The organism is Agrobacterium sp. O3.4 (assembly GCF_041414895.1).
GTDB classification, from domain to species: Bacteria; Pseudomonadota; Alphaproteobacteria; order Rhizobiales; family Rhizobiaceae; genus Agrobacterium; species Agrobacterium cucumeris.
In genome coordinates, this window is sequence record NZ_JALPZP010000001.1 from 679,458 (window position 1) to 734,994 (window position 55,537).

At 59.5% G+C, this 55,537-nt stretch carries 58 protein-coding genes and 1 riboswitch (2 of these 59 only partly in view); of the genes, 30 read left to right on the top strand and 28 right to left on the bottom strand.

Features of this window, described 5'->3' with window-relative positions; all coding sequences use genetic code 11:
• Positions 1-550 carry the 5' portion of a transketolase family protein gene (locus tag M0412_RS03275; RefSeq protein ID WP_269699828.1) on the bottom strand. 407 nt of this gene lie to the left of the window's left edge, so 550 of the gene's 957 nt are visible here — the first part of the coding sequence; it begins with the start codon at positions 548-550; its stop codon lies off the left edge, out of view.
• Positions 550-1,359, bottom strand: coding sequence for a transketolase (locus M0412_RS03280; RefSeq protein WP_052817934.1), 810 nt, complete (start codon positions 1,357-1,359; stop codon positions 550-552). The genes M0412_RS03275 and M0412_RS03280 overlap by 1 nt, the downstream gene beginning before the upstream one ends.
• Positions 1,360-1,589: 230 nt before the next feature.
• Here M0412_RS03280 and M0412_RS03285 point away from each other — a divergent pair, with 230 nt between their 5' ends.
• The 4 genes from M0412_RS03285 (at position 1,590) to M0412_RS03300 (ending at position 6,031) form a co-directional block, all read left to right on the top strand.
• Positions 1,590-2,570, top strand: a complete 981-nt coding sequence (locus tag M0412_RS03285; RefSeq protein WP_127758017.1) for an ABC transporter permease — start codon at positions 1,590-1,592, stop codon at positions 2,568-2,570.
• Positions 2,571-2,702: 132 nt separating this feature from the next.
• Positions 2,703-3,632: a sugar ABC transporter substrate-binding protein gene (locus M0412_RS03290; RefSeq protein ID WP_065115989.1), complete on the top strand. Its 930-nt coding sequence runs from the start codon at positions 2,703-2,705 to the stop codon at positions 3,630-3,632.
• Positions 3,633-3,749: 117 nt separating this feature from the next.
• The gene (locus M0412_RS03295; protein WP_269699827.1) at positions 3,750-5,228 is read left to right on the top strand and encodes a sugar ABC transporter ATP-binding protein; all 1,479 of its coding nucleotides are present in this window, start codon (positions 3,750-3,752) and stop codon (positions 5,226-5,228) included.
• A gap of 14 nt (positions 5,229-5,242) precedes the next feature.
• Positions 5,243-6,031, top strand: coding sequence for an SDR family oxidoreductase (locus M0412_RS03300; RefSeq protein WP_142840153.1), 789 nt, complete (start codon positions 5,243-5,245; stop codon positions 6,029-6,031).
• A gap of 241 nt (positions 6,032-6,272) precedes the next feature.
• Here M0412_RS03300 and ribB read toward each other — a convergent pair whose 3' ends face one another.
• Positions 6,273-6,914, bottom strand: coding sequence for a 3,4-dihydroxy-2-butanone-4-phosphate synthase (ribB, locus tag M0412_RS03305; protein ID WP_080816685.1), 642 nt, complete (start codon positions 6,912-6,914; stop codon positions 6,273-6,275).
• 121 nt (positions 6,915-7,035) lie between these two features.
• Positions 7,036-7,186: riboswitch (FMN riboswitch) on the bottom strand.
• A gap of 293 nt (positions 7,187-7,479) precedes the next feature.
• Here ribB and M0412_RS03310 point away from each other — a divergent pair.
• Positions 7,480-8,082: a hypothetical protein gene (locus M0412_RS03310; RefSeq protein ID WP_269699826.1), complete on the top strand. Its 603-nt coding sequence runs from the start codon at positions 7,480-7,482 to the stop codon at positions 8,080-8,082.
• Between the two features lie 267 nt (positions 8,083-8,349).
• On the opposite strand, the gene M0412_RS03315 is transcribed toward M0412_RS03310, so the two are convergent.
• From M0412_RS03315 to M0412_RS03325, 3 genes are read right to left on the bottom strand one after another with little or no spacing between them, the layout of a single operon-like run.
• On the bottom strand, positions 8,350-9,057 hold the full coding sequence (locus M0412_RS03315; protein ID WP_269699825.1) for a TIGR02281 family clan AA aspartic protease: 708 nt from the start codon (positions 9,055-9,057) through the stop codon (positions 8,350-8,352).
• Positions 9,054-9,245 (bottom strand): DUF1289 domain-containing protein, encoded by a 192-nt coding sequence (locus M0412_RS03320; protein WP_269699824.1) that lies wholly within the window; start codon positions 9,243-9,245, stop codon positions 9,054-9,056. Before M0412_RS03320 ends, M0412_RS03315 begins: the two co-directional genes overlap by 4 nt.
• A gap of 19 nt (positions 9,246-9,264) precedes the next feature.
• On the bottom strand, positions 9,265-10,050 hold the full coding sequence (locus tag M0412_RS03325) for an adenosylcobinamide-GDP ribazoletransferase (protein ID WP_309568466.1): 786 nt from the start codon (positions 10,048-10,050) through the stop codon (positions 9,265-9,267).
• 152 nt (positions 10,051-10,202) lie between these two features.
• Between M0412_RS03325 and cobT the strand changes: the two genes are divergently transcribed.
• Positions 10,203-11,237: a nicotinate-nucleotide--dimethylbenzimidazole phosphoribosyltransferase gene (gene cobT, locus M0412_RS03330; protein WP_142840148.1), complete on the top strand. Its 1,035-nt coding sequence runs from the start codon at positions 10,203-10,205 to the stop codon at positions 11,235-11,237.
• A gap of 8 nt (positions 11,238-11,245) precedes the next feature.
• On the top strand, positions 11,246-11,650 hold the full coding sequence (locus M0412_RS03335; protein ID WP_269699822.1) for a diacylglycerol kinase: 405 nt from the start codon (positions 11,246-11,248) through the stop codon (positions 11,648-11,650).
• 12 nt (positions 11,651-11,662) lie between these two features.
• On the opposite strand, the gene pdhS2 is transcribed toward M0412_RS03335, so the two are convergent.
• A complete protein-coding gene (gene pdhS2 / locus M0412_RS03340; protein WP_269699821.1) occupies positions 11,663-13,198 on the bottom strand; it encodes a two-component system sensor histidine kinase PdhS2 in 1,536 nt (511 codons plus the stop codon).
• A gap of 107 nt (positions 13,199-13,305) precedes the next feature.
• Here pdhS2 and M0412_RS03345 point away from each other — a divergent pair, with 107 nt between their 5' ends.
• From M0412_RS03345 to M0412_RS03355, 3 genes are all read left to right on the top strand, one after another.
• Entirely contained in the window at positions 13,306-13,899 is a 594-nt protein-coding gene (locus M0412_RS03345; protein WP_269699820.1) for a thermonuclease family protein, read from the top strand.
• Positions 13,892-14,545, top strand: a complete 654-nt coding sequence (locus M0412_RS03350; RefSeq protein WP_269699819.1) for a uracil-DNA glycosylase family protein — start codon at positions 13,892-13,894, stop codon at positions 14,543-14,545. Before M0412_RS03345 ends, M0412_RS03350 begins: the two co-directional genes overlap by 8 nt.
• A gap of 70 nt (positions 14,546-14,615) precedes the next feature.
• The gene (locus M0412_RS03355) at positions 14,616-15,104 is read left to right on the top strand and encodes an Lrp/AsnC family transcriptional regulator (protein WP_003507846.1); all 489 of its coding nucleotides are present in this window, start codon (positions 14,616-14,618) and stop codon (positions 15,102-15,104) included.
• 318 nt (positions 15,105-15,422) lie between these two features.
• Here M0412_RS03355 and M0412_RS03360 read toward each other — a convergent pair whose 3' ends face one another.
• The 5 genes from M0412_RS03360 to M0412_RS03380 form a co-directional block, all read right to left on the bottom strand.
• On the bottom strand, positions 15,423-16,247 hold the full coding sequence (locus M0412_RS03360; protein ID WP_269699818.1) for a class I SAM-dependent methyltransferase: 825 nt from the start codon (positions 16,245-16,247) through the stop codon (positions 15,423-15,425).
• Between the two features lie 83 nt (positions 16,248-16,330).
• A complete protein-coding gene (locus M0412_RS03365; protein WP_142840668.1) occupies positions 16,331-16,597 on the bottom strand; it encodes an usg protein in 267 nt (88 codons plus the stop codon).
• 168 nt (positions 16,598-16,765) lie between these two features.
• Positions 16,766-17,596 carry an ABC transporter permease gene (locus tag M0412_RS03370; RefSeq protein WP_269699817.1) on the bottom strand — a complete coding sequence of 277 codons (831 nt, stop codon included), beginning with the start codon at positions 17,594-17,596 and terminating at the stop codon, positions 16,766-16,768.
• Entirely contained in the window at positions 17,593-18,396 is an 804-nt protein-coding gene (locus M0412_RS03375) for an ABC transporter permease (RefSeq protein ID WP_142840142.1), read from the bottom strand. Before M0412_RS03375 ends, M0412_RS03370 begins: the two co-directional genes overlap by 4 nt.
• Before the next feature lie 112 nt (positions 18,397-18,508).
• Complete coding sequence (locus tag M0412_RS03380) at positions 18,509-19,282, bottom strand: ABC transporter substrate-binding protein (RefSeq protein ID WP_142840141.1); 774 nt, start codon at positions 19,280-19,282, stop codon at positions 18,509-18,511.
• Positions 19,283-19,623: 341 nt separating this feature from the next.
• On the opposite strand from M0412_RS03380, the gene M0412_RS03385 reads away from it, so the two are divergent.
• Positions 19,624-21,861 carry an OmpA family protein gene (locus tag M0412_RS03385; protein WP_269699816.1) on the top strand — a complete coding sequence of 746 codons (2,238 nt, stop codon included), beginning with the start codon at positions 19,624-19,626 and terminating at the stop codon, positions 21,859-21,861.
• Positions 21,862-22,039: 178 nt separating this feature from the next.
• On the opposite strand, the gene M0412_RS03390 is transcribed toward M0412_RS03385, so the two are convergent.
• Entirely contained in the window at positions 22,040-22,963 is a 924-nt protein-coding gene (locus M0412_RS03390; RefSeq protein WP_269699815.1) for a pseudouridine-5'-phosphate glycosidase, read from the bottom strand.
• A gap of 29 nt (positions 22,964-22,992) precedes the next feature.
• A complete protein-coding gene (locus tag M0412_RS03395) occupies positions 22,993-23,934 on the bottom strand; it encodes a carbohydrate kinase family protein (RefSeq protein WP_269699814.1) in 942 nt (313 codons plus the stop codon).
• 246 nt (positions 23,935-24,180) lie between these two features.
• Between M0412_RS03395 and recA the strand changes: the two genes are divergently transcribed.
• From recA to M0412_RS03410, 3 genes are all read left to right on the top strand, one after another.
• Positions 24,181-25,272: a recombinase RecA gene (gene recA, locus M0412_RS03400; protein WP_046798211.1), complete on the top strand. Its 1,092-nt coding sequence runs from the start codon at positions 24,181-24,183 to the stop codon at positions 25,270-25,272.
• Between the two features lie 234 nt (positions 25,273-25,506).
• The gene (alaS, locus tag M0412_RS03405) at positions 25,507-28,170 is read left to right on the top strand and encodes an alanine--tRNA ligase (protein WP_142840137.1); all 2,664 of its coding nucleotides are present in this window, start codon (positions 25,507-25,509) and stop codon (positions 28,168-28,170) included.
• Positions 28,171-28,286: 116 nt separating this feature from the next.
• Positions 28,287-28,670, top strand: a complete 384-nt coding sequence (locus M0412_RS03410) for a VOC family protein (RefSeq protein WP_269699813.1) — start codon at positions 28,287-28,289, stop codon at positions 28,668-28,670.
• Between the two features lie 75 nt (positions 28,671-28,745).
• Here the strand turns inward: M0412_RS03410 and M0412_RS03415 are convergent, their stop codons facing one another.
• Positions 28,746-29,372 (bottom strand): glutathione S-transferase family protein, encoded by a 627-nt coding sequence (locus M0412_RS03415; RefSeq protein ID WP_269699812.1) that lies wholly within the window; start codon positions 29,370-29,372, stop codon positions 28,746-28,748.
• 344 nt (positions 29,373-29,716) lie between these two features.
• Here M0412_RS03415 and M0412_RS03420 point away from each other — a divergent pair, with 344 nt between their 5' ends.
• Complete coding sequence (locus tag M0412_RS03420) at positions 29,717-29,962, top strand: hypothetical protein (RefSeq protein ID WP_269699811.1); 246 nt, start codon at positions 29,717-29,719, stop codon at positions 29,960-29,962.
• Positions 29,963-29,981: 19 nt separating this feature from the next.
• On the opposite strand, the gene M0412_RS03425 is transcribed toward M0412_RS03420, so the two are convergent.
• Positions 29,982-31,196 (bottom strand): NADP-dependent isocitrate dehydrogenase, encoded by a 1,215-nt coding sequence (locus M0412_RS03425; RefSeq protein WP_046798443.1) that lies wholly within the window; start codon positions 31,194-31,196, stop codon positions 29,982-29,984.
• A 215-nt stretch (positions 31,197-31,411) separates the two neighbouring features.
• Here M0412_RS03425 and M0412_RS03430 point away from each other — a divergent pair, with 215 nt between their 5' ends.
• The 8 genes from M0412_RS03430 (at position 31,412) to M0412_RS03465 (ending at position 38,346) form a co-directional block, all read left to right on the top strand.
• Positions 31,412-31,942 (top strand): hypothetical protein, encoded by a 531-nt coding sequence (locus M0412_RS03430; protein WP_161991228.1) that lies wholly within the window; start codon positions 31,412-31,414, stop codon positions 31,940-31,942.
• 280 nt (positions 31,943-32,222) lie between these two features.
• Entirely contained in the window at positions 32,223-33,068 is an 846-nt protein-coding gene (locus M0412_RS03435; protein WP_142840133.1) for an RNA methyltransferase, read from the top strand.
• Positions 33,052-33,873: a glutamate racemase gene (gene murI / locus M0412_RS03440; RefSeq protein ID WP_142840132.1), complete on the top strand. Its 822-nt coding sequence runs from the start codon at positions 33,052-33,054 to the stop codon at positions 33,871-33,873. The genes M0412_RS03435 and murI overlap by 17 nt, the downstream gene beginning before the upstream one ends.
• Positions 33,874-34,251: 378 nt before the next feature.
• Positions 34,252-34,491 carry a hypothetical protein gene (locus tag M0412_RS03445; RefSeq protein ID WP_142840131.1) on the top strand — a complete coding sequence of 80 codons (240 nt, stop codon included), beginning with the start codon at positions 34,252-34,254 and terminating at the stop codon, positions 34,489-34,491.
• Positions 34,492-34,602: 111 nt separating this feature from the next.
• Positions 34,603-35,091, top strand: a complete 489-nt coding sequence (locus M0412_RS03450; protein WP_142840130.1) for a GNAT family N-acetyltransferase — start codon at positions 34,603-34,605, stop codon at positions 35,089-35,091.
• A 47-nt stretch (positions 35,092-35,138) separates the two neighbouring features.
• Positions 35,139-35,777 (top strand): LysE family translocator, encoded by a 639-nt coding sequence (locus M0412_RS03455; RefSeq protein WP_142840129.1) that lies wholly within the window; start codon positions 35,139-35,141, stop codon positions 35,775-35,777.
• Between the two features lie 37 nt (positions 35,778-35,814).
• Positions 35,815-36,702: an EamA family transporter gene (locus M0412_RS03460; protein WP_142840128.1), complete on the top strand. Its 888-nt coding sequence runs from the start codon at positions 35,815-35,817 to the stop codon at positions 36,700-36,702.
• Positions 36,703-36,828: 126 nt separating this feature from the next.
• Positions 36,829-38,346, top strand: a complete 1,518-nt coding sequence (locus tag M0412_RS03465) for an ATP-binding protein (RefSeq protein ID WP_142840127.1) — start codon at positions 36,829-36,831, stop codon at positions 38,344-38,346.
• 3 nt (positions 38,347-38,349) lie between these two features.
• Here M0412_RS03465 and M0412_RS03470 read toward each other — a convergent pair whose 3' ends face one another.
• Together M0412_RS03470 and M0412_RS03475 are read right to left on the bottom strand one after the other, a co-directional pair.
• A complete protein-coding gene (locus M0412_RS03470) occupies positions 38,350-38,868 on the bottom strand; it encodes a hypothetical protein (protein WP_269699810.1) in 519 nt (172 codons plus the stop codon).
• Positions 38,869-38,992: 124 nt separating this feature from the next.
• Complete coding sequence (locus M0412_RS03475; protein ID WP_269699809.1) at positions 38,993-39,976, bottom strand: TerC family protein; 984 nt, start codon at positions 39,974-39,976, stop codon at positions 38,993-38,995.
• A gap of 451 nt (positions 39,977-40,427) precedes the next feature.
• Between M0412_RS03475 and rpsD the strand changes: the two genes are divergently transcribed.
• From rpsD to M0412_RS03500, 5 genes are all read left to right on the top strand, one after another.
• A complete protein-coding gene (rpsD, locus tag M0412_RS03480) occupies positions 40,428-41,045 on the top strand; it encodes a 30S ribosomal protein S4 (protein ID WP_046798221.1) in 618 nt (205 codons plus the stop codon).
• A gap of 69 nt (positions 41,046-41,114) precedes the next feature.
• On the top strand, positions 41,115-42,044 hold the full coding sequence (locus M0412_RS03485) for a glutaminase (protein WP_269699808.1): 930 nt from the start codon (positions 41,115-41,117) through the stop codon (positions 42,042-42,044).
• A gap of 64 nt (positions 42,045-42,108) precedes the next feature.
• A complete protein-coding gene (gene ttcA / locus M0412_RS03490; RefSeq protein ID WP_371338218.1) occupies positions 42,109-43,044 on the top strand; it encodes a tRNA 2-thiocytidine(32) synthetase TtcA in 936 nt (311 codons plus the stop codon).
• Between the two features lie 19 nt (positions 43,045-43,063).
• Entirely contained in the window at positions 43,064-43,891 is an 828-nt protein-coding gene (locus M0412_RS03495) for an inositol monophosphatase family protein (RefSeq protein ID WP_269699806.1), read from the top strand.
• Positions 43,892-43,920: 29 nt separating this feature from the next.
• Positions 43,921-44,745 (top strand): inositol monophosphatase family protein, encoded by an 825-nt coding sequence (locus tag M0412_RS03500; protein WP_269699805.1) that lies wholly within the window; start codon positions 43,921-43,923, stop codon positions 44,743-44,745.
• Positions 44,746-44,985: 240 nt separating this feature from the next.
• Here M0412_RS03500 and M0412_RS03505 read toward each other — a convergent pair whose 3' ends face one another.
• From M0412_RS03505 to M0412_RS03515, 3 genes are all read right to left on the bottom strand, one after another.
• Positions 44,986-46,194, bottom strand: coding sequence for a multidrug effflux MFS transporter (locus tag M0412_RS03505; RefSeq protein WP_269699839.1), 1,209 nt, complete (start codon positions 46,192-46,194; stop codon positions 44,986-44,988).
• Positions 46,195-46,330: 136 nt separating this feature from the next.
• Positions 46,331-46,666, bottom strand: a complete 336-nt coding sequence (gene grxD, locus M0412_RS03510; RefSeq protein WP_142840122.1) for a Grx4 family monothiol glutaredoxin — start codon at positions 46,664-46,666, stop codon at positions 46,331-46,333.
• Between the two features lie 146 nt (positions 46,667-46,812).
• Complete coding sequence (locus tag M0412_RS03515; RefSeq protein ID WP_142840121.1) at positions 46,813-47,061, bottom strand: hypothetical protein; 249 nt, start codon at positions 47,059-47,061, stop codon at positions 46,813-46,815.
• A gap of 212 nt (positions 47,062-47,273) precedes the next feature.
• On the opposite strand from M0412_RS03515, the gene M0412_RS03520 reads away from it, so the two are divergent.
• Positions 47,274-48,422 (top strand): hypothetical protein, encoded by a 1,149-nt coding sequence (locus M0412_RS03520; RefSeq protein WP_269699804.1) that lies wholly within the window; start codon positions 47,274-47,276, stop codon positions 48,420-48,422.
• 134 nt (positions 48,423-48,556) lie between these two features.
• Here M0412_RS03520 and M0412_RS03525 read toward each other — a convergent pair whose 3' ends face one another.
• From M0412_RS03525 to M0412_RS03535, 3 genes are all read right to left on the bottom strand, one after another.
• Positions 48,557-48,790 (bottom strand): BolA/IbaG family iron-sulfur metabolism protein, encoded by a 234-nt coding sequence (locus tag M0412_RS03525; protein ID WP_003507909.1) that lies wholly within the window; start codon positions 48,788-48,790, stop codon positions 48,557-48,559.
• Positions 48,791-48,806: 16 nt separating this feature from the next.
• On the bottom strand, positions 48,807-51,041 hold the full coding sequence (purL, locus tag M0412_RS03530) for a phosphoribosylformylglycinamidine synthase subunit PurL (protein WP_142840119.1): 2,235 nt from the start codon (positions 51,039-51,041) through the stop codon (positions 48,807-48,809).
• Positions 51,042-51,193: 152 nt separating this feature from the next.
• Positions 51,194-52,612, bottom strand: coding sequence for a PLP-dependent aminotransferase family protein (locus M0412_RS03535; protein WP_142840118.1), 1,419 nt, complete (start codon positions 52,610-52,612; stop codon positions 51,194-51,196).
• A 93-nt stretch (positions 52,613-52,705) separates the two neighbouring features.
• On the opposite strand from M0412_RS03535, the gene M0412_RS03540 reads away from it, so the two are divergent.
• A complete protein-coding gene (locus M0412_RS03540; RefSeq protein WP_052819706.1) occupies positions 52,706-53,011 on the top strand; it encodes a DUF1127 domain-containing protein in 306 nt (101 codons plus the stop codon).
• Between the two features lie 238 nt (positions 53,012-53,249).
• On the opposite strand, the gene M0412_RS03545 is transcribed toward M0412_RS03540, so the two are convergent.
• From M0412_RS03545 to purC, 4 genes are all read right to left on the bottom strand, one after another.
• The gene (locus tag M0412_RS03545; RefSeq protein WP_142840117.1) at positions 53,250-53,654 is read right to left on the bottom strand and encodes a hypothetical protein; all 405 of its coding nucleotides are present in this window, start codon (positions 53,652-53,654) and stop codon (positions 53,250-53,252) included.
• Positions 53,655-53,732: 78 nt separating this feature from the next.
• Complete coding sequence (purQ, locus tag M0412_RS03550) at positions 53,733-54,404, bottom strand: phosphoribosylformylglycinamidine synthase subunit PurQ (protein ID WP_052819707.1); 672 nt, start codon at positions 54,402-54,404, stop codon at positions 53,733-53,735.
• 120 nt (positions 54,405-54,524) lie between these two features.
• Positions 54,525-54,767 carry a phosphoribosylformylglycinamidine synthase subunit PurS gene (gene purS / locus M0412_RS03555; protein ID WP_003507918.1) on the bottom strand — a complete coding sequence of 81 codons (243 nt, stop codon included), beginning with the start codon at positions 54,765-54,767 and terminating at the stop codon, positions 54,525-54,527.
• A 55-nt stretch (positions 54,768-54,822) separates the two neighbouring features.
• Positions 54,823-55,537, bottom strand: the 3' portion of a protein-coding gene (gene purC / locus M0412_RS03560; protein ID WP_003516002.1) for a phosphoribosylaminoimidazolesuccinocarboxamide synthase. Its footprint extends 50 nt past the window's final position; 715 of the gene's 765 nt are visible here — the last part of the coding sequence; the start codon falls outside the window, past its right edge; it ends in the stop codon at positions 54,823-54,825.

The following is a 55,537-nucleotide window of genomic DNA, read 5'->3' on the forward strand; positions in this document are numbered from 1 at the left end:
AGACATGGCCTTCCGGCAGAAGATCCGGCACGCCGACGCGTGACAGCCGCAGGAAGCAGGGGCCGGCATAGTCCGCCGCCCATTTGACGGCAGCGGCCGTTTCGATGCGGTCGCAGGGCGCGATGACCGGCAGGTTCGGCAGAACGCGGGTCCAGGCGAAATCTTCGATGGAATGATGCGTCGGGCCGAGTTCGCCATAGGCCATGCCCGAGGAGATGCCGATCAGCTTCACATTGGCGTTGGAATAAGCAAGGTCAGCCTTGATCTGTTCCAGCGCGCGGCCGGTGAGGAAGCAGGATGCGCCGCAGACGAAGGGTAATTGGCCGCCATTGGCGAGACCGGCGCCGACGCCGACCATATTCTGCTCGGCAATGCCGACATTGACGAGGCGCTCGGGGAATTTCGACTTGAAGCCGCCGAGCTTCGAGGAGCCGACCGAATCGTTGCAGACGGCGACGACCCTGTCATTGCCGGCGGCCAGCGCTTCCAGCGTTTCGGCGAAGGCGTCGCGGCAGTCATACAGCTTGGCGGCGGTTACGGGCGCGTTCATTACAATGTCTCCGAAAGTTCTTTGACGGCGATTTCATATTGTTCCCTACTCGGAACCTTATGGTGCCAGTCAACGCGGTCCTGCATGAAGGAAATGCCGTGACCCTTGTTGGTGTGGGCGACGATGCAATGCGGGCGGTTGCCGCGATGCTCCAGCGCCGGCACGACTTCCGCCATGGCGTTGCCGTTGATTTCGCTGACTTCCCAGCCGAAAGCCTCGAGCTTCGGGCGAAGCGGCGCGACATCATTGGTTTCCGAAAGCGCCGCACCCTGCTGGAAGCGGTTGTGATCGACGATCAGCGTCAGATTGTTGAGGCCGAATTGCGCGGCGGACATGATGGCTTCCCAGTTGGAGCCTTCCTGCATCTCGCCGTCGCCGGTCATGACATAGGTGTGGTAGTCCGCACCGGAAAGCTTGGCCGCCTTGGCCATGCCGACGGCAACCGGCAGACCGTGGCCGAGCGGGCCGGTATTGGTTTCCACACCCGGCACCTTGTTACAGTTCGGATGGCCGTTGAGGCGCGAATTCGGCTGCAGGAAGGTCGAGATTTCCTCTTCCGGGATGAAACCGCGCTTGGCCAGCGTCACATACAGCGCGCAGGCCGTATGGCCCTTGGAAAGCACGAAGCGGTCGCGGGCAGGGTTCTTCGGATCATCCGGCCAGATGCGCAGGACGCGGAAATAAAGGGCCGTCATGATGTCGATAGCCGACATTTCGCCGCCGACATGGCCCGCACCCGCTTCAAAAACAGCCTGTACGTCGCGAAGGCGAATCTGGCGCGCAATGCGCTCTAGCTCCTGGGACTGCATGGAATCCTCTTCAAAACATGCGTGTGAATATTTATGCATCTATTTATATAATTGCAGAGATGGCGTTTCTGTCAAGATGGAATTGCGGATTGTTTATCGTCAGGCGGCATCGGCATTGCCGTCAAAGCCCTATTGACAAGCTTCTCTCAACTGGCTTATGCATGTTTCGCCGATGATGAATAATTATTCTAATCGGTTTAAAAAATGCAAGACAGTCATCGGGAGGAGCCATGTCCGCGCTTGAACGCAATGAGGGGGTCACGCACACCAGGAGCCCGCTTGCCTGGCTGAGTGGTGCGACCGGACCGCTTTTGGGCCTGCTGCTGCTGTGTGTCTTTTTGACTTTCGCCAGCGAGAACTTCCTGTCGCTCCGAAACGGGCTCAACATTCTCGACCAGATCACCGTGCTCGGCATCATGGCCGTCGGCATGACCTTCGTGATCCTGCTTGGCGGCATCGATTTGTCAGTCGGCTCGGTGCTGGCGCTGTCGATGATGATCATGGGCTGGACGGCCAATGTCGCGGGCATGCCGATGGGCATGGCCATCGTGCTGGCGCTTGTCGCCTCTGCCGCCTGCGGCCTCGTGGTCGGTATTCTGGTGACGGCCTTCCGGGTGCCTGCTTTCATTGCCACGCTGGCGATGATGTCGGTGGCGCGCGGTCTCGCCAATATGATTACCGATGGACAGCAGATCGTCGGTTTTCCTGACTGGTTCATGATGCTGGCGATTGAGCGCCATTTCGGCGTGTTGACCGCAACCGTGCTGCTGATGCTGGTCGTGGTGCTTGTTACCTGGATTTTCCTGCGTTTCCGCTCCGAAGGCCGCACGGTCTATGCCGTTGGCGGCAACCCGGAAGTGGCGCGTCTTGCCGGCATTAACGTGCCGCTGGTGACGATCTGCGTTTATGTCGCCTGTGCGGTTCTGGCCGGTCTGGCCGGCATCGTTCTTGCAGCACGTCTCGACTCGGTGCAGCCCTCCAGCGGCTTCGGTTACGAGCTGGATACGATTGCGGCGGTCGTCATCGGCGGAACCTCGCTTTCGGGCGGTGCGGGCGGCATTGGCGGCACCCTCATCGGCGTGCTGATCATCGGCGTGCTGCGCAATGGCCTCAATCTGCTCAACGTTTCTCCCTTTTTGCAGCAGGTCATCATCGGTGTGGTCATCGTGCTGGCCGTGGGTGCTGAAACCTTGCGTCGCCGCAGAAGCTGAATTTGCCTGCGGATGGCGAAGAGCCGTCCGCGCAATAAACGACCCTCCCGGCATGGGAGGCGTGAAAAACGGCCGGAGGGGAGGAGGTTTGATCTGCCCGAAGGTCAACAATCAACAAATGGAGGAATAATCATGAAATTTTCACGCATTCTGCTGACATCCGCCGCCCTTCTCGCCATGTCGCTTGGCCAGGCCAATGCCGCCGAAGTCAAGAAGATTGGCCTTGCCGTCGCCAATCTGCAGGCGAACTTCTTCAACCAGATCAAGCAGGCCGTTGAAGCCGAAGCCAAGACGCGGGGCATTGCCGTCGTCACCGTTGACGCCAAGGGCGATGGCCCGACGCAGGTGAACCAGATCCAGGATCTGCTGACCCAGAACATCGATGCGCTGATCTATATTCCGGCCGGTGCCGCCGCTGCGACCGTTCCGGTAAAGCTTGCCAAGGCCGCCGGCGTTCCCGTCATCAACATCGACCGCAATGCCGATGGCGCGCCGGGCGATACCTTCCTTGCCACCGATTCCGTCGCCTCCGCCAAGGCGGTTTGCGATTACATCATCAAGCAGGCCGGTGGTTCGGGCAAGATGGTCATCATCCATGGCCAGAAGGGCACGACACCGGAAGTGGACCGCACCAAGGGCTGCATGGAATCGGTAAACGCCAATTCCGGCGTGAAGATCGTCGCCGAACAGTGGTCCAACATGTGGAGCCAGGATGAAGGCTTCCAGATCATGCAGAACATGCTGCAGGCCAATCCGGATGTTTCCATCGTCTTTGCACAGGCCGACGGTCTGGCGCTCGGCGCGGCCCAGGCAATCAAGGTCGCCAACCCTTCGCAGAAGATCGTCGTTGGCGGCTTTGATGGTGATACGGCAGCCCTTGAGGCGCTGAAGAACGGCGTGTTCGACGTGACCGCGACGCAGCAGACCCAGAAGATGGGCCGCATGGCTGTCGAAATGGCCGTCAAGATCGTCGGCGGTGAGAAGGTTCCGGCCGTGCAGCTCTCCGATGCGACGCTGACGACAAAGGAAAATGTCGAAGGCTTCATCGCCAATCATCCCTGATCCTGCTGCCCCGCGCGACCCATGGGATGCGCGGGGCATTCACTGGTTTGTCTTTAGGTTATTTCGGACGCAAGGCTTGGGCATTTCCGCTGCTTATGTGTCCTGGGAGGTCCCGTCATGCGCGAGCCGGTTCTTTCGCTCCGTGGCATCAGCAAACGTTATGGTCCGCTTGAGGTTCTGAAAGCCGTCGATCTCGATGTCTATCCGGGCGAAGTGGTGGCGTTGCTGGGTGAAAACGGCGCGGGCAAGTCCACGCTGTCAGGCATCATCGCCGGTTCGCGTGAGCCGTCCGAGGGCAAGATGACATGGCTTGGGCAGCCTTACGCACCTGCATCGCCACGCGAGGCGATCGACAAGGGCATCGTGCTCATCCACCAGGAGCTGAAGCTTCTGCCGGAGCTTTCTATCGCTGAAAATGTCTTCCTCGGCCGCTGGCTGATGAAGAACGGCGTTATCGACCGCGCCGAGATGGTGCGCAGAGCCCAGCAGCAGCTGGCGCGCCTCAATCTCCACATTCCCGCCACCCGCAAGGTGGCCGGCCTTTCGACCGCCAACCAGCAGCTGATCGAAATCGCCAAGGCGCTGGCGCTGGATGCGAAACTTCTGATCCTCGATGAGCCGACGGCGGCACTTGGCGGTGCGGAAACGCAGGCGCTGTTCGAGCAGGTGCGCAAGCTGCGCGCCGAGGGCGTCGGCATCATCTATATTTCTCACCGCATGGAAGAGATCAAACAGATCACCGACCGCATCGTGGTGTTGCGCGATGGTGAGCGGGTGCATGAATTTGCCGATAGCGCGACGCCGGTGCGTACCATCGTCGAAAGCATGGTCGGCCGCTCGCTGGAGCGACTGTTCCCGGCGTTGCCGGAACCGCAGGACAAGGTGGTGCTGGAGGTCAAGGGGCTGACCGGCGCGACCAATGCCTTCCGCGACATCAGCTTCGGCGTTCGCGCCGGCGAAATCCTTGGTATCGCCGGTCTTATCGGCGCGGGACGCACCGAGCTGGTGCGGGCGATTTCCGGTGCCGACCCGACGAGTGCGGGTGAGGTGCTGCTGGATGGTAAGGTGCTGGCGCTGAAAAGCCCGGCGGACGCGATAGAGAAGGGCATCGTCATGGTGCCGGAAGACCGCAAATTGCAGGGGCTGGTGGTGGAGCACGAGATCGGCGAGAACCTGATCTATGCCAATCTCGACCGCGTCGGCACCGGCTGGATCACGCCGCGCATCAAGCGCGCCTTTACCAAAGAGGCTATTGCCAAATTCGGCGTGAAGGGCCGCAGCGAACAGCCGGCATCGGATCTTTCCGGCGGCAACCAGCAGAAGGTGGTCATCGCCAAGTGGCTGGCCCGCAATCCGCGTGTGGTGGTGCTGGACGAGCCGACGCGTGGCATCGATGTGGGTGCGCGTGCGGGCATCTACGATATTATCGTCGGTCTGGCGAAAGACGGTGTGGCCGTCATCGTCGTCAGCTCCGATCTGGAAGAAGTGCTGGGCGTTTCGAACCGCATCCTCGTGCTTGCGCAGGGAAAACAGGCCGGCATCCTCAACCGCGACGAGGCCAACGACGTCTCGGTCATGGAACTGGCAACCATCTGAAGAAGGAAATATCGATGTCCACCATCACGCTCAACGCGCCGAAACTGTTCGATCTTGCCGGTCAGGTGGCTCTCGTCACCGGCGCCGGTTCCGGCATCGGCCAGCGGATCGCCATGGGGCTTGCCCAGTCCGGCGCCAATGTCGCGCTGCTTGATCGCCGCACCGATGACGGTCTGGCGCAGACGGCCGATTTTATCGCCAAGGCCGGGCGCAAGTCGATCCAGATTGCGGCTGACGTCACCAGCAAGCAGGCATTGACTGAAGCGGTTGCGCGTACTGAGGCCGAGCTTGGCGCGCTTTCACTCGCCGTCAATGCCGCCGGCATCGCCAACGCCAATCCAGCCGAGGAGATGGAGGAAAGCCAGTTCCAGACGATGATGGACATCAACCTGAAGGGCGTTTTCCTCTCCTGCCAGGCGGAAGCCAGTGCCATGCTGAAGAACGGTCGTGGTGCAATCGTCAACATTGCCTCCATGTCCGGCGTCATCGTCAATCGCGGGCTGATGCAGTGCCATTACAACGCCTCGAAGGCCGGCGTCATCCACATGTCGAAATCCATGGCGATGGAGTGGGTGGGGCGCGGCATTCGCGTCAACACCATCTCGCCGGGTTACACGGCAACACCGATGAATACGCGGCCGGAGATGGTGCATCAGACCAAGCTGTTCGAAGAACAGACGCCGATGCAGCGCATGGCGGGCGTCGATGAGATGGTCGGTCCGGCGATCTTCCTGCTGTCAGATGCGGCGAGCTTCGTGACGGGCGTGGATCTGCTGGTGGATGGCGGTTTCTGCTGCTGGTAGGGTTTTGGCGTCGTGGAAGTACTGACTTACTGGTCTGATGAACATAAACGTCCGCGCCAACCGGCGGTTCACCACACTCCACGTCATCCTCGGGCTTGACCCGAGGATCCATGGGCGGCCGAGTTGTGGATCCTCGGGTCAAGCCCGAGAATGACGGAGCTGAGAGGTTTCAGCGCTTCAGTTACGCATTTCACGCCCGGCTTGCGCCGGGCGTTTTTGTATTCACACCACAAGCAGCAGCTCACGCAACCTGCTTCTGCACCACGTCCTCGACAACTTCGCCCTTGAGGTAAGCAACGAGATCCTTGATCGTCACGACGAGCAGGCCGTGGCGTTCGGCGAAGACTTCGAGCTGGGGCAGGCGGGCCATGGTGCCGTCGTCATTGGCAACTTCGCAGATGGTGCCGGACGGGAATTTCCCGGCAAGACGGCAGAGGTCTACGGCGGCTTCCGTGTGGCCGGTGCGGCCGAGAACACCTTGCGGATTGGCGCGCAGCGGGAAGATGTGGCCGGGACGGGCGAAGTCTTCCGGGCGCGAACCCTCCGACACCAGCGCACGCACTGTCTCTGCCCGGTCGGCGGCGGAAATGCCTGTCGTGGTGCCCGGAATATAGTCCACCGAGACGGTGAAGGCCGTCTTGAGGGATTCGGTGTTGCGCGACACCATCAGCGGAATGTCGAGCGCGTCGAGGCGCTCACCCGGCATGGCGACGCAGACCAGCCCGCGCGCATGGTTCATCATGAAAGCGATCTGCTGCGGAGTGATGCTGTCGGAAGCGGCGATGATATCGCCTTCGTTTTCGCGGTCTTCATCGTCAACCACAATCACCATCTCGCCACGGGAAATGGCATCGATCGCGTCTTCAATTTTAGCAATGGTCATTCTATTTCAAGCCTTTCAAGGGGTTATGCCGTTTTGCGGCATTTTCGCGCTTCAAGAAGCGCCAAATATCCCTTGGGCGAACAATGCAATGCGAAACCCGCTCACGCGCGGGCGTCTTATGCCTTGTCCTCTTCCATCCGGACTATACCGTCGGCTCCGGCCTCTCACCGGATCTGCTGACCTTCCGGCTTTGGAGACCGGAAGCGCTCGCGGGCTCCGGGAAAAATCCCGATACCGCCGGTGGGGAATTGCACCCCGCCCTGAGAACAACACCAACATAAATTATCAAATGGGAAGGAATCAAGGGGCAATGGTTCGCTGGGCGGGGGCCGGGCAGAAAGAAATGTCTCGGAAGGGTGTTTCTACGAGTATTTTAATTCGCCGATTAATATGTCGCACCCTTACCGTGTTTTCCCATCGTGACCGATCTGACATCGGGGACGCAAGTCATAGCCCTGCCTATGATTTGAAACGGCGTCTTAGTATTGTTAATATTGGCGGATTATGATTTTTATATTGTCGTTATTACAAGATTTGTTTTTATTATATTTATGGAGATCGTTGCATGTCAGCGACGCAGCAAATATCTGAAAGCCCGCAATTGCTCGCTGCAGTGGTCGCGGCTTCCACAGCCTTCACGCTCTGGATACTTGGTCAATTCGTAGCCGTGGGCGTAGGATTCTGGAAGAAATCGCGAGAAAAAGAGAAATTTATCCGGTCCCTATATGCTGAAATCGACTTTAATACAGCCGATATGGCGATCTTTCTCGCAGCGCCTATTTCTTATGTGACCTTCAGGGAGCGCATCAAGGAAAACAAAGATTTCGTGCCGCATATTACAGATGCACGTCACACCCATTTCTATCTGAAGAATATCGATTCCATATCCGCCACTGGGCGAGAGTACATTGGAGATGTCGTCTACTTCTATGGTGTTCTGGATAAAATCCGCGCCAAGATAGATGGAATATACCGCAAGAGCTTCACCAATATTTCACTCGAGGGGCGGGAAAGCGCTATTCGGAGCCTCTATGAACATGCGGAGGAGGCAAAGAAAACCGGCGAGAAACTCTTGGAGACGATGGAACGAAAATACAGGGGATATAAACTGAAGCGAAAAATTCGTTCGCCGGGCGTTTCTAAAAACCAAAAAGCGCCGAAACCATAGTTCGACGCTTCGCTTCTCGCAGTGGAAAGACGTTCAGATCAAAGTAGGATGGGATCAGGACCGATCATGTAGAGAACTCCTGCGTTGAACATGTAATCTTGTCTCATGGCCAATGTGGGATGTCAATCATTTGCCGAGGTGGCGAGATTTTCCGGAAAATCCACTGTCTCCAGCGGTTCTGCGTCGCCCAAAGTTCTCGTTGTTGCTTCACATATATTGTGGCGAAAGCCTTTGATTTCAAGATGAGATGGCTTGTCCGAGATGAGTTTATCGATCCCGCAACCGCAATTCGTCCGTCTGCATCTGCAGCGAACCGAGCGTCGACAGGAAGCTCATGCCGAGCAGGCTCTGGCCCAGTTGGCCGTCCTGGGCGACGAGGGCAGGGATGTTGCGGCGCACGATCGGGCCGATGCCGATTTCCGCCAGGGTGACGGGGGCTGCTGCCGTGCGGCCATTTGCGGTCATAACAGGCACGGTATAGCGCAGGCTGCCGGTATCGATGCCGATTTCGGCGGCGTCGGCATTCGCCAGCACCACGGAGCTAGCGCCGGTATCGACGAGCATGTGGATGGTCTTGCCATCAACGCTCACATTCGCCTCGAAATGGCCGCTCATCGATTTGTGTAGCACGATTTCCTGTTCGCCGCCGGCGGTTGTCACCACCACGGCGCGGCCGGGCATCAGGCCACCCAGCAGCCGATCGCCGAAGGATTGCAGGTCGTAGCGATAGAGATAGAGCGAGACGAGGCCGAGGATGATGACGAGCCAGACGGCGAGCTGGCGGATGACGGTGCCGAAGCCACCGCGTCTTCCGGCCAGGATGCCGACCGACAGGAGGCCGGCAATGGGCACGAGATAGAGGGCCTGTGCGAATTGATCATTATCGAGGCCGAATGTGCGGCCACCATCGTGATTGATGAGAAGCAGGCCGAGGCCCACGGCGAGGAGAAGGAGAACGATGGTCAACCTGTTCATGCGGTATGCGTCTCCTTGGCGGTCTCGCTCAAATTTTCCAGTCTTTGCGGCAGCGCCTGCATGATCGCGCGGCGCTTCTCGTCGCTATAGCCTGTCCAGCCGCCGATTTCATCCAGCGTGCGGCCGCAGCCGATACAGAGGCTGTTGGTCGCATCGAGGCGGCAGATATGGATGCAGGGTGTTTCCATGACGATCTATATCAGACCGTTACGTCGCAAGGGCAAGGGCGACGAGAGTAACGATCTCCGTGATCTGCTGGCAGGCGCCGATGGTATCGCCGGTATGGCCGCCGATCTTCCGGTCGCACAGCCTGCCGAACAGTACGGTGGCCAGAATGGCTGCCGCCAGCACAAGTGCAATCGACAGAAGAGGCAAAGTGTGCAGCGTGAAGAGAATGAAGACGAGCAACCCGATCGCCAGTGCGATATTGCGCTCGGTTTCGCCGGGTTGGCCGGCGCCGGCGGCAATGCCGGAGGTTTTGGCGGCGGGCAGGGCCTGCCAGTGCCACACCATCAGGGAACGGCTCAGGACAAGTGCGGCGATAAGGCCGGCGGCGGCAGTTTTAGCGGGAAGTGTCTCGATCAGCGATGCGAGTGCGGTGGCGCGCAGGGCAAAGGACAGCACCATGGCGATGGTGCCATAGCTGCCGATGCGGCTGTCCTTCATGATCTCAAGCGTGCGCGCCTTGTCCTTGCCTGCGCCAAAACCATCGGCCATATCGGCTAGCCCATCCTCATGCAGTGCTCCTGTCAGAAGCGCCGTGAGGGCGATGGCGAGCCAGCCGGTGAGCTGCGGCGAGGCATCGAAAGTAGCGAAAATCACCACCAGAAAAGCCGCGGGCAGGGCGATCAGCAGGCCGGCGGCGGGAAAGGCGCGGGCGGTGCGGCGCATCGACACGCCATCGGCATTTTCGAAAAACCGCGAAGGAACCGGCAGGCGGCTGAGAAAGGCAACGGAATGCATGACATCTGTTATAAAATCCCGGGCCTTCATGCTCTCTCCGTTGCTGCACTTGCATTTCCGGTTGTTCCGCGGCGCATCCGCGATTATGAGAGGCGCAACAAAGACCGATTTGCCGGAAAACACAAGTTCCGGACGCATGAGCCGATGCGACAGCCAACCCGGCTACGAAAGAGACCGACACCATGAGCATGAGCGGATTGCCCTTCGACGATTTTCGCGCGCTGTTGCGTGAGCTTCCCGGCCCGGAGACGCACGCGCTGGTGGCGGCCAAGGAGCGCAATGCGCAGCTGACCAAGCCTGCCGGTTCGCTCGGCCGCCTTGAAGAAATCGCCATGTGGCTGGCGGCTTGGTCCGGCCGTTCGCCCGCCGTCACCCGTCCGCTGGTGGCGATTTTCGCCGGCAATCATGGTGTCACCCGTCATGGTGTTACGCCCTATCCGACTTCCGTGACCCAGCAGATGGTGGAGAATTTTGCAGCCGGCGGTGCTGCCATCAACCAGATCTGCGTCGCCAATGATCTCGGCCTGAAGATATTCGACCTGGCGCTTGATTATCCGACCGGCGACATAACCTGCGAGCCGGCCCTTTCGGAGCGCGACTGTGCGGCGACCATGGCCTTCGGCATGGAAGCGATCGCCGGCGGGACCGATCTTCTCTGCGTCGGTGAAATGGGCATTGGCAACACCACGATTGCGGCGGCGATCAACCTCGCGCTCTATGGCGGCACGGCGGAAGAATGGACCGGCCCCGGCACCGGTTCGGAAGGCGAGGTCATGGCCCGCAAGATCGCGGCGGTGAAGGCCGCTGTCGAGTTCCATAAGGACCACCTGTCCGATCCGCTGGAAATCATGCGCCGCCTCGGCGGACGCGAGATTGCGGCAATTGCCGGCGCTATCCTCGCGGCGCGCGTGCAGCGTATTCCCGTGCTGATCGACGGTTATGTGGCAACCGCCGCTGCCGCCCTGCTGAAGGCCGCCAATTCTTCGGCGCTTGATCATTGCCTGATCGGCCATGTCTCGGGTGAGCCCGGCCATCTCGCCGCCGTCGAAAAGCTTGGCAAGACGCCGCTTCTGGCGCTTGGCATGCGGCTGGGCGAAGGCACCGGTGCGGCACTGGCCGCCGGCATCGTAAAGGCTGCCGCGGCCTGCCATTCCGGCATGGCGACTTTCGAAGCGGCGGGTGTGGACACCCGCATCAGCCCCCGCACCGATCATTGAGGCCGAAGATGGACGCGACGCCGCAAAAGAAGCAAACCGAACCGGCATTCCGCAAGGAAAAAGGCTGGCGGCACCTTTTCGCCGCTGCCCGCTATTCCGTGCAGGGGCTGGGCCGGCTGTGGCAGGAAGCGGCGTTCCGGCATGAGGTTCTGGCTTTCGGCGTCGGGCTTGGCCTGCTTCTCATCGTCGCTGCGCCTTTTGCGCATCTTCTCGCCTTCACTGTGCTGATGTTGCTGCTGTTTGCGGTCGAGGCGCTCAATACCGCGATTGAGGAGCTGGTGGACCGCATTTCGCCGGAAATTTCCTCGGTCGGGCGACATGCCAAGGACCTCGGCTCCTTCGCCGTGTTCTGCCTGTTGATGGCGAACGGATTCTTCGTGCTTTATTCGCTGGTAACGACGTTGTTCTTCTGAGGCCTTGAGCCCTTATGCGAAGGACCGGCGGCGCGGCTGGATCGCATGGGTTTCCTCCACGGCCGGCAGACTCTGCAACACGCGTTTTGCCGGCAGGATGGCGATGCCTTCGGTGCCTTCGCGCAGCTTCGATTTCAGGATGAACTGGCCGTCATGTTTGGCGAGAATGGCCTGAACGATGGGCAGGCCAAGCCCGGTTCCCTGTTCGGCGCTCTTGATGGCGATCGATCCCTGACCGAAGGCCGACAGCACCACGGGGATTTCGTCTTCGGGAATGCCGGGGCCGTTATCCTTGATCGATACATATTGCCCGCCGCCCGCCGTCCAGCCGGCTTTCACAAGGATTTCACCGCCCTGCGGCGTGAATTTCACGGCATTTGAGAGAAGGTTGAGAATGACCTGGCGGATCGATTTTTCGTCAGCCCAGACCTGCGGCAGGCTGCTTTCGAACTGCTGCGAAATCCTGATCGTCTTGGCGCGGGCGCGCAGCTGGATCATGCCGATGCAATCCTCGGCGATTTCCAGCATCGAGATGGATTCCTCATTGAGATCATAGCGACCGGCCTCGATGCGCGACAGGTCGAGGATTTCATTGATGAGATCGAGCAGGTGCTGGCCGGAGCGATGGATATCGCCGGAATATTCCTTGTAGAGCGGGTTGTTGAGCGGGCCGAGCACTTCTGACGCCATGACCTCGGAGAAGCCGAGAATGGCGTTGAGCGGGGTGCGCAGTTCATGCGACATGGAAGCGAGAAAACGTGATTTGGCCAGATTGGCCTCTTCGGCGCGGCGTCGCGCTTCATCCGAAACCGAGTTGGCGACTTCGAGCTCGGCGATCAGGTCGTCCTTTTCCGTCTGGGAGGACAGGAGCTTGACGCTGGTCTGGTAGAGCCGGCTGGTGATGCGGTGACAGAAGAGGATCGCCATGCCAAACATCAGCGCAAGGCCGACATCGAATGGATCACGAGAGATGGCCGAGGTGACGCACAGAGCCGCCATAACCGGCAGGAAGGTCATGAAAGTCGCCCGCCGCAGCATGAAATTGGCCATGGCGGTCAGCGAAAGCGCGATCAGCAGCGTTGCGCCCTTGAAGAAGAGGACAAGCGTCGGGTCGTTGCGCGCCGGTTCGGCCAGTGCGAACATGGCCCATGCACAGCCGATGAGGATCTGCATGCCGAGGAACAGACTTTTCCAGTGCTGGAGATTTTCGGGCGTGATCTGCTGTTTCGCCGCTCTCTTGGCCAGCACCAGAGCCATGGCGTGGAAGCTGAGCGCAATCAGCGACCAGATGATCAGCCCGATGTCGCGGGTGATATAAAGACCGATGACGGAGGCAAGCACGATGAAAAGCGGCATGAACATCGCGCCCTGAAGGGTCTCGGCGATGTGCATGGTCAGCATTTCGCGTTCATAGGCTTCGGTTCCGCCAGCACCCTGCTGCAGGCGTTCACGCGTCGTCTTCACCGTGTCGAAAACCGCCTTGTTGCGGTGTTTTTTCGAGCGGTCGACGATGATCTTGTCGGTGGACGTGCTGACGCTTTTACTCATTGTTACAACGCAGGTGACATGAACCCTTGCAGGCTACGCTCAAAATCTTAAGAAGATGCTGCCGTGAAAGGATTTGTTTGCCATTTCTGACAAGGGTTTGTTGTTACATGGGACGAAACGGAGGCAGGCGCAGGGGTTTTTCGGCGTTCCGCGACGGCGGACTGTTTCTTGCCGCGGTTTTTCTCGGCATCCTCATCGCCGCCAAGCTCGACCAGATCAACAGCGAGACGTATAGCGGTCGTTTCTTCGTGATCGACGGCGATACGCTTTCAAAGGGTGAAGAGCGGTTTCGTCTGCTGGGTATCGATGCACCGGAACTGTTGCAGACATGCCGGCGCGGCGCCGAGACCTGGCCCTGCGGGGAGGAGGCGCGCCGTGTGCTGCAACGGCTGGTCGTGGCGCAGAATTTTTCCTGTTCCGGCAGTTCGAGGGACCGTTACGGCCGGCTGCTCGTTTATTGTGCCGCCGGCGGCAGGGATGTTTCGGCGGAAATGGTGTCGGCGGGTTTTGCCGTCGCCTCCGGTTACTTCCAGTTTTCAGGTGAACAGGCCGCAGCGCGCCGGGATGCGCGGGGCATCTGGGCGGGCGAATTCGAAAAACCTTCGCAATGGCGGCGTGAGCACCGCGCAGCGGATATCGAGACACCGGCGGCGGGGTTCCTGACCGTCATCCGCCATCTTCTGGGATGGTCGCATGGCTGAGATGGATCAATCCATGCCGGGGTTCGATGACGGGCTGGATGCGTTGCGCGGCGAGATTACCCGCTGTCGCCTCTGTCGTGACGCGCCTGTCAGGGGCATGGCCGATCGCCTGCCGCATGAACCGCGTCCGGTGGTCGTCATGTCGAAGAAGGCCCGCATCCTGATTGCCGGGCAGGCGCCTGGCCTGCGTGTGCACGAGACGGGACTGCCGTTTAACGACGCTTCAGGTGACAGGCTTCGGCAATGGCTGAATGTCGACCGCGAGACCTTTTATGACCCCGACCGCTTCACCATTGTGCCCATGGGTTTCTGTTTTCCGGGTTATGACGACAAGGGCAGCGACCTGCCGCCGCGGCGCGAATGTGCGCCTGCATGGCGTGCGCGGGTGATGGAAGCGATGCCGCAGGTGGATCTGATCCTTGCTGTCGGCCAATATGCGCAGGTTTTTCATCTGGGCGAAAAGCGACGCAAAACCATGACCGAAACCGTGCAGAACTGGCGCGGCTACCTGCACGCCAATTCCGGCCCCGGCATTTTACCGCTGCCGCACCCCAGCTGGCGCAATACCGGCTGGCTGAAAAAGAACCCATGGTTCACGCAGGAGCTGCTTCCGGTTCTGCGGCAACATGTGGAAATGCGGCTTTAGTGAAACAATTTTCTGTTTTTCTGCAAAAATTAGTGTATTGAAAGGAAATTAATTCAGGAGGATAGACGCATTGGATCGCCTTGACCGTAAGATTTTGCGCATTCTGCAAGAGGATTCCACGCTGGCCGTCGCTGATCTGGCGAAAAAGGTCGGACTTTCCACGACGCCTTGTTGGCGGCGTATCCAAAAGATGGAAGAGGACGGCGTCATCCGCCGGCGCGTGGCGCTGCTTGATCCGGTCAAGGTCAACACCAAGGTCACGGTTTTCGTCTCCATCCGCACCGCCTCCCATTCCATCGAATGGCTGAAGCGCTTCTCCGAGGTGGTTTCCGAATTTCCGGAGGTCGTCGAATTTTACCGCATGAGCGGCGACGTCGATTATCTCCTGCGCGTCGTCGTGCCTGATATTGCTGCCTATGACGCCTTCTACAAGAGGATGATCGCCAAGATCGAAATTCGCGACGTGTCGTCGGCCTTTGCCATGGAGCAGATCAAATATACGACGGAACTGCCGCTCGATTACATGCTGCTGGATAATCCGAAATCCGGCGAAGAGTGATACGCCGCTCATCCGGTTTTTGAGCAATGCCCTTTCCGGTTGCCGGGGAGGGCATTTTTATTTGCGGGTTGTTGCGACGGAAAGTCGAATCTCTTCAACTGGCTGGGCGATCTTGATGAGATATTGATTCAGCACGGCAGAGTTCGTCGCATTGGGCCGAGCGGACGCCACTTGTTTCTTCTCCCCGGCGGGGAGAAGTCCGCGGCAGCGGGATGAGGGGGCAAGCTCTCCGAAATCCGGCAACGTTGCCCCCTCATCTGACCCTTCGGGCCATCTTCTCCCCCTCGGGGAGAAGAAATATGCCGCAATGTCGGGGCCTCAGCCCTTGAGCTTGGCAATCACCAGATGGCCCGGTGTCGGGTTGCCGTCCTGCATGCGGACGTTGATATCGGTGACTTCGAGGATATCGAAACCGGTCGCAGCCAGTCTTTCGCGAACGTAATTTTCCGCATGGGCGAAACGGTGATGCGGGCCGACCATATAGGGACGTCCGGCCAAGGTCTTTTCGTCCAGGGTTTCCGACGAGAAGATCAGCAGGCCGCCGGCATTGAGGTTTTCGGCGGCGCCGAAAAACAGCGGTTCCAGCGCGCCGAGATAGGGCAGCACGTCTGTGGCTGTGATGATATCGAAGGCTTCGTCGTCATTATCTTCAAGGAAATCTTCGACTTCGGCGACGTAAAGCGTCTCGTAGAGGTCCTTCTCATGGGCGATTTCGACCATGTTTTCGGAGATGTCGATGCCGGTAATGTCCTCGGCCATGTCGCGCAGCGCCTCGCCCGTGAGGCCGGTGCCGCAGCCGAGATCGAGCAGGCGTTTGAAAGGGCCGAGGTTCAGCGTCTGCAGCCGTTGGCGCACCATCATCGGTACGGCATAACCCAGCTGTTCGACAAGAATGTCCTCGAAGGCTTCGGCGTGCTGATCGAACAGGGTCTCGACGTAGGCGTCTGGCGCTTTCGGCGGCGTTTCGCCCCGGCCCATGGCGGCGATACGCACGGCGGCGCCACCGTGATCTTCCGGATCGATCGCCAGAACTTCCTGATAGGCTTTTACCGCCGCTTCCACATCGCCGGCTTTTTCAAGCGTCAGTGCGCGGTTATAGGCCTCGGCAAGCGCCTCTTCGTCGATTTTCTGGTTCTTCGTCATCGTGCGGTATCCATAACGTCTTCGGTTGACGTTTGCTGTAAGCCGCAACGGTGGTTGGCGCAACGTTTATGTGGGAACAGTTCTCAGTGGATGATGAACTCCCCTTTCAGGGCACGCCATTCCTGCGCCGAGATCACCTGCCGGTGCACGTAGCGGACGGAATGTAGCGGTCCGTCGAGCTTTTCCTGCCAGAATTTGAGGAAGCCGTGCATTTCGGGAAAATCCGGGGCGAGATCATAGTCCTGCCAGACATAGGTCTGCAGAACCAGCGGATGGTCCGGCATGCGGTAGAATATCTGGGCGGTGGTGAGGCCGTAGCCTCTCAGCATCATTTCCATGTCCTTGTTCATGACGGCGGTTCCCGTTTCCATGATTGCCGATCACAGCGTTGCCGCTGTATCTGACATGGGAACACGACAGGGTTAATCCAACCTTGCCAAAGCCATGGACTGTCACAAAATAGTTATATTTTTCAAAATGTTGGCAGCCTCAGTTGATGAGTGCTGCCAAGCTTTGGCTTAACGCTTGAGGTGACGTGTCAGGCGGGCTTCCAGCCAGGCCCAGACATGTCTCAGCGTCTCGACGATCGTCAGGTAGAAAATCGCGGCCCAGAGATAGGCCTGGTAATCGAATGTGCGGGAAAAGGCGTAGCGGGTCTGTCCCATCAGGTCGAAGACCGTGACGATGGAGACGACTGCCGAACCCTTGATCATCAGGATGATCTCGTTTCCGTAAGGACGCAGCGCGACGATGAGTGCCTGCGGCAGGATGACCTTGCGGAAGGTGATGAATTTCGAAATGCCGAGCGAGGCGGCGCCCTCATGCTGGCCGAGCGGCACGCTGCGGATTGCGCCGCGCAGGATTTCGGCCTGATAGGCGGCGGTATTGAGGGTCAGCGACAGGAGGCCGCAATACCAGGCTTCACGGAAGAACCACCACAGACCAACGGCCTCCAGTTGCGGGCGGAAGCTGCCGAGGCCGTAATAGATCAGGAAAAGCTGGGCCAGAAGCGGCGTGCTGCGGAAGACATAGACATAGGCATAGGCCAGCGCGCCGAGGACGCGGTTTTTCGACATGCGCGCAAAGGCGATCGGCACTGACAGGATTGCGCCGAGAATGATCGAACTGCCAACCAGCGTGATGGTGGTGATGAGGCCATCAATATAACGCGGCCCGTAACGTTCGAATTTCGCCCAGTCCCACCCCTCGATCATGGCGAAGATCAAGCCGGCGGCGAGCAGCAGCCAGAGCATGATGACGGCGATGCCGACGATGCGCGATATGTTGACCGGCTTCTCGGCTATGGCCGGCGCCGGGCGCGGCGGAATGAGTTCATTGATATGGCTCATCGGCGTGCCTCCGACTTGCGAGACCAGCGATCGATGAAGCCGATCCCGATGGAGGAGAGAAGTGCGAGGATGAGGTAAAGCAGGCAGGCGATGCCGTAGAAGAAGAATGCTTCCTTGCTGACCCGGGCGGCGATGCCGGTCTGACGGATGATATCGGCAAGTCCGATGATCGAAACGTAGGACGTGTCTTTGAGCAGGATGACCCAGAGATTGGTCATGCCGGGCAGGGCTATCCTGACCAGTTGCGGAATGATGATGAGCACCATGGTGCGGCCGCGCGACAGGCCAAGCGCATGGCCCGCCTCATATTGGCCTTTGGGAATGGCCTTGAAGGCGGAGAGCAGAACTTCGGAAGCATAGGATGAAAACACCACCGATAACGCGACCATGCCGGCCACGAAGGCATTGATCTCGACCGGGCCGGTGATGCCGACATAACCCGCTGCTGATTGCAGCAGCATCTGAATGCCGTAATAGACGATGAAGAGCGTCAGCAGTTCCGGCAGGCCGCGGAAGATGGTTGTGTAGATGCCGGTTGCCAGCCGCAGCGACTTTTCTTCCGATTGCGCCGCAAGCGCGATGAGGAAGCCGATCAGCAGGCCGACAGGCAATGTCGCAAGCGCCAGCGAGATCGTGACCTTGACGCCGAAGGCGATTTCATCGCCCCAGCCTGCATCACCACACGCAACAAGGGTGCCGTTTCCGAAAAGCGAGAAGAGACCGACCGGACCGCAAAAGGGGTCGAGAAGTGTCGAGACATAGGTCCAGAACGCACCTATGGCGGAAAATGCTCCGCTCATGCCAGTTTTCCCCCGCGGTCTTAAGCCGCCGTGATTGTTATGGTGACGTTTTCAAACAAAAATGGCGGAAGGGCAAGCCTTCCGCCACCAGATTTCAACAGATCGAGCAGGCTTACTCGCCGTAAACGTCGAAATCGAAGTATTTTTTATTGATCTCCTGGTATTTGCCGCTGGCGCGGATACCGGCGATGGCAGCCGTGAATTTATCGGCGAGCGCTGTGTCACCCTTGCGGACCGCAACGCCTGCGCCATTGCCGTTGATTTCGACATCGACCTTGAGGGGCGTCAGGATCTTGCAGCAGGCGCCGGCATCCGTCTTCAGCCATTCCGAAAGCACGACGATATCGTCGATCACGGCGTCGATACGGCCATTGGCGATGTCGAGTTTATATTCGTCGGCGGTCGGATACATCTTCACGTCGGCATCCGGAAAATGCTTTTCAGCATAGTTGGAGTGGGTGGTGGAACCCTGTGCGCCGAGCGACTTGCCCTTCAGGTCGTCGAGGGACTTGATCGGCGAATCCTTCGGCACGGCGATGGCCGGCGGGGTGTTGTAATATTTCTTGGAGAAATCGACCTTCTCGAGACGCTCGGGCGTGATCGACATGGACGCGATGATGGCATCGAACTTCTTGGCCTGAAGGGCGGGAATGATGCCGTCCCAGTCATTGGTGACGAAGGTGCATTCGGCTTTCATTTGTTCGCACATCGCCTTGGCGATGTCGATGTCGAAGCCGGTCAGCGTGCCGTCGGCTTCAAGATTGTTGAAGGGCGGGTAGGCGCCTTCGGTGCCGATGACGATCTTGTCCTGCGCAAGGGCCGCACCTGAAAACAGCGAGATAGCGGCAATCGATACGGCTGCGAGCAGACGGGTGGAAATAGGCATTTCGATCCTCTCTTTTGGTCGTTCATCCGCAGTCTGTTGTTGTTTTCAGTGCGGACGCCATAAGCGCAAGGCGCGACGGAATGTTTTTTTGTTTTCCGTGGCCTTCAGCGCCGGGGCAATTATTCATCCGGTTGGTCAAAAAATGCAACTGCAATATTAGTCACCTCGATTGCGCCGCAGAGCTTTCACGAAAACGCCTTGATCTGTTCATTTCCGGTACACAAGGCTTTGTCCATCATGGGAACCGAAGCGTGTGCAAGGCGTTGACCAGCGCCTGCATGCGCAGCCGGTTCAAGATGTCGCGATACAAGCGACCAATAATGGCAGATGAGGAAGCACCGATGCTGAAGAAGAACAGATTGCTGACGGGGGTGGTTTTCCCCCTCATGTCGCTGGCGATTGCGGTGGAGCCGGCTGCTGCCGGTTTTGCCGGAGCCGCGCGGGCGCAGACCCAGATGCCCAAGTTGCAGAGCCCGCTGATTCTGGCGCAGGCGCAGCCCGAAGGCCAGGTCGCCGAGGAACAGAACCCGGAGGAGCTTCTGCGCAAACAGCGCCAGCAGGCCGAAGAAGCGCAGCCGCAGGCCGAGCCGCCGAAGCAGGCCCCCGAGCCGCCACGTGAACGCCCGCCCGAGCCGAAGCCGGAAGCCGCACCTGCCGAACCGCGCCCGGAGCCACAACGTGAAGCGCAGCCCGAACCCAAACGTGAGGCACCGCCGGAACCTCAGCGTGAGCCGCAGCAGCAGCGCGAAGCCCGCCCTGAACCGGCGCCTGCCGAACAGCCGCAGGAACGCCCACGCAAACCCGAGCGGGCACAGGAGCCTCAAGGGGAAGGCGAGCAGCGGCCCGCACGCCAGCGCCCGGAGGCCGCCCCCGAAGCCGCGCCTGAGGCAGCGCCGGCTGAACAGCAGCCGAAGGAGCGCCCGCGCAAGGAACGTGCGAAAGAGCCTGCCGCCGAGCAGCCGGCCGCACGTCCTGACAATGCCGAGCAGCCTGCCAAACCGCGTGAGAAAAAGCCGCAGGTAGAAGAAAAGGCTCCGGAACAGAAATCCGAACCGGCCGAAAAGGCTGTTCCGGAGAAAAAGCCCGACGCTCCGGAACCGGCCGCGAAAGAAGCGCCTGTTCCAACGGAAGCGCCGACACCTGCACGTCCGCCGGCGCCAGAGGCACAGCCCAACCCCGCACCCGGCCAGCAGCCTTCCGAGAAGCCGCCAGTCGAAGGTCAGGGCAAGACAGAGCCTGCAGCGCCGCTGCCGGGCACGCCGACGCCCCCGCCGCCAAGCGGCGCCACGACCGGACAGGCGCCTGCCGGCGAGCCCGTTCCCAACCAGGTTGCCGTTCCGCAGACGGAAGCACCGCCCATGACGAAGGAGGAGCTGGACAAGGCCAAGGCGGTTGCCAAGGACCCGTCCAAGACCGCCGATACCGTCATCCTGCCGGTCGACAAGGGTGCGGCCGTTCTCGACAGCGACAAGGAAGTGGAACGCTCCGGCAACAATCAGGCCCGCGAGCAACGTCGCCGGGAGCGTGAACAGGCCGGTGACGTGAAGGTTCCGACCTCCGACGCCGAGGCGCAGCGCGCCGGTGCCGCCGAAGGCAAGACCCCGCCGCCGCCTGTGAAAATGGAGGCGATCACCTCCCAGCAGGGCGAGCGCATCGACCGTCGTCCGCAATATGAGCGGCCGGAAGGCGTGCGCGAATGGCAGCCACGTGAGGGCCGCCCGCGTGACCGGGATCGTGATCGCGATGCGCCGATCATCCTGCAATTCGGCGATCGTGTCGTCGTGCGTGGCGATGACAATCAGCGCTTCATTCGTGATGGCGGCGAGCCCTATTACGAGCGTCTGCCGGGCGGTCGCGTCCGCGAAACCGTGGAGCGCCGTGACGGCACGCAGGTGGTGACGATCCGCAATCGTTATGGCGACGTGATCCAGCGCTCGCGCATCGATGATCGCGGCCGGGAATATGTGCTGTTCTATGCGCCCGAGCTGATGGACGATCCAGATCGCGATTATGTCTATCGCGATCCGGGACTCGACCTGCCGCCGATGCGCCTGCGTATCCCCGTTCGTGACTATATCATCGACACGTCGAGCGATCCGGACCGCGATTATTACCGCTTCCTCGAGCAGCCGCCGGTCGAGCCCGTGGAACGTGTCTATTCGCTGGATGAAGTGCGCTATTCGGCCCGTATCCGTGACAAGGTGCGCCGTATCGACCTCGATACGATCACCTTTGCCACCGGCAGCGCCGAAATCCCGATGGCGCAGGCTCGCTCACTGCGCAAGGTGGCGGACGCGATCAACAAGGCGCTGGAAAAGAACCCCGCGGAAACCTTCCTGATCGAAGGCCACACCGACGCCGTGGGTTCGGATGAAAGCAACCTCGTCCTTTCCGACGAGCGTGCCGCATCCGTCGCCAATGTGCTGACCGATGTCTATGGCATTCCGCCGGAAAACCTTGCGACGCAGGGTTATGGCGAGCGTTACCTGAAGGTCCAGACACTCGGTCCGGAACAGCAGAACCGCCGCGTCACCATCCGCCGTGTCACGCCGCTGGTAAAGCCGGTCGCGCAGAACTGATCGGGTTCTGGCAGGAAAACAAAGGCCCGGAGAGCGCAAGCTTTCCGGGCTTTTTGTTGGTGTCGGGCTTGCTACTTTCGCACCGTCATCCTCGCCCTTGAGGCGAGGATCCATTCCTGCTGTCGCAACGTGGATCCTCGGGTCAAGCCCGAGGATGACTGAGAAAACTGAATGCTCTTCAGTCCAGCGCCACCGCGATCTCCGCCGCCAGCCGCGCATTGTTGCGCACCAGCGCAATATTGGTCTCCAAACTGCGGCCATCCGTTAGCCGGAAGATATCGCCGAGCAGATAGGGCGTGACCGCCTTGCCGGTGACTTCGTCGCGCTCGGCATGGGAGATGGCGCGGTTGATGTAGATGTCCATCTCCTCGCGCGGGATTTCGTCTTCTTCCGGCACGGGGTTGGCGATCAGCATGCCGCCATCGATGCCGAGCTGTTCGCGGGTTACCTGGAAATTGGCGATTGCTGCCGGGCTGTTCAGCGAAAGCGGGCTCGCCAGGCCGGAGGAGCGCGACCAGAAGGCCGGGAATTCTTCCGAGCCGAAGGTGACGACGGGCACGCCGTTGGTTTCGAGAACCTCGAGCGTCTTCGGAATATCGAGGATCGCCTTGGCGCCGGCGCAGACGACGATGACGCCGGTCTTGGCCAGTTCGGTCAGATCGGCGGAGATGTCGAAGGTCTCTTCCGCGCCCTTATGCACACCGCCGATGCCGCCGGTGGCGAAAACGCGGATGCCGGCGCGGGCGGCGGCGATCATGGTGGCGGCAACCGTGGTGGCACCGGTGCGGCGCTCGGCGATTGCGAAGGCGATATCGGCGCGCGAGACCTTCATGGCGTCAGTGGTCTGGGCGAGCGCCTCCAGCTGGTCCTTTTCGAGGCCGATATGCAGGGTGCCGTGAATGACGGCGATGGTCGCCGGAACGGCGCCCTGGTCCCGAATGATCTGTTCGACGCTTTCGGCCATCTCGATATTGCCGGGATAGGGCATGCCATGGGTGATGATGGTCGATTCAAGTGCGACGATCGGCGCACCGCGCTGCTTGGCGGCGGCGACTTCCTGTGAATAAACGATGGGCAGGAGCGGGGAGATTGGGCGGGTCATTTATTCTGTTCCAGTTCTTGAAAGCGGGTTCATGCCAGTATTTCAGCTGCGGGAACAAGTCCCAACATGGCATCGACACTGTCTTTTGATAAATCCTGCGAGGTGGCGAAGGGCGATTGTACGGTGATGGCCGCCGCCGCCGCACCCTGTCTCAGCGCTTCCGCGATGGTCTTTCCCTCGGCGATCGCGGCAAGATAACCGGAGGCCATGGCGTCGCCGGCGCCGGTCACGTCCTTCACCTCGCGGATAAGGGGCGGGTTGAGCGTTACGGTTTGCGTCGCATCGAAAGCCACGACCTCGCTTGCGCCGCGGGTGACGACGCCGCCGGCAAGCCCGGCCTTGCGCAGAATGCCGGGCCAGTCGCGAACATTTTCCGCCGTCTCTCCGGTGAGCGCGCGTGCTTCTGCTTCGTTCATGAAGAGGATGTCGATATCGGCAAGCGCGCCCTTCAGTTTCACCGCCTTGGCGGGTGAAATGGCGATGGCGGCGAGCGGTTTTTCGCAGGCGCGGGCGACGAGGCCGAGCGCGGTCAGCGTGTCATCAGGCAGATTGGCATCGCAGAGCAGAAAGTCGCTTGCCGTGATCGCCTCACGCACGGCACGCACTTTCAGGCGTCGCGGGGTGAAGAGCCTGTAGAGGTCCATATCGGCAAGCGCGATGACCAGATTGCCGTCACGCTCCAGAATGGCAGTGTAGCTCGGCGTACGACGGTCAAGGAAAATGAAGGGCGTATCTTCGACGCCGGCATATTTTGCGGCCTCCGCCACCGCTTCGCCCGTCACGTCGCCGCCGCGTGGCGCGATGATGCGGACGGCAAAACCGAGCCGGGCAAGATTGCGCGCCGCGTTAAAACCACCGCCGCCTGCCTCCTCCATCCAGGAGCCGGGATTGCTGGCGCCGGGCGCCGTCTCAGTCTCGATCATGCCGCGCCTGTCGATATGCGCGCCGCCCAGAACGAGTATTTTCTTCACGCTTGCGTTTCCCTCTTTGGCGGATGGAAAGGCCGGACGATTCGGCCGAACCTCCTGTCCGTTTCCCTGTCACTTCCCGTTTGCGGCGATAGGCCGGAGCCGAAAAACAAAGATAGAACAAACCACTTATCGCTATTTGTTTTCAATATGCTGGCTGCGCCTTGCGAAATGAGAACAAATGGAGTACATACCATTTCCATACTGCTTCATTGCCTGTGCGGCTTCAATAACCTAAAGGTGGTTCAGATGGCACAAAATTCTTTGCGTCTCGTAGAGGATAAATCCGTGGATAAAAGCAAGGCACTGGAAGCGGCGCTCTCCCAGATCGAACGTTCGTTCGGCAAGGGATCGATCATGAAGCTCGGTTCCAATGAAAATGTGGTTGAAGTGGAAACCGTTTCGACGGGTTCGCTCAGCCTGGATATCGCGCTCGGCATCGGCGGTCTGCCGAAGGGGCGCATCGTTGAAATTTATGGTCCGGAAAGCTCGGGTAAAACGACGCTGGCGCTGCAGACCATTGCGGAAGCCCAGAAGAAGGGTGGCATCTGCGCCTTCGTGGACGCCGAACATGCGCTTGATCCGGTCTATGCCCGCAAGCTGGGTGTGGATCTGCAGAGCCTGCTGATTTCGCAGCCGGATACCGGCGAACAGGCACTGGAAATCACAGATACGCTGGTTCGTTCCGGCGCGGTCGACGTTCTGGTCGTCGATTCGGTCGCGGCGCTGACGCCGCGGGCGGAAATCGAAGGCGAGATGGGTGACAGCCTGCCAGGTCTTCAGGCGCGTCTGATGAGCCAGGCGCTGCGCAAACTGACCGCTTCGATCTCCAAGTCGAAGTGCATGGTGATCTTCATCAACCAGATCCGCATGAAGATCGGCGTCATGTTCGGTTCGCCGGAAACGACGACGGGCGGTAACGCGCTGAAGTTCTACGCCTCCGTGCGTCTCGACATTCGCCGTATCGGCGCCGTCAAGGAACGCGAAGAGGTGGTCGGCAACCAGACGCGCGTCAAGGTCGTCAAGAACAAGATGGCGCCGCCCTTCAAGCAGGTGGAATTCGACATCATGTATGGCGAAGGCGTTTCCAAGACCGGCGAGCTTGTCGATCTCGGCGTGAAGGCCGGTATCGTCGAGAAATCCGGTGCATGGTTCTCCTATAACAGCCAGCGTCTGGGGCAGGGGCGTGAGAACGCCAAGACCTTCCTGCGCGACAATCCGGAAACGGCCAATGAGATCGAGCTGGCGCTGCGCCAGAATGCCGGTCTGATCGCTGACCGCTTCCTGCAGAATGGCGGTCCGGATGCCGGCGATAGCGACGGTGACGGCGACGAGGGCTGACACCTCAAAAGCGGCCGGGCATGAATTGTCGGGCCGTTTTGCCGAAATGAGCTGATCGAAACGAAATGGGCCGTGCGATTTTCCCTCGCCTGGCCCTTTTTGTTTGTCGATGCGCCTTGGTTTACCTGCATGGCTGGACAGGGCAGGATACGGACGATAAAAGCCATTGATTTTGCAATATAGCCGTCATTTGTGATGGCAATGATGGACTCCAGCTGTGAGCGGTGTGTGGGCATGAGCGGTGTAAATGAAATTCGGTCGACCTTTCTCGACTACTTCAAAAAGAATGGACACGAGATCGTGCCCTCCAGCCCGCTGGTGCCGCGCAACGATCCGACATTGATGTTCACCAATGCCGGCATGGTGCAGTTCAAGAACGTCTTCACCGGTCTTGAAAGCCGTCCCTATTCCACCGCCGCTTCGGCGCAGAAATGCGTGCGCGCCGGTGGCAAGCATAACGACCTCGACAATGTCGGTTATACCGCCCGTCACCATACGTTCTTCGAAATGCTCGGCAATTTCTCCTTCGGCGATTATTTCAAGGAAGAGGCGATCACCCATGCCTGGAACCTGATCACCAAGGAATTCGGCATCGACCGCAACCGGCTGCTGGTCACGGTCTATCACACCGACGACGAGGCCTTTAATCTCTGGAAGAAGATCGCCGGTTTTTCCGACGACCGCATCATCCGCATTGCGACCAGCGACAATTTCTGGGCGATGGGCGATACCGGTCCCTGTGGTCCCTGTTCGGAAATCTTCTACGATCACGGTGATCATATCTGGGGTGGCCCGCCCGGCTCGCCGGAAGAGGATGGCGACCGGTTCATCGAGATCTGGAACCTCGTCTTCATGCAATATGAGCAGCTGACGAAGGAAGAACGCATCGACCTGCCGCGCCCGTCGATCGACACCGGCATGGGCCTCGAGCGCATTTCGGCACTGCTGCAGGGCAAACACGACAATTACGACACGGACCTGTTCCGCGCATTGATCGCCGCTTCCGTCGAGGCAACCGGGGTTCCGGCCGAAGGCGAGCACCGCGCCAGCCACCGGGTCATCGCCGATCATCTGCGTTCGGCCTCCTTCCTGATTGCCGATGGCGTTCTGCCATCAAGCGAAGGTCGTGGTTATGTTCTGCGCCGCATCATGCGCCGCGCCATGCGCCATGCCGAGCTCCTGGGCTCGCGCGAGCCGCTGATCTATAGGTTGCTGCCGGCGCTGATCCAGCAGATGGGTCGCGCCTATCCCGAACTGGTTCGGGCCGAGGCGCTGATTTCCGAGACACTGAAACTTGAGGAAACCCGTTTCCGCAAGACGCTGGAACGCGGCCTGTCGCTGCTGTCCGATGCTACTTCGACCCTGCACAAGGGCGATATGCTGGATGGCGAAACCGCCTTCAAGCTTTACGACACCTATGGTTTCCCACTCGATCTGACACAGGACGCGCTGCGCGCCCGCGAAATCGGCGTCGATATTTCCGGTTTTACCGATGCCATGCAGCGCCAGAAGGCGGAAGCCCGCTCGCACTGGGCCGGCTCCGGCGATACGGCAACGGAAACCGTGTGGTTCGAGCTGAAGGAAAAGCTCGGCGCAACGGAGTTCCTGGGCTACGACACCGAAACCGCTGAGGGCGTCATTCAGGCGATCGTCAGGGATGGCAAGGCAGTCGATAGTGCTGCCGAGGGCGAGACGGTGCAAATTATCGTCAACCAGACGCCATTTTACGGTGAATCGGGCGGCCAGATGGGCGATACCGGTGTCATCGTCGGCGAAACTGGCAGCTTTGATGTCACCGGAACCCACAAAAAGGGCGAAGGCCTTTTTGTGCACTCCGGCACGGTGTCCAAGGGTGGATTGAAGGTCGATGAAGCCGTACAGCTGACGGTCGATCATGATCGCCGTTCGCGTCTGCGTGCCAACCATTCCGCAACCCACCTGCTGCATGAGGCGCTGCGCGAAGTGCTCGGCACCCATGTTGCCCAGAAGGGTTCGCTGGTTGCGCCCGAGCGCCTGCGCTTCGACGTTTCACATCCCAAGCCGATGTCGGCCGAGGAGCTGAAGGTCGTTGAGGACATGGCGAACGAGATCGTGCTGCAGAACTCGCCTGTTGTCACCCGCCTGATGAGCGTTGACGATGCCATTGCCGAAGGTGCCATGGCGCTGTTCGGCGAAAAATACGGCGACGAGGTTCGCGTGGTGTCGATGGGCACCGGCCTGCATGGCGCAAAAGCCAATCGTCCCTATTCCGTTGAGCTTTGCGGCGGCACCCATGTGGCTGCCACCGGTCAGATTGGCCTCATCCGCATTCTCGGCGAAAGCGCTGTCGGTTCCGGCGTGCGTCGTCTTGAGGCCGTCACCGGTCAGGGTGCGTTCGCCTATCTTGCCGAGCAGGATGAGAGGGTGAAGGCTCTGGCGTCGTCGCTGAAGGTTCAGCCGGGCGACGTGCTGTCGCGCGTTGAAGGGCTGCTTGACGAGCGCAAGAAGCTGGAGCGTGAGCTTGCGGATGCCCGCAAGAAGCTGGCCATGGGCGGTGGTTCGTCGGATGCCGGCGCAAACGATGTGCAGCAGGTCGCGGGCGTCAATTTCCTTGCGAAATCGCTTGCTGGCATCGATGCCAAGGATCTCAAGGGTCTTGCCGATGAGGCCAAGGCCAATATCGGCTCCGGCGTTGTGCTGCTGATTGCGGTTTCCGAGGATGGCAAGGCAAGCGCCGTTGCTGCCGTTACCGAAGATCTGACGGCCCGTTTCAGTGCTGTCGATATTGTCCGCACCGCTTCAGCCGCACTTGGCGGCAAGGGCGGCGGCGGACGCCCGGATATGGCACAGGCCGGCGGCCCGGATGGCGCCAAGGCGCAGGAGGCCATCGAAGCGGTGGCTGCGGCACTGGCGGCCTGATCCGGAAAAGATTGAGGAAGGGGCGGGGTTTTACCCCGCCTTTTTTAATTCTGCGCTGCGGCTGGCGAGAGATGGTATGGATCATCGAGCGCTGAAGACAGGGAGGAGGTCATGCGATGCGCTTTGTAAATCCCATCCCTTTCGTGCGCGATATAGACCGCTCCAAGGCGTTTTATCGTGACCGGCTCGACCTCAGAATATTGCGGGACTTCGGGGATTTCGTTCTCTTTGAAGGCGGCTTTGCCATTCATGAGGGGCGGTCGCTTGAGGAGACGGTGTGGCAGGCACCATCCGGCATGGAAGAGCCCTATGGCAGGCGAAATCTGCTGCTCTATTTCGAGCACGCAGATGTGGATGCGGCTTTTCTAAATATCTCACCGCATGTGGAGCTTATTCATTCCGTGCAAGAGCAGGCCTGGGGGCAGAGAGTATTCCGCTTTTATGATCCGGACGGGCATGCAATCGAAGTTGGAGAACCGCTCGGCCAATCCCATGAATAGACCCGCCGCAAAAACCGATCCTATGGGCGATTTTCGGACGGGCCGTGGTTTGTTTTTCGCAATATCGCAGACCGATTATCCGGTTGCCTGCAGATCCTTCGCCGCATCTTCATCAAGCTGGGCGGCACGCTTGAAGGCCGGGCGTTCGGTGAGATGCGCCATGTAGTCGATGAAGGCCGGGCGTTTTTCGATCGTGCCGAAGTGTAGCCCCCAACCGATATGGGCACCGACATAAACATCGGCCGCGGTGAAGAGATCGCCGGCGATGAAGCGGTTTTCGCTGACGGCGCGCTCAAGCGTGTTCATCACATCCGCATAGCTGCCGCAGCCCGCCATGCGCAGCTTGTCGGTCGGTACTTCAAAACCCATCGCCTTCATGCTGACCGTCATTTCCAGGGGGCCGGCAACGAAAAACATCCAGCGATAATAAAGTCCGCGCGCCTTCGGTGTCGGAGCAAGATTTGCACCCGGAAAGGCGTCGGCCAGATAAGCACAGATAGCCGCCGCCTCGGTGACGATGGTATCGCCATGTTTGATGGCCGGCACCTTGGCCATCGGGTTTATCAGCCGGTAAGCGGGTGATTTCATTGAGGTTTCGAAACTCAACATTTCCGTTTTATACGGAACACCCACTTCTTCGAGCATCCAGCGCGCGATGCGTCCGCGCGACATGGGATTGGTGTAGAAGATCAACTCACTCATAGTTTTGCCTCCCCAAGCAAAATAGCCGCAACCTCATGGGGAAACCCTGCGGGTCCCTCACTGGCGCGGTGTGTTTTTATAACCCGCGGCATCATTCTCACGCTCTTTGAAGATCGTACTGACGCTACGGTAAGTTTTGACTGCGCCGGGCAAGTTAAGTAGATGCTGTTTCAGCTTTGTCTTATTGTTATACTGGCCACGGCACGGCGCAGAATCGAAGTCTGCGCCTAGTGCAACGTCTAATCAAGATACTGTGAACAAAAAAAGAAAACCGGGCGTTTCGGCCCGATTTTTCAGTTTTTCCACCTTTTTCTGCCCAATGCAGCCCGGATCGTGACCACGTCATGCCGAAACTCGCGGCCTATTTTCAGGCATTGGAAGAACGCGGTGTCATATGCGCTGACATGCCGGAAGGGCCGGCCGAAATCTGGCTGTCGCTTCTGGTCGGAGATTTGCAGGTCAGGCGCGCGACGGGCGCACTCGGTCTTCCGCCGCAGGAGAAGGTGAGATCGCGCTCGGCCCGTGCCGCCGCGCTGGCGTTGCAGCTTTGTGGCGCAAAGAAAAAACCCGGCGCTGAGGCCGGGTTTTAATGTCGTTGAGTGAAGAGGCTTAAGCCGCCATCGCCTTCTTGAGGTTCTCGTCGATCTTGTCGAGGAACGCGGTGGTGGAGAGCCAGGGCTGGTCCGGACCGATGAGCAGGGCCAGATCCTTGGTCATGAAGCCGCTTTCGACGGTGTCGACGCAGACGGTCTCGAGCGTTGTCGCGAATTTTGCGAGTTCGGCATTGTCGTCCAGCTTGGCGCGGTGGGCGAGGCCACGGGTCCAGGCGAAGATCGAAGCGATCGAGTTGGTCGAGGTTTCCTGACCCTTCTGGTGCTGGCGGTAGTGGCGCGTGACCGTGCCGTGTGCCGCTTCGGCTTCGACCGTGCGGCCATCCGGCGACAGGAGAACCGAGGTCATCAGACCGAGCGAGCCGAAGCCCTGGGCAACCGTGTCGGACTGAACGTCGCCATCGTAGTTCTTGCAGGCCCAGACGTAACCGCCAGACCACTTCAGCGCGGAAGCAACCATGTCGTCGATCAGGCGGTGCTCATATATGATGCCGACTTCGTCGAACTTCGCCTTGAACTCGGTCTGGTAGACTTCTTCGAAGATGTCCTTGAAGCGACCGTCATAGGCCTTGAGGATGGTGTTCTTGGTGGACAGGTAAACCGGCCACTTGCGCATCAGGCCGTACATCATCGATGCGCGGGCGAATTCGCGGATGGATTCGTCGAGGTTGTACATGGCAAGTGCCACGCCGGCGCTCGGAGCGTCGAAGACGTCCTTCTCGATGACCTGACCGTCTTCACCAACGAACTTGATCGTCAGCTTGCCCTTGCCGGGGAACTTGAAATCGGTTGCCTTGTACTGGTCGCCGAAAGCGTGGCGGCCGACGACGATCGGCTTGGTCCAGCCGGGAACGAGGCGCGGAACGTTCTTGCAGATGATCGGCTCGCGGAAGATGACGCCGCCCAGAATGTTGCGGATCGTGCCGTTCGGGCTCTTCCACATCTGCTTCAGGCCGAATTCCTCAACGCGGGCTTCATCCGGGGTGATCGTGGCGCACTTGATGCCGACGCCGTGCTTCTTGATGGCGTGTGCCGCATCGACGGTGACCTGGTCGTTGGTGGCATCACGGTTTTCAACCGAGAGGTCGTAATATTCGATATCGAGATCGAGGTAAGGCAGGATCAGCTTGTCCTTGATCAGCTGCCAGATGATACGGGTCATTTCGTCGCCGTCGAGATCAACGACTGGATTGGCTACCTTGATCTTTGCCATGAATTCCTCACCTTCGAAGCTGTGGCGCCTGGTGACGCCGGTATCCGGAAAAATATCCGGTGCGGCTATAGCATCGCGAGCGTCTGAGGCAAAGCCATGGGGGGCGCTTTTTTGGCGCAGCGCAACAGTGGATTGCGCATTGCCAAACCACAATGCCGGAATACAGTCAGGCGAATCGCTTCGCCCGCCTGTCGGGCCTATCCCGGGATCACATCATGCGGAATATTCTGCTTCTGACTGCCGCCGTCCTCTTTTCGCACAATGCCCTTGCGGCCGGGCCTGCCGATCCCGTTCAGAAGGTGATGGACATCACCGTCAAGAACTGGTCCGGCGACGCCGAAAACTGGAAATATATTTTCGACGAGGACATGCTGACCAGCCTGTTCAGCAAGGACTTCGTCACCCAGTATCGCGAAGCATCCAAGAAGCCGGCATATGAGGCGGAAAGCGGTGAGACCGGCGATCCCTTCGGTTACGATGTGGTGACGAACTCGCAGGATGGCTGCCCGCTGGCGGATGTTTCGGTGACGCCGGGCGCGGTGAAGGACGGCGTGACTGATGTGACGGCGAAATTCAAGCTGTGGGCCTGCATGGACGAGGCGGAGATGAAGGCGACCGTCGATGAAGTTCATTTCGATGTCATCGAGGAAGACGGGCGGCCGGTGATCAGCGACATTCACCGCGTTGGCGATGAGGGCAGGGATTCGCTGCGCGAAGAGATGGCGAATATCATCAAGGGCGAGTGAGGGGTCGCGTTTGAGCCCGTTGAGGGTGATGCGAGGCTTTCGCCACAATCGTCGTCATCCTCGGGTTTGACCCGAGGATCGATTGATTTCAACGGTTTGTAGATCCTCGGGTCAAGCCCGAGGATGACGGGGTAGTGGTTTTGCTCTCATCTTCAGCAAATCCGAGCGGGATGCGTGCTCCCTCCGACTTTGATTTTAGCGCCGATCTATGCCAGTGAGGCGCGCTTTACAGTATCGGCGTTAAAGTCGATGCGGCGCTTTTGAAAACGGACAAACGACGATGGCAGGCACTAACAGTGAGCTTGAACTTCTGGCGGAAGGCCCGGCGATCATTCTGGTCGAACCGCAGCTCGGCGAAAATATCGGCATGGTGGCACGGGCGATGGCCAATTTCGGCCTTTCCGAACTGCGTCTGGTCAATCCACGTGATGGCTGGCCGAGCGAGAAGGCGCGTGCTGCCGCTTCCAAGGCCGATCATGTCATTGACGGCACCAAGGTATTCGAGACGCTGGAAGAGGCGATCAAGGATCTCAATTTCGTTTATGCCACGACGGCGCGCGAGCGTTACGGTTTCAAGCCGGTGCGCGCGCCGGTAACCGCTGCCGATACGCTCAGGGCAAAATTCAAGGCTGGCGAAAAGACCGGCATCCTGTTTGGGCGGGAGCGCTGGGGGCTGACCAATGAGGAAGTGGCGCTGGCCGACGAGATCGTGACCTTCCCCGTCAACCCCGCTTTTGCCTCGCTGAACATTGCGCAGGCTGTGCTGCTGATGTCTTATGAATGGATGAAATCAGGCATGGACGACCTGGGGGAGACGCTTTTCCAGTCCGTCGAGCAGCGACCTTCGACTAAGGAGCAGGTTTTCGGCCTGTTCGAACATATCGAGGAAGCGCTGGACGCGCGCGGTTATTTCCACCCTGCTGAAAAAAAGCCGAAAATGGTCGACAATCTGCGTGCCGTGCTGTCGAGACGGGGTTTTTCCGAGCAGGAAATCAGCGTTGTCCGCGGCGTGATCAATTCGCTCGACCGTTTCCCCCGGCAGTGGCCAAAGCAGGCAGGCCGGGCGGCGCCGTCGGCTGAGGGCGCCAATTCGGAGAGGACCGGGGAGAATGCTGAAGACGAATGAGGCCGCGGCCGATGTGCTGAAACCGGTGCTGGTGTTTGATTCCGGCATTGGCGGGCTGACTGTGCTGCGCGAAGCGCGCGTGCTGATGCCCGAGCGCGGTTTCATTTATGTGGCCGACGATGCGGGTTTTCCCTATGGCGGCTGGGAAGAGGAGGCGCTGAAGACGCGTATTCTCTCGCTCTTCGAAACGCTGCTACAGGACTACAGCCCGGAAGTCTGCATCATCGCCTGCAACACCGCCTTCACACTGGCCGGTGCCGATCTTCGCGCCCGGTTTCCGGACATGACCTTCGTCGGCACCGTTCCCGCCATCAAACCGGCTGCGGAGCGCACCCGCTCCGGCCTCGTCTCCGTGCTGGCGACGCCGGGTACCGTCAAGCGTGCCTATACGCGTGATCTCATCCAGTCCTTCGCCACACAGTGCCATGTCCGTCTCGTGGGCTCTGAAAATCTGGCGCGCATGGCGGAAAGCTGGATCAGGGGTGAGCCGGTTTCGGACGAGGCGGTTCTGGCTGAAATCGAACCCTGCTTCATCGACAGTGACGGCAAGCGCACCGATATCGTCGTTCTCGCCTGCACCCATTACCCCTTCATGGCCAATGTGTTTCGCCGGCTGGCACCCTGGCCGGTGGACTGGCTTGATCCGGCGGAGGCGATTGCAAGGCGGGCGCGCCATCTGGTGCCGCTGCCGCAGGATGCGGAACACCCCGATGGCTTCGACTTTGCCGTCTTCACATCGGGCAAGCCGGACTTCGCCACGCGGCGGCTGATGCAGGGGTTTGGGCTCAGCGTTTCGGCAGCCTGAGCGCCTGTTGTATTTTTGCATCTATCCCATTTGACTTTTACAATTCGAGATTGCGACCACTTGTCGCGCCTGACATCTCGTGTAAGATGCTCCTCGTGTGTAACCGCTATAAAAGGAGGCGTGGAATGACTGACGATTTTAATATGCGCCTTAACGGCATGTCTGGCATTTCCGGCATGGTCATCGGTGGTTACATGGTCCGAGGCATCAACCTCCGATAAGGCTTATTGCCTGATTTCCTTGCCGTTTGGCATTTTCACTTCGTTCGACATCGGAAATTGCGCGTTCGCGTGGCCTGAGTGCTGCGCCCGTCGTTCCGGCATGTCGTTTTCCATCGATAAAGGACCTGGCTGCTTCGCTGCGCCGGGATGGATCTCCATGCAAAAAAATCAACCATTGGTAGCATATGCGCTGCCGGATGCGGTCGACCGTTTGTTCGTCACGTTCGGCGTCTGGAAAACCCTAAGGGCGGTTCTCGTTGCGGCCATGGTGCCGCGTGCACCGCCGACGGATATCACCGATCTACCCGAACGTATGCTGGATGATATCGGCCTCGAGCCATCCGAGCGGAAGATGCGTCGGGACTGGGCACCACCTTACTGGGCGCCGCGGTTTTGAGTTGGGGCAACTGCACTTCGCCGGCCCGAAAGGTTCGGCGAAGCTGTTGCCGGTTTTGTGAAACCAACGTCATGATCCCGTGCTTTCGTCGTATTTTTGGAGTGGAATTTTATGCGAATCCGAAAAGTCACCGCGACCGATATCGAGCTGCTTTGCCCTGTGTTTGTCGATATGGAGCGGCATTACGAGGGGGCGGGCGCGATTGGTGAGGCGGCGGTGCGGACCCGTCTCGGACATTTTTTACAGTCCGGCAACGGTATCATGCTTGTCGCTGTCGATGACGGCGCTCGGGGCATTCTCTCTATGTTCGAGATGTTTCCTGGTGTCGCGCTGCGGCCGGTCTGGTTCATGAAGGAACTTTACGTTGCGGAATGGGCGAGGGGGCGTGGTGTCGGTGAAGCGCTGATCCGTGAGGCGGCAAAAATTGTCGTCGAACAGGGTGGTTCGCGGCTCGATTTCACGACGGGTCGCGACAATAGCGGCGCGCAACGGTTCTACAGCCGTGTTGGCGCAAACGAGGTGGAGTGTGCTTTCCTCCGCTTCGACGAGGCTGCACTTACGCGTCTTGCCGAGCAGGAGACGGAGCTCTTGCCAGAGTAGGATTTCCGTGGCTTGCTCACCGCATCGAGTGAAGGGAGATTTCCATCATGCCTTTGGAGAACTGGCTGGCCTTCGTGGCCGCATCCGCCATCATGCTCGCCATTCCGGGACCGACGATCCTGTTGGTGATTTCTTACGCGCTCGGCCATGGCCGCAAGGCGAGCACCGCGACGGTGACGGGCGTGGCGCTGGGTGATTTCACTGCCATGACGGCCTCAATGCTGGGGCTCGGCGCGCTGCTTGCCACATCGGCCGCTCTTTTCACCGGTCTGAAATGGATTGGCGCCGCCTACCTCATCTATCTCGGCATCAAGCTGTGGCGTTCACCGATCAGCGGCGAAGGCGCGGACGGCAAGGGTGTGACGGGCCGTGAAAGACCGCTCAAAATCTTCCTGCATGCCTATATCGTCACCGCGCTGAACCCGAAAAGCATCGTGTTTTTCGTCGCCTTCCTGCCGCAATTTCTGGTGCCGACATTGCCCTTCTGGCCGCAGGTGCTGATATTCGAGGTGACCTTCCTGGTGCTTGCCACCGTCAATGCCGCCCTTTATGGACTTCTGGCAAGTGCCGCCCGCAACACGATCCGCAAGCCGAATGTTCAGCGCATCGTCAACCGCACGGGTGGTGGTCTCCTGATCGGCGCCGGTCTCATTGCCTTTGGCTGGAAGAGGGCGGTCGCGCCGTAAGGCAACTCTTGATCGCCTGAAATTCGGACATAACAAAATGGCATTGCCGCATATACTTCTCGCCCTGATCACCGTGTTTTTGTGGGGCTTCAACTTCGTCGCCATCAAGGTCGGCGTCACCGACATGCCGCCTTTGTTTCTGACGGGTGTACGTTATTTCTTTGCAGCCGTGCCGCTGGTATTCTTCCTGCCGAAACCCAATGTGCCGTGGCGGCATATGATCGTGTACGGCATGGCGATGGGCTTCGTGCAGTTCGGCCTGCTTTATCCGGCCATCAAGCTCGGCCTGCCGGCGGGGCTCGCTTCGCTCGTCATGCAGTCGCAGGCCTTCTTCACGCTGGCGCTTGCCGTGGTGTTTCTCGGCGAGCGGCCGTTGCCTTCACAGATCATCGGCGCGATCATTGCTTTTGGCGGGCTGGCGGTCATCGGCGTGGAACGCATGACGGTCGCAGCCCTGGTACCGCTTCTGATGGGCGTCGGCTCGGCCATTGCCTGGGCCTGCGGCAACATCGTCAACCGCCGCATCGGCCAGGTGAATGCGGTTTCCTTTGTCGCATGGACGAGCCTTGTGCCAGTTCTGCCGTTGATCCTGCTTTCGCTGGTGGTGGAAGGACCTGAAGCGATTGCGGAAGGCGTGCTCAATGCGACGCCGACGATGGCTCTCGTGGTGATCTACATGGCCTATGGTGCGACGATTGTCGGCGCGGGCATCTGGAGTTACCTGCTTCTGCGTTATCCGGCCGGAACGGTGGCGCCGTTTTCACTGCTGGTGCCGATTGTCGGTTTCATCAGCGCCTATCTCGCTTTCGCAGAGCATATCACCGTCTTTGAAGTGGTCGGCGCCGCATTGGTCATCATCGGGCTGATGCTGAATGTGTTCGGCAGACGGCTTGCATTTTTGCGGGTCTCGTCCGGGGCGGCTTAGAGGCGGTGCAATTGCCTGTGCATTATCGGCACGGGGCAGACGCAACCGGCGATTTTTTGGTAAAGAGCATGTTCGGCCGCCGCCAAGAGAATCGGCCGCATCAGATGCAGCACGAGGAATTGAACATTGCAGGTCGGCATCGACATGGGGACCCTATCGGGCGGGCAGCAGGCCAAGCTCGATATCGAGGAATTGCTTGCGACGCGTTTGCTGGTGCAGGGCAATTCCGGTTCCGGCAAGTCGCATCTGCTGCGCCGGCTGCTGGAGCAATCGGCGCCATGGGTGCAGCAGGTCATCATCGATCCCGAGGGCGATTTCGTCACGCTTTCCGACAGGTTCGGCCATGTGGTGGTGGATGGCGAACGCACGGAAGCCGAGCTTGCCGGCATTGCCAACCGCATTCGCCAGCACCGCGTTTCATGCGTGCTGACGCTGGAAGGCCTTGATGTCGAACAGCAGATGCGGGCCGCAGCCGCCTTCCTCAACGGCCTGTTCGATGCCGACCGCGAATTCTGGTATCCCGTGCTTGTGGTGGTGGATGAGGCGCAGATGTTTGCGCCCTCCGTCGCCGGTGAGGTCACGGAAGATGCGCGCAAGGCGTCGCTGGGCGCCATGACCAATCTGATGTGCCGTGGCCGTAAGCGCGGTCTTGCCGGCGTCATCGCCACGCAGCGTCTGGCGAAGCTTGCCAAGAACGTGGCAGCGGAAGCCTCGAACTTCCTGATGGGCCGCACCTTTCTCGATATCGACATGGCGCGCGCGGCTGACCTTCTTGGCATGGACCGGCGACAGGCGGAAATGTTCCGCGATCTGCAGCGCGGCAATTTCGTGGCGCTCGGCCCGGCGCTCTCGCGCCGCCCGCTGCCCATCGTCATCGGGGCGGTGGAAACCTCGGCGCGTTCCTCCTCGCCGAAGCTGATGCCGTTGCCGGATGCACCGCAGGACGTGGAGGACCTGATCTTCACGCCGGACCCGGAAGAGTTCACGCGCGCAGCCGTGCGTCGCACGCCGCCCGCGCCGCGTCCGACCACGGACATTCTGGCAGAGCTCTCCCGTTCCACACCCGCCGCCGTCGGCCCTACACCGGAGCAATCGCCGCGTGCAGGTCAGCCGGAACTGACGCCGGAAGAGCGTGAGGAAAAGATCGGTGCGGTTCTTGTGGAAATTCTCGACGATCCGCAATCGGCCTATCGCACGGATGCCGTGCTTTATCAGGATTTTCTGGTGCGCGCCCGTATGCGTCGCATTCCCGGCACGCCGATGACACTGGCGGAATTCCGCCGGCAGGTGGCGATTGCCCGTTCCGGCGTGGATGCGGCGATGGCGGCAAGCGAAGGCTGGGAAAAGGCGCTGGAATTGTCCATGTCGGTTTCCGACGATCTGCAGGGGGTCTTCCTGCTGCTCGTCAAGGCGGCGCTGGGTGAAGAGCCTTGCCCGTCGGATGCCCGCATTGCCCGCGCCTATGGCACCCATTCCGCCCGCCGCGCGCGGCGCCTGCTCGGTTATTTCGAGGAGAAGGAGCTTGTGGTGGTGCATGCCGATTTCTCCGGCAAGCGCATCGTGGCGTTTCCCGATCTCGATGCAAAAACCGCACCCGGCGATGCGGATGCGGCTGAGGATGATACGCGGCTTGCGGCGGAGTAATCGCTATTCTGCAAAAAGCCGCATTGCGGAGCCGATTGTCGTATATAGGCCGACAAGGCTGAGGGCCAGGACGCAAACCAAAGAGACGATCACCAATATCGAGGTCATGCGATGCGACCGTTGATAGGGACGAGCGTCGATATCCGTTTGTATTGGAAGGATGTGGGAGAGCTGCGCCGCGGTCCATCCGCTGCGTTCGAATTCCGGCGAAGCGATAAACTCCGCCAGATGCCGTTGCCGTCTCATGGAAGAGGGCAACTGCGCCAGAAAGCGTTGCGGTTCGCGCCTGTCATTTCTTGAGAGGAAGATATCAATCGCTTCCCGGAAGCGCTCGTCCCTTGCGCCCGAGCAGAACAACATACGCCCCGCTTCGATGAGATCATTCATCTCAAGCAGCACTTCGCCATATTTTTGAAAGAGCGCCAGATTGACTTCAGGATGGCTGAGCCTGCCTTGAAGGATTTCCTTCGCGCGCCAGAATTTCTGTTCGGAAATGGCCTGATCTACGGGTTCAAAGGTCATTTTAACGCAATGAGTTTCTATATTGGAGCAAATAGATTTTCGTCTCGGCAGCAATAGTACGAAGTTTATATTTTCACTATCAAAAAAGAAAGTGGAGGCGTCACCGCCTCCTCCTTGCTCATCATTACTCGACGGCCTTCACTTCCTTGCGTGTCGCAATCAGCGAACCGATGATGCCGGTTGCGAGGATGGCGACCGTGACGCCGAGTGAGACGGCGGGCGGGATCTTGGCGATGCCGAGCATATCGGCGACGAAGATTTTCGAACCGACGAAGACCAGAACCGCAGCCAGCGCATATTTCAGATAAGCGAAGCGGTGGATCAGGGCGGCGAGCGCAAAATAGAGGGCGCGCAGGCCAAGGATCGCGAAGATGTTCGAGGTGTAGACGATAAACGGATCGGTGGTGATCGCGAAGATCGCCGGGATCGAATCGACCGCGAAGATCAGGTCGGCGATTTCAACCATGATGAGCGCCAGGAAGAGCGGCGTCACAAAGGTTTTCAGCTTGCCGGTGGCTGCATCCGTTTCCTTGATGAAGAATTTCTCGCCATGCAGCTTCTCCGTCACCGGAAGGCGGCTGCGCAGGAACTTCAGGATGCGGTTGTTGCCGATATCGGCCTCGTCATGGTCGGACGAGAATAGCATCTTGAGGCCCGTGAAGACGAGGAAGGCCGCGAAGAGATAAAGTACCCAGTGGAAGTTTTCGACGATGGCCGCACCGCCGGCGATCATGATGCCACGCAGGATGATGACGCCGAGGATACCCCAGAGCAGCACACGATGCTGGTACTGACGGGGAATGGCGAAATAAGAGAAGATCATGGCGATGATGAAGATATTGTCCATCGCCAGGCTTTTTTCGACCACGAAGCCGGTGACGTATTCCATCGCCGACTGCTGGCCGGACTGATACCAGATCCAGCCGCCGAAGGCCAAACCGATGGCGATGTAAAAGCCCGACATCAGCAGGCTTTCGCGAATGCCGATTTCCTTGGAATTCTTGTGCAGTACGCCGAGATCGAGCGCCAGAAGACCAAGGACGAGAGAAATGAAGACCGCCCACATCCATGTGGGGGTACCGAGAAAATCGTTGAGGAGAAACTCCATCAGTCAACCTTTAGCCGGACGAGGTTGGCTTTGCGGATGGGGAACGTGTGTCAAGAATATACGTGGGCCCCAACCTAAAGAAACTCGACATCACGTGTTGTCCGGTAACACGTCAGAGGGGCCCGAGTTCTGATCACGATGGGTAAATGGGTGGCCGCTCGATGTTTTCAAGGGCAGGTCCAAAAAAAAATCGGCAGGCGCTGTTTGACAAATTTGTAAAACGACTATAGAAGCCGCCCCAACGCCGGGCAGTGATGTCCGGTGTGTTTTGTTGACTGCCTTGCAGTTTAAAGGCTGACGTTCGGCGGTCAATATCACCGACATGTCCCGTGGTTTCTCCATTTGCATGTGAGAAGCCTGTCAGAGGCCCTGAAACGGGCTTCAGAGGAGGGCGTGTTTCCTTAAACCGGTTTGGCAACAGACCGGCATAACCTTTTGAGAAGGAAATACGATGAGCAAGCGCGAATCGGCTAAGTACAAAATTGACCGCCGCATGGGCGAAAACATCTGGGGTCGTCCGAAGTCCCCGGTTAACCGCCGCGAATACGGCCCGGGCCAGCACGGCCAGCGCCGCAAGGGCAAGATGAGCGACTTCGGCACGCAGCTGCGCGCCAAGCAGAAGCTCAAGGGCTACTACGGCGAACTGCGCGAAAAGCAGTTCCGCGCCACTTTCGACGAAGCAAACCGTCGCAAGGGTGACACTTCCGAGAACCTGATCGGCCTGCTCGAGTCGCGTCTGGACGCCATCGTCTACCGCGCCAAGTTCGTTCCGACCGTTTTCGCATCGCGCCAGTTCATCAACCATGGCCACGTCACGGTTAACGGCGTTCGCGTCAACATCGGTTCTTACCGTTGCAAGGCTGGCGACGTCATCGAAGTTCGTCAGAAGTCCAAGCAGCTGGTTACGGTTCTCGAAGCCGTTCAGCTCGCAGAGCGTGACGTTCCTGACTACATCGAAGTCGACCACAACAAGATGGTTGCGACCTACGCCCGCGTTCCGTCGCTTTCCGACGTTCCGTACCCGGTCGTCATGGAACCGCATCTGGTCGTCGAATTCTACTCGCGTTAATCGACGCGTTTCAGTATTGAGAAAGCCGCCCCTCGGGGCGGCTTTTTTGTTTGCTGGGGAAGGCTTTGCATGCAGGATATTCAGGCGATCGTCGATTCCATCTATGACAGCATGCTGCCAAGACTGGGCGAGGGGAAGGTTGCGGATTACATTCCCGAACTTGCCAAGGTCGATCCCAACCAGTTCGGCATCGCCATCACCACCGTCGACGGAATCACCTATACGGCCGGCAATGCGCTTGTGCCGTTTTCGATCCAGAGCATCTCCAAGGTCTTCATGCTGACGCTGGCGCTCGGCAAGGCCGGTGAGACGGTGTGGAACCGGGTGGGGCGCGAACCTTCAGGCTCTTCCTTCAACTCCATCGTCCAGCTGGAACATGAGCACGGCATCCCGCGCAATCCCTTCGTGAATGCCGGCGCGATCGTGGTGACTGATATCGTTCTTTCCGGCCACCAGCCGCGTGAGGCGATCGGCGAGCTTCTGCGCTTCGTGCGTTATCTCGCGGACGATGACACGATCAGCATTGACGACACGGTGGCAAAATCCGAGCAGGCGACGGGTTTCCGCAATTTCGCGCTTGCCAATTTCATGCGTTCCTTCGGCAATCTGCATCATCCCGTGGAACATACGCTCGGCGTTTATTTCCATCAGTGCGCGCTTTCCATGACCTGCGCCCAGCTATCCCGTGCCGGGCTTTTCCTTGCCAATCGCGGCCGCAATCCGCTGACCGGCCACACGGTCGTCTCGGACCGCCGGGCGCGGCGCATCAATGCGCTGATGCTGACCTGTGGCCATTATGACGGATCGGGCGATTTCGCCTATCATGTCGGCCTGCCGGGCAAGAGCGGTGTCGGCGGCGGCATCATGGCGGTGGCGCCGGGCAATGCGTCGATTGCCGTCTGGTCGCCGGGTCTCAACAAGGTGGGTAATTCGGCGCTCGGGTCACAGGCACTGGAATTGCTGGCGACGAAAACCGGCTGGTCGGTATTCGGGGCTTGATATTGCCAGCGGATGGGGGCATTGCCTGCATGAAGAACGGCAGTCGTGCCGGAGCGAGCGGATGATGAACATTCTCACCAAGATCGATGACTTTGTAGATCAGGCCGGGGCCGCACCAATCGGGGCGGATCAGGACGCGTCCGAGGAAAACGGCAGCTCGCATCCGCTGTTCGACAATGCACCGCGGTCGGTCTCGTTCAACAAGCTGCGCAAGCGGCTGCTGCGCAATGTGCGGCAGGCGTTCGAAGATTTCGGCATGCTGAACGGCCAGAAGCGCTGGCTGGTCGGCCTTTCCGGCGGAAAGGACAGCTATGGTCTTCTGGCCTTGCTGCTCGATCTCAAATGGCGCGGGCTTTTGCCGGTGGAACTGGTGGCCTGCAATCTCGATCAGGGCCAGCCGAATTTTCCCAAACACGTTCTGCCGGAATATCTGGCGAAGATCGGTGTCGCCCATCGCATCGAATATCGCGATACCTATTCGGTGGTGAAGGAAAAGGTGCCTTCCGGCGGCACTTACTGTTCGCTCTGTTCGCGGCTCCGGCGCGGCAATCTCTACCGCATCGCGCGGGAGGAGGGCTGTGACGCACTGCTGCTCGGTCATCACCGCGAGGATATTCTCGAGACCTTTTTCATGAACTTCTTCCATGGCGGCCGTCTCGCCGGCATGCCGGCGAAGCTTTTGAATGACGAGGGCGACCTGATGGTCATGCGTCCTCTTGCCTATTGCGCCGAAGACGATATGGCGAAATTTGCGGCGGCGATGGAATTCCCGATCATTCCCTGCGACCTCTGCGGCTCGCAGGATGGGCTTCAGCGCAATGCCATGAAAGAGATGCTGGCGGATATCGAACGGCGCATGCCGGGCCGCAAGGATGTGATGCTGCGGGCGCTTGCCCACGTTAATCCGTCGCATCTGCTTGATCCCAGGCTTTTTGATTTTTCGGCGCTTGCTGTCACCGGGGCGTCACCTGAAGAGCGTAGTGAGGCCAGCCCTCCCTGATGAAGAAGTGCCCCGCGCCATGAGCCTTTCCGATAAAGATATCGAATTCCTCGTTTCCACCGTCGCCGCTGCCGGCGCCCAGGAAATTCTGCCCCGCTTCCGAAATTTGAATGCAGGTGCGATCTCCGAAAAGACGTCCGCCGTCGATCTCGTTACCGAGGCTGATATTCTGGCGGAAAAGGCGATTACTGCTGCTTTATTACAGCGGTTTCCAAAGGCCCACATCGTCGGCGAAGAGACCTATGAGGCGGACCCATCAGTCATTCCCGCCCTTGCCGATGCGCCGCTTGCCTTCGTGATCGATCCGATCGATGGCACGTTCAATTACGCTTCCGGCTTTCCCGCTTTCGGCACGCTGCTTGCGGTCACCGTCAAGGGTGAGACGGTGGCGGGCATCATCCATGATCCTGTCATGGGCGACACCATTGTTGCGCTGAAAGGCGAGGGCGCTTATCTCCATCGCAGGAACGGCTCGCAGGCCAAGCTCAAGGTCGCGGATCCCGCGCCGCTATCCGAGATGGTCGGCATTTTTTCCTGGGGCCACAGCCACGAGGATCGCCGTCCTGTCATCGCCGCCAACATGGCGAAGATCAAGATGGCGTTTTCGCTGAATTGTTCTGCACATGAATATTGGCTTGCCTCGGCCGGCAAACTGCATTTCATCGGCCATGAAAAGCTGATGCCGTGGGATCATCTTGCCGGCGTGCTCGTTCATCAGGAAGCGGGTGGTTACACAGCCCGTTTCGACAATACGCCCTATCGGCCGGGCCAGACGGCGGGCGGCATCCTGTCGGCGCCCGACAGGGAAAGCTGGAAGATGCTGCGACGGGAAATCGTCGCCTTATAGCAGGTACATCACAAGGAAGGATATCGCCCATGGCTCTCGAACTCGACATCGCCTCTCTTGCCAACGCGCTTCAGGAGGCGGCGGCAGTGGAAATCCTGCCGCGGTTCCGCAATCTGGGCGATGGCGACGTCAGGATAAAGTCCGAGGCGATCGATCTCGTCACCGAGGCTGACGAGGCTGCCGAGCGGCTGATCCGTGCCCGCGTGCAGGAAATCATGCCTGATGCGCTGTTCATCGGCGAAGAGGCCGTCGCGGCGGATGCTTCGCTGCTCGGCAAGCTTGCCGATGCCGATCTGGCCGTGGTGGTCGACCCAATCGACGGCACCTATAATTTCGCGTCGGGCCTGCCGCTGTTCGGCGTGATGATGAGCGTCATTTCCAAGGGCGAGACCGTGGCCGGCCTGATCTTCGATCCCATGGGCAATGACTGGGCAATCGCCGAAAAGGGTTCCGGCGCTTGGCTTTGTGGCGCAGATGGCACCCAGACGCAGATGTCGGTCGTGACGGCGCCGCACCTGTCGCAGATGGTCGGCATCGCCAATACCGGTTATTTCGATGTGGAAACACGCCGCAAGATTTTGATGAACCTTGCGGATGTGCGGCTGTTCACCAGCTATCGCTGCGCTGCGCACGAATACCGCCTGTTCTGCGGCGGCCACATGCACTTCCTGATGTATAACAAGCTGATGCCGTGGGATCATCTGGCCGGTACGTTGATCTCGCAGGAATCGGGCGCCTACGCTGCCCGTCTCGATGGTTCGCCCTATCTGCCGCGCCATGTGGATGGCGGGCTGCTGCTGGCTCCGGATCAGGAGACCTGGGAATTGCTGCGCGAGAAGATTTTTACGGTGTGAAGCGGCGTGACAACGTTGCGGCTCTATGGTGGACATCTACCCCAGCTCCGTCATCCTCGCCCCTGAGGCGAGGATCCAGAGGCGGTCTAAGCGAAGGATCCTCGGGTCAAGCCCCGAGGATGACGCCAAGAGCGGAGAATGGGTGCAGAAACTAGCTGACGTTGAGCACGACGTCAGCCCTCGATCAAACAAAAAGGGCGCGGAACAGAATTCCGCGCCCTTTCTTTTTTCCAATGGCTCTCACCGTGTCGGCTTGTTGTGAGCCTGAAACAGCATGCCCTTTTCGCCGATCAGCACGAAGATCAGACCGATGATGGAGACGACGAAGAAGCCGGCCACCATCGGCAGCGCCGTGCCGTCGAAAGCCTGGCCGATGCCGGCGCCGATCAGCGAACCGCCGACGGTTCCCATGAAGCCGATGACGGAGGAGGCGGTACCGGCAACATGGCCGAGCGGTTCCATGGCAAGCGAGTTGAAGTTCGAGCCGATCCAGCCGAACTGGAACATGGCCAGCGCAAAGAACACGATGAAGATGGCAAAGGGCATCGGCTCCGGTCCCAGCACCTGCACCACCAGCCAGATAAAGGTGATGGCGATGAAGCCGAGCAGCGATCCGTGCGACAGCTTGCGCATGCCGAACCTGCCAACCAGTCTTGCATTGATGAAGGACGAGAAGGCCATGAACAGGGCAACGCCGGCAAAGGCCGCCGCAAACCATGCGCCAAGGCCATAAATGCCCTTATAGACCTGTTCAGCCGAGTTGATGAAGCCGAACAGCGCGCCGAAGATGAAGGTGCTCGAAAGCGTATAACAGAGCGCGATACGGTTGGTGAGCACGATCTTGAAGCCGCCGAGCACCGAACGGGCGGTGAAAGGACGGACATCGTCGGGATGCAGGGTTTCCGGCAGGCGGAAATACATCCAGGCCGTCACGACGGCGGCGATGCCGGCCATGAAGGCAAAGATCAGATGCCAGTTGCCGAAGAAAAGCACGATCTGGCCGGTGCCGGGCGCGATGACCGGAACGACCATGAATACCATCATGATCAGCGACATGACTTCCGCCATCTGACGGCCGCCATAGATGTCACGGACGATCGAGATGGTGATGACACGCGTCGCCGCCGAACCGATGCCCTGGATGAAGCGCAGGACCAGCAGGCCGGAGAATGACGGCACGAAGACCACGGCAATGGCGGAGATGATATAGATGGCCAGACCGACGAGCATCGGCTTGCGGCGGCCGAAACGATCCGAAATCGGTCCATACAGAAGCTGGGCGACGCCGAAGCCGAGAAGATAGGTGGAAATTACGTATTGGCGGTGGTTTTCATTGACGACGCCCAGTGATGCGCCGATTTCCTGAAGACCGGGCAGCATGATGTCGATGGCAAGCGCGTTCAGCGCCATCAGCATGGCGGCAAGCGCGATAAATTCCGTGCGCCCCATCGAGCCTGCGCGCGAAGTGGTGGATTGTGAAAGTTCTGTCACAGGATTGCCCCAAAAAGAACGGCAAAGGCGTTGCTTGAAGCAACGCCTGGCATACATTTCTGACAATCAGGGTGGGCCGGTTAACCGGCCGAAATCAGGCCGCGCCGCGGACGCTGATACCCTGTTCTTGGAAGTGGTTTTGAAGTTCGCCGGACTGGAACATCTCTTTTACAATGTCACAGCCGCCGACGAATTCGCCCTTGATATAGAGCTGCGGGATGGTCGGCCAGTTGGAATAGTCCTTGATACCCTGACGGATGTCAGCATCGGCAAGCACGTTGATGCCTTTGTAGTCGACGCCGAGATAATCGAGAATCTGTACCACCTGGCCGGAAAAACCGCACTGCGGAAATTGCGGGGTGCCCTTCATGAAAAGAACGATGTCGTTGCTCTTCACTTCGCTGTCGATCATGTCGTTAATGCCGCTCATAGGCTTATTCCTTTCACATGCGGTTCAAGGCCGCTGCTTTCTGTTTGTCCCTAGATAACATGTCGCGGCGCGATTTCCACCCGGAAAGCGTAAAAATGCGCGGGTGTGGCAATGCACGACATGCCAAAAACGTGGCTTGAGACGCCTTAGCGATATCTCTGCCGGCTGCGGGCGGCGGCGGTGCGCCTTTTGCTCACCTGCTTCTTGGCCGGCTTGGGTTTGACGGCGGCGTTGATCGCGGCTTCCAGAACGGAGCCGACGATGCCGCCTGCGAGGGAACCGCTGTTTTTCGTCCGGCGCGTGCGGCGGGTTTTGCGGATACCGGTCTTGGTGAGGATTTCAGAGAGCGCGCCCTTGACGACGCCGTTGAGCAATTGATCGACGATGCTAGACAAATTTCCCTCACCGCTAAATAAATCATATTTCCGTCGCGATTTTTACTATACGTGCATCGCCCACTGTATCAAGCGATCCTTTCGGGTGTCTCTAGAGCATTTCCGCTTTTCTCTGAAACGCGAAAACGCTCTATCTATTTGTTTCTACGCATTGTCCTGGCGTAAAAGCGGCCCCGCTTTTACTGGAAATGCTCCCGCCCGAAGGTTTGTGCATGCCGACCGTCAAGTCACGACTTGTTCTTTATTTCCCCGGTTTCGATCCGCTTGATGCGGCGGCCCATCATCTGCGTTACCAGCGGGCGGCGGCGCTTGCCGGCAAGACCTGGGATGTCGATTATGCGGTGGGGCCGCTGGAGAATGCGCCAGGGGGTGAAACATTCACGGTGGAGGCCTCGGCGGGCGACTGGCGAACCCGTTCGGAGATTTTTGTCTATGATCATAATGGGGTCATCTCCGAGCTGCGGGATGAACCGGTCTGGCGGCAGATCTGGCTCGGATTCAAGGCCGGGGCGGGCATCGTCAGTGAAGGGGGTGCGGCGCGCTACTTTCGCCATGCCTGGCGTTTCGGCCTGTTCTTCATCTTTCCGTTCCTGCTGATGCTTGTCGGTGGCGGGCTTGCTGCCGCTATTGCCCTTTCGCCATGGCTGTTCGCTTTGCCACTCTGGCTGTTTGTGATCAGCCTTCCTGCCGCCGCGCTGTTTTTCGTGAAGGCGTTTCTGCCGTTTGCCGAGCGGTTTCACACCCTGCACCTTTACGCGGACTGGCGGTTCGCGCTTGCGGTCGGCCGCGATGAGCCGATTGCGCGCGACTGGATCGAGGAGAGGGCGGCGCTTGTCCTGACGGCGCTCGAACAGCCCTCGGACGAGGTTCTGGTCGTTTCACACAGCATGGGCGCCAGTCTTGCGCTCGCCACCATCGGCCGCGTGCTGGAGCTGAAGCCGGACGCGCTTGAAGGCCGGAAACTGTCTTTCGCCACCTTGGGTGGGGCGGCGCTGCAATGCGCGTTCCTGTCGAGTGCGGGCAGGCTGCGTGAGAGCGTCGGCACGATCGCACGTCACCAGCAAGTGACGTGGTTCGACATCCAGTGTCTGACCGATCCAATCCATCTTTACCGGTGCAATACCGTGGCCCTGACCGGTCACGCAGATGCGCCGCAGCCCAAGATCGTGCCGATCCGTTTCAAGCACTCGCTTTCGCCGGAGCGTTATAAAAAGAACAAGTGCAATTTCCTGCGCATGCACCGGCAATATGTTCTCGGTCCGGATCGCAGGTCCGGCTACGATTTTACGCTGCTGACGGCAGGGCCGGTGCCGGCCGCGTCTTTTGCCGATCTGGATTCGCAGACGCCGCCTGCCTTGTAAGCAGCGTTTTGCCATTCCATCGATGTGAAAAGGCCCGCGTGAGAGTGTCACGCGGGCCTTTTATTTAGTCCGGAGCCTTTATGCGTCGGCGGGACAGTGAAACTGTCTCGCCGGCATCGCTTTCACGGTCGCAATCATTCGGGAGCCGAGGTCTGCAGGGCAAGGGCATGCAGAACGCCGCCCATATTGCCCTTCAGCGCGTCATAGACCATCTGGTGCTGCTGCACGCGGGTCTTGCCCTTGAATGCTTCCGCAACGACTTCTGCCGCGTAATGGTCGCCATCACCGGCCAGATCGCGGATCGTGACCTTTGCCCCGGGAATTCCCGCCTTAATCATGTCTTCAATGTCGCCGGGTTTCATGGGCATGGTGTTTCTCCTTAATTCATTCTGCGGCGAGCAAAGTTTCGCCGTCCATGAATTGAGGGAACCACGATTCATAGGCCAAGTGCAATTCTTTAATCTCGACAGCGCGCGCCGTGCCCAGCTTTACGGTGGAACCGCCGGTAACGCCAATGGCCACGCAGGAAACGCCCGCCGTCTTGGCAGCCGCCTGCACCTTGTCGAGATCGCTTTTCTTGACGGTGAGGACATAACGGCCCTGATCTTCGCCATAGAAGGTGAGGACCGGATTGTGGCCTTCGACCGCATCGATCGTTGCGCCGATACCCGAGGAAATCGCCATTTCGCCGATCGCAAGCGCCAGACCGCCCGAGGAGCAATCGTGGACGGCGGTGGCCAGGCCGTCGGTGATGACGCCACGAACGAAATCGCCGTTTTGCTTCTCGGCAGCCAGATCGACATGCGGCGCCGGGCCATCGATACGGTTATGGATGTCACGCATGTAAACCGACTGGGCGATATGCGTGCCGAGGCCGGCAGGTGCGCCGACCAGAAGCACCACTTCGCCCTCGGCAGCGAAACGGATGCGTGCCATGCGGCCCCAATCCTTCAGGAGGCCAACGCCGCCGATGGTGGGGGTGGGCAGGATCGCCTGGCCATTGGTCTCGTTATAGAGCGAGACGTTGCCAGAAACGATCGGGAACTCCAAGACGCGGCAGGCTTCGCCGATGCCCTTGATGGCATGGACCAGCTGGCTCATGATCTCGGGCTTTTCCGGATTGCCGAAATTGAGGTTGTCGGTGGCCGCCAGCGGCAGAGCGCCTGTCGCGGTGATATTGCGCCAGCATTCGGCAACCGCCTGCTTGCCACCCTCGAAGGGATCGGCCTCGACATAACGCGGGGTTACGTCGGAGGAGAACGCGAGCGCCTTCTTGTCGTGGCCTTCAACACGCACCACGCCGGCATCGCCACCCGGTAGCTGCAGGGAATTGCCCTGGATCAGCGTGTCATATTGCTCATAGACCCAGCGGCGCGAGGAGTTGTTGGCCGAACCGAGCAGCGACACCAGTGCATCGGCAATATCGGCTGCGGGAACGTCGGTTTCGGCCAGCGGCGCCGGCACCTTGGCGGGCGTCCATGGGCGGTCATATTCGGGAGCCTCGTCGCCGAGTTCCTTGATCGGCAGGTTGGCGACTTCCTCGCCATTGTGAATGACGCGGAAACGCAGATCATCGGTGGTCTTGCCAACGATGGCGAAGTCCAGACCCCATTTGACGAAGATCGCCTTGGCGACTTCTTCCTTGGAAGGCTCGAGAACCATGAGCATGCGCTCCTGGCTTTCCGACAGCATCATTTCGTAAGCCGTCATGCGCTCTTCGCGCACCGGCACGGCGTTCAAGTCAAGCTCGATGCCGAGGTCGCCCTTGGCGCCCATTTCGACGGCCGAGCAGGTGAGGCCGGCGGCGCCCATATCCTGAATGGCGATGACCGCGCCGGTCTTCATCAGTTCAAGGCAGGCTTCCAGCAGGCATTTCTCGGTGAAGGGGTCGCCGACCTGAACGGTGGGGCGCTTTTCTTCGATGGATTCGTCAAATTCGGCCGAAGCCATGGTCGCACCGCCGACGCCGTCGCGGCCGGTCTTTGCGCCGAGATAAACGACCGGCAGGCCGACGCCCTTGGCCTCCGAGAGGAAGATCGCATTGGATTTGGCAAGGCCGGCTGCGAAGGCGTTGACGAGGATGTTGCCGTTATACCGCGGGTCGAATTCCACTTCGCCGCCAACCGTCGGCACGCCGAAGGAATTGCCGTATCCGCCGACACCGGCGACGACGCCGGCAACCAGGTGGCGGGTCTTCGGGTGGTCAGGCGCACCGAAGCGCAGCGCGTTCATGGCCGCGATCGGGCGGGCGCCCATGGTGAAGACGTCACGCAGGATGCCGCCGACGCCGGTTGCCGCACCCTGATAGGGCTCGATATAGGACGGGTGGTTGTGGCTCTCCATCTTGAAGACGACGCAGTCGCCATCGTCGATATCCACCACGCCGGCATTTTCACCGGGGCCCTGAATGACGCGCGGTCCTGTTGTCGGCAGGGTCTTCAGCCACTTCTTGGAAGACTTGTAGGAGCAGTGCTCGTTCCACATGGCCGAGAAGATGCCAAGCTCGGTAAAGCTCGGCTCCCGTCCGATCAGGTCGAGGATACGCTGGTATTCGTCGGGCTTCAGCCCGTGGGATGCAACGAGTTCCGGGGTGATCTTGATGGAGTTTGAGATAGACATAGGTCTCACGCGGTTCGAGCCGAGGAAAGTTTCCGGTTCTTTAGCGCAAGAGGCTCAATGGTGCGACAGGAAAATGCGTGGATTCACCCGCTAATTGGCGGTTTGTGCCGTTCACGGCGGCTCATGGGTGATGCCTGCGGGTCCAGAAAGGACTACGCCACGCTTTCGTAACCCACCGACCCATTGTCGAGCAGATGTCTGAGGATGCCGAAGGCCTGCGTCATTTCCTTTTGTTCGGATGGGCCGGAAAAACTGATGCGGATGCGGTGGAAAACCTTGTCCGTCCGTCCGGCCTTGAACTCGTCCTCGTCGTCGATCAGCACGCCTTCCTTCATGGCCGCGCTGCGGAAGGTTCCCGAAAGCCACGGTTCGGGCAGTCTCAGCCACAAAAAGGCAATATCGGGCAGCGAATTGAATTCCAGCCCGGAAAAGACGCGTCGGGCGATCGCTTCGCGCTGGTTGATTTCGGCAATGCAATCCTTGCGGATATCGTCGGCGTCGCCGCTATTGACGAGGCGGGCATTCAGTTCGGCCAGCATGAAGGGCAGGCCGCCGGTCAGCATCGAATGCGAAATCCGTATTCTCGATGAAAATTGCGAGGGGCAGGCCACCCAGCCGCCCCTGGTGCCGGCCGAAACGGATTTCGACAGGCCGCCGACGACGAAGGTGATGTCGGGTGCAAATTCCGCGATGAGCGGGATCGCATCCCGGGTCATAGCGCCGTAGAGATTGTCCTCTATGATCCATACGCCGTATCTGCGGGCGATATCGGCAATTGCCCGCCGCCGATCTTCAGGCAGGGTGGCGCAGGTGGGGTTCTGGCCCGCCGACATCAGGAAGATCATTTTCGGATGCTGTTGGGCGCAAACGCGCTCGAAATCATCGGGAACAATGCCCTTTTCATCCGCCTCCACCAGTGTCACGCGGCGTCCGGCAAGGGCGGCGCTGCGGCTGATATGGGAATAGGTGACCGGTTCGAAGACGATGCGGTCCCCCGGCGCGGTCATTGCCGTTACCACGCTCATCACTGCGGCATGGGCGCCGAGCGTCGAAACGATGTTTTCCGGTTTGGGTGACCAGCCGTTCTGGGACAGCCAGCGAGCGCCCGCCATGCACCAGTTGTCTGGAAGGGTGCGGGTGTAGTTGGAAATTTCGAAGGGATGCTCTTTCGCGAGCGCCTCGATGTACTTGCCGATCAGCACGCTTTGGCCAACATCGGGTGCCGCCGTGGTGTTCAGGCGGAACTCGGCGCTGGTGTCGATGGCATAACGCGTGCCGCCAAATGCCGCCGCCGCCGGTTCTACCCGCGACAACGGGGCGGGGCTCTTGCGCTCGTTGACATAAGTGCCGCGGCCGACTTCGCCGCTGACGAGACCACGTTCATGGATCAGCGCGTAGGCGCGGCTGATTGTACCAATTGTCACGCCCAGATCGTAAGCGAGATTGCGCTGAGGCGGCAATTTCGAGCCGGCCTGCAGGGTGCCGTCGGAAATCGCGCCTTCGATACTGTCCGCAAGGCGCAGATAAATCGGGCCGTCGCCCTCGGTGAGATCAGGAAGCCAATTTGTCATGGTGACAATTTATGCATTGTATCTGTCAGCAAGTCAATTGTATTTATTGTCTGCATTGATTGAGATTAAACGCACGGAGACAATAGGTGCAATATGCGCAAGATGGATCAATACCTTTCGACAGCGGATACGCTTTATCCTGATGGCTACGAACGGGAACGCGTGTTCCGCGATGCCGGCGACATGGTCGCACCGGCGCCCTTTCCGGCCGAGATCGCCCGCACGCTTATTGGTCGCCTGATTATGGGCATGTTGCGCTGGCAGCAGAAACGACGGGGACGGCTCGCCTTGCGGGAATTGCCTGACGATCTTCTGGAGGATATCGGCGTTACACGGGACGAAGCCTTGAAGGAAGCCGCGAAATCGCAGCTTTTCTCATGGCCGTCGCGGTCTTTATAATTTTTGTCGAAGAGCGGTGCCTTCTTTCCCCGGCGCCATCAAGCCATTCGGCAGCCCGCCACGCCACTCCCAACCGGCGTCGGCGGGTTTTTTTATTGGATTTGCGCGGGGATGCAGGCAAATGGCCCGCCGTCATCCTCGGGCTTGTCCCGAGGATCTGCGACGGATTGATTTTATTCGAGGTGATCAGATCCTCGGCACGGGGCGAGACTGACGTCTTTGACGTAGACGTATCTAGTCAGCAGCCCTTGCCGCCATTCGCCCAGCGCTTGACATCGGTTGCGATGCGGCCGGAGATGGCTTCGTTCATGACGGGTCCGAAAGCATCGAGCTTCGCCGGATTGCCTTCTGCCTGAACGACCAGCATGGGGCGTGATTCCGGGCTGTTGCGTGGTACGAGCAGGATGCGCGGACGGCCGGAGAAAGAGTTGAGTTCCGGGGCCAGACGATAGGCCTTGAACGCCGCATCACCCGATTTGAACCAGCAGGCATTCGCGCCAAGAGCAATCCGTTCCATCGTCGGCAGGGCGGCGCGGGATACGGAGGCAGCCGGCTGCGTTTTCGGCTGGCAGGCGGCGAGCGCTACTGCCGCGAGCAGCAATGCGGTGGCTTTATAGGCATTGTGGCGAAGAAGACGAGGCATCAGGTCATCCAGAAGAGAAGCCGAAACTTAGCCGGAAGCCGGCATTAAAAAAGGCGGGCCCGAAGCCCGCCCGATCTATCAGGCTGCGATGACGCCGAGCGCCGAAGCAAAGAGGCCACGCCCGTCATTGCCGCCATGGGCGGCTTCGATGAGGTTTTCCGGATGCGGCATCATGCCGAGAACGTTGCCCTTTGCGTTGATGACGCCGGCGATGTCGTTCAGCGAGCCGTTGGGATTGGTGCCTTCAGCATAACGGAACACGACCTGACCATTGTCTTCCACCGACTTCAGCTCATCCGTATCGAGGAAATAGTTGCCGTCGTGATGGGCGACGGGGCAGCGCAGGATCTGGCCCTTGTCATAAGCGCGGGTGAATTCGGTGTCGTTATTGGTGACTTCTAGCTTCACTTCCCGGCAGACGAATTTCAGCGAGGCGTTGCGCATCAAGGCACCCGGCAGCATGCCCGCCTCGACCAGGATCTGGAAACCGTTGCAGACGCCGAGAACCTTGACGCCCTTTTCCGCCTTTTCGCGAATGGCCTGCATGACCGGCATGCGGGCGGCAATCGCGCCGCAACGCAGATAGTCACCATAGGAAAAGCCGCCCGGAATGACGATCAGGTCGACGTCGGGAATATCCGTTTCCGTCTGCCAGATGGTGACGGGCGCGCTTCCGGAGATTTTCGTCAGCGCGGCGATCATGTCGCGGTCGCGGTTGAGGCCGGGAAGTTGGACGACAGCGGATTTCATCGGGACGGCTCCTGCGGCTTAGAGCGTTTCCAGTAAAAGCGGAAACGCTTTTACGTCCGGACAACGCGCAAAATCAAAGACATAGGTCGGTTTGGAGATTCGAAGAAAAGCCAAAACGATCTAGAGGATGGCGATAGCGTAGTTTTCTATAACCGTATTGGCCAGAAGCTTTTCGCACATTGCCTTCAGGTCGGTCTCGGCCTTGGCCTTGTCGGCGCCTTCCAGTTCCAGATCGAAGACCTTGCCCTGACGGACATGGCCGACGCCGCCGAAACCGAGGCTGCCGAGCGCGCCTTCGATTGCCTTGCCCTGCGGATCGAGAACGCCGTTCTTCAGCGTAACAGTCACCCGTGCCTTGATCACCTGATCTTCTCCTGATTTTACCTTAAGAGGCCAATATTACTTCACGAGGCCGATATTACTTTACCAGGACTGGGCCGGTGCCGCGGATCGGTTCGTTTTCATTGATGATGCCGAGACGGCGCGCCACTTCGGAATAGGCTTCCACGAGCCCGCCCATATCGCGGCGGAACAGGTCCTTGTCCATCTTTTTCTGGGTCTCGATGTCCCACAGGCGGCAGCTGTCTGGCGAAATCTCGTCGGCCAGAATGATGCGCATCATGTCGCCTTCGAACAGGCGGCCGCATTCGATCTTGAAATCGACGAGCTGGATGCCAACACCGAGGAACAGGCCGGACAGGAAGTCGTTGACGCGGATGGCAAGCGCCATGATGTCGTCAAGCTCGGCGGGGTTGGCCCAGCCGAAAGCCGTGATGTGCTCTTCGGAGACCATCGGGTCTTCCAGCTCATCCGACTTGTAATAAAACTCGATGATGGAGCGCGGCAGCACCACGCCCTCGTCAATGCCGAGGCGCTTGGAAAGCGAGCCGGCGGCAACATTGCGCACGACGATCTCAAGCGGGATCATCTCCACTTCCTTGATCAACTGCTCGCGCATGTTGAGGCGGCGGATGAAATGGGTGGGAATGCCGATCTTGTTCAGATGCGTGAAGACATATTCGCAGATACGGTTGTTCAGCACACCCTTGCCGTCGATGACTTCGTGCTTCTTCTTGTTGAAGGCGGTCGCATCGTCCTTGAAGAACTGGATAAGCGTGCCTGGCTCCGGACCT

Bases quoted from the DNA above. Each gene is read 5' to 3' on its own strand.
- M0412_RS03525 (WP_003507909.1), bottom strand. From the start codon at position 48,790: ATGCCCATGAAACCCGGCGACATTGAAGACATGATTAAGGCGGGAATT.
- M0412_RS03325 (WP_309568466.1), bottom strand. From the start codon at position 10,050: ATGAAGGCCCGGGATTTTATAACAGATGTCATGCATTCCGTTGCCTTT.
- alaS (WP_142840137.1), top strand. From the start codon at position 25,507: ATGAGCGGTGTAAATGAAATTCGGTCGACCTTTCTCGACTACTTCAAA.
- M0412_RS03495 (WP_269699806.1), top strand. From the start codon at position 43,064: ATGAGCCTTTCCGATAAAGATATCGAATTCCTCGTTTCCACCGTCGCC.
- M0412_RS03410 (WP_269699813.1), top strand. From the start codon at position 28,287: ATGCGCTTTGTAAATCCCATCCCTTTCGTGCGCGATATAGACCGCTCC.
- M0412_RS03310 (WP_269699826.1), top strand. From the start codon at position 7,480: ATGTCAGCGACGCAGCAAATATCTGAAAGCCCGCAATTGCTCGCTGCA.
- grxD (WP_142840122.1), bottom strand. From the start codon at position 46,666: ATGAGCGGCATTAACGACATGATCGACAGCGAAGTGAAGAGCAACGAC.
- M0412_RS03375 (WP_142840142.1), bottom strand. From the start codon at position 18,396: ATGAGCGGAGCATTTTCCGCCATAGGTGCGTTCTGGACCTATGTCTCG.
- ttcA (WP_371338218.1), top strand. From the start codon at position 42,109: ATGAACATTCTCACCAAGATCGATGACTTTGTAGATCAGGCCGGGGCC.
- M0412_RS03450 (WP_142840130.1), top strand. From the start codon at position 34,603: ATGCGAATCCGAAAAGTCACCGCGACCGATATCGAGCTGCTTTGCCCT.
- M0412_RS03285 (WP_127758017.1), top strand. From the start codon at position 1,590: ATGTCCGCGCTTGAACGCAATGAGGGGGTCACGCACACCAGGAGCCCG.
- M0412_RS03505 (WP_269699839.1), bottom strand. From the start codon at position 46,194: ATGGGGCGCACGGAATTTATCGCGCTTGCCGCCATGCTGATGGCGCTG.
- M0412_RS03320 (WP_269699824.1), bottom strand. From the start codon at position 9,245: ATGGAAACACCCTGCATCCATATCTGCCGCCTCGATGCGACCAACAGC.
- M0412_RS03425 (WP_046798443.1), bottom strand. From the start codon at position 31,196: ATGGCAAAGATCAAGGTAGCCAATCCAGTCGTTGATCTCGACGGCGAC.
- M0412_RS03315 (WP_269699825.1), bottom strand. From the start codon at position 9,057: ATGAACAGGTTGACCATCGTTCTCCTTCTCCTCGCCGTGGGCCTCGGC.
- M0412_RS03545 (WP_142840117.1), bottom strand. From the start codon at position 53,654: ATGCCTCGTCTTCTTCGCCACAATGCCTATAAAGCCACCGCATTGCTG.
- M0412_RS03360 (WP_269699818.1), bottom strand. From the start codon at position 16,247: ATGACGAAGAACCAGAAAATCGACGAAGAGGCGCTTGCCGAGGCCTAT.
- M0412_RS03475 (WP_269699809.1), bottom strand. From the start codon at position 39,976: ATGGAGTTTCTCCTCAACGATTTTCTCGGTACCCCCACATGGATGTGG.
- recA (WP_046798211.1), top strand. From the start codon at position 24,181: ATGGCACAAAATTCTTTGCGTCTCGTAGAGGATAAATCCGTGGATAAA.
- M0412_RS03280 (WP_052817934.1), bottom strand. From the start codon at position 1,359: ATGCAGTCCCAGGAGCTAGAGCGCATTGCGCGCCAGATTCGCCTTCGC.
- M0412_RS03420 (WP_269699811.1), top strand. From the start codon at position 29,717: ATGCCGAAACTCGCGGCCTATTTTCAGGCATTGGAAGAACGCGGTGTC.
- M0412_RS03295 (WP_269699827.1), top strand. From the start codon at position 3,750: ATGCGCGAGCCGGTTCTTTCGCTCCGTGGCATCAGCAAACGTTATGGT.
- M0412_RS03365 (WP_142840668.1), bottom strand. From the start codon at position 16,597: ATGAACAAGGACATGGAAATGATGCTGAGAGGCTACGGCCTCACCACC.
- M0412_RS03380 (WP_142840141.1), bottom strand. From the start codon at position 19,282: ATGCCTATTTCCACCCGTCTGCTCGCAGCCGTATCGATTGCCGCTATC.
- purL (WP_142840119.1), bottom strand. From the start codon at position 51,041: ATGTCTATCTCAAACTCCATCAAGATCACCCCGGAACTCGTTGCATCC.
- M0412_RS03520 (WP_269699804.1), top strand. From the start codon at position 47,274: ATGCCGACCGTCAAGTCACGACTTGTTCTTTATTTCCCCGGTTTCGAT.
- M0412_RS03350 (WP_269699819.1), top strand. From the start codon at position 13,892: ATGGCTGAGATGGATCAATCCATGCCGGGGTTCGATGACGGGCTGGAT.
- M0412_RS03385 (WP_269699816.1), top strand. From the start codon at position 19,624: ATGCTGAAGAAGAACAGATTGCTGACGGGGGTGGTTTTCCCCCTCATG.
- M0412_RS03345 (WP_269699820.1), top strand. From the start codon at position 13,306: ATGGGACGAAACGGAGGCAGGCGCAGGGGTTTTTCGGCGTTCCGCGAC.
- murI (WP_142840132.1), top strand. From the start codon at position 33,052: ATGCTGAAGACGAATGAGGCCGCGGCCGATGTGCTGAAACCGGTGCTG.
- M0412_RS03435 (WP_142840133.1), top strand. From the start codon at position 32,223: ATGGCAGGCACTAACAGTGAGCTTGAACTTCTGGCGGAAGGCCCGGCG.
- M0412_RS03500 (WP_269699805.1), top strand. From the start codon at position 43,921: ATGGCTCTCGAACTCGACATCGCCTCTCTTGCCAACGCGCTTCAGGAG.
- rpsD (WP_046798221.1), top strand. From the start codon at position 40,428: ATGAGCAAGCGCGAATCGGCTAAGTACAAAATTGACCGCCGCATGGGC.
- M0412_RS03290 (WP_065115989.1), top strand. From the start codon at position 2,703: ATGAAATTTTCACGCATTCTGCTGACATCCGCCGCCCTTCTCGCCATG.
- M0412_RS03445 (WP_142840131.1), top strand. From the start codon at position 34,252: ATGCAAAAAAATCAACCATTGGTAGCATATGCGCTGCCGGATGCGGTC.
- M0412_RS03335 (WP_269699822.1), top strand. From the start codon at position 11,246: ATGGACGCGACGCCGCAAAAGAAGCAAACCGAACCGGCATTCCGCAAG.
- pdhS2 (WP_269699821.1), bottom strand. From the start codon at position 13,198: ATGAGTAAAAGCGTCAGCACGTCCACCGACAAGATCATCGTCGACCGC.
- M0412_RS03390 (WP_269699815.1), bottom strand. From the start codon at position 22,963: ATGACCCGCCCAATCTCCCCGCTCCTGCCCATCGTTTATTCACAGGAA.
- M0412_RS03535 (WP_142840118.1), bottom strand. From the start codon at position 52,612: ATGACAAATTGGCTTCCTGATCTCACCGAGGGCGACGGCCCGATTTAT.
- M0412_RS03540 (WP_052819706.1), top strand. From the start codon at position 52,706: ATGCGCAAGATGGATCAATACCTTTCGACAGCGGATACGCTTTATCCT.
- M0412_RS03370 (WP_269699817.1), bottom strand. From the start codon at position 17,596: ATGAGCCATATCAATGAACTCATTCCGCCGCGCCCGGCGCCGGCCATA.
- M0412_RS03460 (WP_142840128.1), top strand. From the start codon at position 35,815: ATGGCATTGCCGCATATACTTCTCGCCCTGATCACCGTGTTTTTGTGG.
- M0412_RS03470 (WP_269699810.1), bottom strand. From the start codon at position 38,868: ATGACCTTTGAACCCGTAGATCAGGCCATTTCCGAACAGAAATTCTGG.
- M0412_RS03430 (WP_161991228.1), top strand. From the start codon at position 31,412: ATGCGGAATATTCTGCTTCTGACTGCCGCCGTCCTCTTTTCGCACAAT.
- M0412_RS03415 (WP_269699812.1), bottom strand. From the start codon at position 29,372: ATGAGTGAGTTGATCTTCTACACCAATCCCATGTCGCGCGGACGCATC.
- ribB (WP_080816685.1), bottom strand. From the start codon at position 6,914: ATGACCATTGCTAAAATTGAAGACGCGATCGATGCCATTTCCCGTGGC.
- cobT (WP_142840148.1), top strand. From the start codon at position 10,203: ATGAGCATGAGCGGATTGCCCTTCGACGATTTTCGCGCGCTGTTGCGT.
- purQ (WP_052819707.1), bottom strand. From the start codon at position 54,404: ATGAAATCCGCTGTCGTCCAACTTCCCGGCCTCAACCGCGACCGCGAC.
- M0412_RS03455 (WP_142840129.1), top strand. From the start codon at position 35,139: ATGCCTTTGGAGAACTGGCTGGCCTTCGTGGCCGCATCCGCCATCATG.
- M0412_RS03300 (WP_142840153.1), top strand. From the start codon at position 5,243: ATGTCCACCATCACGCTCAACGCGCCGAAACTGTTCGATCTTGCCGGT.
- M0412_RS03485 (WP_269699808.1), top strand. From the start codon at position 41,115: ATGCAGGATATTCAGGCGATCGTCGATTCCATCTATGACAGCATGCTG.